Here is a 56208-nt window from a genome sequence, read left to right on the forward strand (position 1 = left end):
ATCCACCAGAACCAGGCTGCGAACCGCAAGTCCTCCATCGCCAAGCAGGTCTCCGCTCTCTGAGCCGATTCCACGCCTGACGGTGTGACAAGAGCCCGTCCCGTTCGCGGGGCGGGCTCTTTCGCGTGCTCGGAACCGTGTGTGCCAGCGATCTCGACGGACGAGGCAGCTGCCGCGCGTCAGACCGCGCTCACTCGCCGAACGGCTGGCGGGTGGCGATGACGGTGAGCATCCGCTCGAGAGCGAAGATCGGGTCGCGGGCGGCACCCTTGACTTCGGCATCGGCGCGCGCCGTCGCCTGGATGGCCATTCCCAGCGAACGCTCGTTCCATCCGGCGAGGTCGCGTCGCGCACGGTCGACCTGCCAGTCCTTCATTCCCAGTCGCTGCGCGAGCTGACGGCTCGGCTCGCGGTTTCCGGCGACGCGCGCCATGGTGCGCAGCTTCATGGCGAACGCCGCGACCATCGGCACGGGGTCGGCGCCGGAGGCGAGGGCATGGCGCAGGGCCACGAGAGCCTCGCCATAGCGTCCGGCGATCGCCGTGTCAGCGACGACGAAGGCAGAGACTTCGACCCGCCCGCCGTAGTACTTGGTGACGACTTCTTCGGTGACATCGCCCTCGACGTCGCCGATCAGCTGCTGGCATGCCGCCGCGAGCTCGGTGAGGTCATCGGCGAAGGCCGAGACCAGAGCGCGCAACGCAGGCGGGGCGATCCGCTTCTTCGCCGCAGAGAACTCGCCGGCAGCGAAGTCGACGCGGTCGCCGTCGCGCTTGATCGCAGGGCACGGGATCTCGATGCCGTCGCCCGTCCCGGCGCGCACCGCATCGAGCAGCTTCTTGCCGCGGACGCTGGCCCCGGTGTGGCGCAGGATCACTGTCGCACCCTCCTGCGGGTGGTCGAGGTAGGACACAGCCTCTTGCAAGAAGGCATCCGAGCACTTCTCCACCCCCGACACGCGCACCAGCCGGGGTTCCCCGAACAACGACGGCGAGGTCAGCGCGAGGAGAGTCCCGGGCGCGTAGTCATCAGCGCGGACATCGGTCACCTCGAGCGCGGGGTCTTCGGTGCGGAGGTAGTCGCGGACTCCGGCGATCGCGCGCTCTGCGCAGACCTCCTCCGGGCCGAACACGAGCACCACCGGCGCCGGACGCGGATCGCGCCACGACACCTGCGGGACCTTGGCTGCCTTGGTCCCACCGCGCGAAGGAGTACGAGAAGCAGCCATGCCTCCAGACTACCGGGGGCCACAGACGTCGACCCCGCCGTCAGGGTGGCTGCTTCTCGGCCCACAGCTGAAGCTCGTCCCCCGCGAGGCCCACGAGGAGACGGCCCTGCTGGTCGGTCCGCAGCACTCGCGCACCGGCAGCTTCGAGCGATGCCAGAGTCTCCGCTCGCGGATGCCCGTAGTCGTTGTCGACGCCTGCGCTGAACAGCGCGACACTCGGGTGCAGGTCCTGATAGAGCGGGAAGTCCTGGTCGGCGCTGCCGTGATGGGCGACTTTGACCACCGCGTAGCCGCCTCGGAGATGCGCGGTGCGTTCCAGCATCCGCTGCGCCTCCCCCGACAGGTCGCCCAGGAAGAGCGAGCGGGGTACGCCGCCGCCACCTATCTCCAGAACCACGCTCTGGTCGTTGCCCGGCGGGAACGCCTCCGACCCACGTTGCGGCCACAGCACCTGCCAGGACGCCGCGCCCAGGTCACCCCGCATGCCCGCTGCCGCCTGACCGACCGTCGCACCGCCGTCGGCGAGGTGCTGCAGCATCCGCTCGTCACCGCTCTCCCCCGGTGGCCCGTGCAGCACCGCGCCGACTCTCCCCTGAACAGCCTCGACCCCGCCGATGTGATCCAGATCGAAGTGCGTGAGCACGAGCAGATCCACGCGTTCGACACCCAGTTCGCGCAGACACGAGGCGAGCGGCTCCGGTTCCGGCCCGGTATCGATCAGGGCGATCGCCCCCTTCGAGCGCACGACGAGTGCGTCTCCCTGGCCCACATCGCAGGCGGCGACCGACCATTCGTCGGGAGTGGTCGCGCTCGCCAGCGGACCGTTGAGCACCACATGCGCACCGCCCAGTCCGAGCGCGACTGCCAGCACGGCGGCTGCGACACCCCTGACGACCGGCACCGCGCGGTACCCATCGGCGAGAATCACCCCGATCGCCGCGCTCACGACGCTGACCAGCACGGCGCTGGCGATGCCGGGCACCATGGCGATCTGAGCGAACGGCAGCCTGGCCGTGATGCTGGCCGTTTGCGCGATCCACGCGGCGGGCAACCATGCCGACGCCGCCAGAAGGTCGGCGAGAACGCCCACCGGAGCGGCGAGACACGCGAGGAGGCCGATGACAGTGGCGATCGGCGCCGCGGGCGCAGCCAGCAGGTTCGCCACGAGCCCCACGAGAGACTGCTGCTCTGCGAAGAGGGCGATGACGGGGCCGCACACGAGCTGTGCGGACGTCGGCACGGCGATCGCGAGAGCGAGAGGTTGCGGCATGAATCGCGCGAGTCCGCGGGTGAGCGACGGCGAGAGCAGGATCAGTGCACCCGATGCGGAGACCGAGAGCGCGAATCCCGCAGTCGAGGCCAGCCACGGGTCGGCGATCAGGATGCCGCTCGCGCTGAGCGCCAGCATCCCCGCACCCGCGCTCGGCCGCCCGAGAAGCAGTGACAGCATCGCGACACCCGCCATGACCGCCGCCCTGACCACGCACCCCGGCCATGGACGCCGCGGCGGACGACCGCAGCAGCATCCACAACAGCGACGCCGCCGCCCCCAGCACGCCACCGAGAAGGCACCACTGCGCAGCTGGAGGCACGAACACGCAGACCAGGGCGACCACCCACACTCCGCCTGCGATCGGCAGCAGACGCAGATCCCGGCTCATACCCGCGCGTCATCGCGCGGTCGAACCCGCGGGTCGCATCTCATCGGCAGCCGGTGCATCAGGACAACGTAGGGGCGTGCGACCACCTCGCAGCGCACCCGCCCCCGGTCGGTGGACAACACATCGATGCCGACGCGGCGTGCAGGAGCGCCGAATGCGAAGCGATGATCTCTGAGTGAGGACCGCGGGCACTTCCATTCACCGACCGCGGGCCGTTCCGACAGCCGACACCGTCCATCACACCGAGCGACTCAGGCATACTCGGGGAATGGTCGACGTACGCGACATCGCAGAGCACCAGCCCAGTCACCTGACTCTGGTGCGGAACTTTCTGGCGCGCCGAGCAGAGGTCATCGCGAATGCATGACGTGATCGTGATCGGCGCCGGACTCGCAGGGCTCCGCTGCGCGGGACTGCTCTCCGCGCACGGACTCGACGTCGTCGTCCTCGAGGCCGCGGATGCGGTCGGCGGACGCCAGCGCACCGACATCATCGACGGCTTCCGGCTGGACCGCGGGTTCCAGGTCCTCAACCCGGCCTACCCGGCGCTTCGGCGCAGCGTCGATCTCGACGCACTCGCGCTCGGGAGCTTTCCCGTGGGCGTGCGGGTGCGCACGACGGACGGGGTGGCCGAGCTGCGGCATCCGCTGCGGCATCCGCTGTCGATCGTCACGTCTCTGCGCAGCGGCCTGGTGAGCGGTCGGGATGCCGTTGCGCTGGCACGCTGGGCCTCGCCGGCACTGGTGCGTCCGCTCTCGCATCTGGCTCGGAACGATGCCACCATGCGCGAGGGATGGGATGCCGCGGGGCTTCGTGGCCCGCTTCGCACCGCTGTACTCGAGCCGTTTCTCGCCGGGGTTCTGGCGGAGAGAGGCGGCGAGACGTCGAACGCCTTCGCGCGACTGCTCGTACGCTACTTCGCGCTCGGCCGACCCGGGCTTCCCGCACAGGGGATCGCCGCTGTCCCCGAGCAGCTCGCCGCGCACGCGCGCGCGGCGGGTACTGACATCCGTCTCGGCGCGCGCGCGGGAGGCATCTCAGCAGGAGGAGAGGAGATCACGGTGGGGCTGAGCGACGGCGACTCCGTGCGAGCGGCTCGGGCGGTGGTCGCAGTCGGCGCCGATGCCGTCAGCGACCTCACCGGTCTCGCCCGTCCGGTCACGAGAGGTCTGCAGACGTGGTGGTTCGCCGCCACTGAACCTCCCAGCGGATCCGCACTGCTCACCGTCGACGGCCGAGGTGGAGGCCCCGTCGTGAACACCGTCGTGATGACGCACACCGTGCCCTCGTATGCGCCGGCCGGACGTCACCTCATCGCCGCGACCTGCCTGCTGCCGCGTGGCGGCGCACCCGCCGACGAGTTCGACGTGCGCCGCCACCTCGAAGAGGTCTGGGGTACGGACATCAGCGCGTGGCAGCTGATCCGGCGCGACGACATCGTGGACGCGTTGCCTGCCCAACCGGCACCGCTCGGCCCACCGCGATCGCCGCGCTACGCCGAGCGGCTGTATGCAGCCGGGGATCACAGAGACACCGCGTCGATCCAAGGCGCCCTCGCTTCCGGCGAGCGTGCCGCACGTGCCGTCCTGACCGACTCGGGGGCGTCGAGAAGCGACACGTCGCTGCACAGCTGACGACGCTCGGACTCAGGCGAGAGAGAGAGACAGCGCCCGCAGACCGCGCATCACACCCGCACACCGTCGCGGATGCCGGCGAGCAGCTTCTCTCCGATGCCGGGGACCGACAGCAGGTCATCGACCGAGGTGAACCGACCGTTCTCGTCACGCCAGGCGATGATCCGCTCGGCCAGGGCGGGGCCGATGCGCGGCAGAGTCTCGAGCGCCGCCTGATCTGCGGTGTTGAGATCCACCAGATCGTCCGCGGGCGCGCCTGCTCCCGGCGGCCCCTCCGCGGCTGCGGCACCCACGACCGGCACGCTGATCTGTTCGCCGTCCGAGAGCACGCGGGCGAGATTGACCGCGGTCAGGTCGGCATCGTCGGTGGTCCCGCCGGCCGCCGCCACCGCATCGACCAGCCGGGAGTCGAGATCGAGGACATAGAGTCCCGGATGCTCGACCGCGCCCAGCACGTGCACGTAGAGCTCTCCCGTCGATCCGCCGCTCTCGGCGGCCTCGGTGGCCAACGGCACCGATTCGGTCGGCACGGCCTGCCCCCGCATCAGCCCGAGTCCGACGGCCGCGGACAGCACGACGAGCGCCAGCACGACGGCGGCGCCGACCCCCAGCCGCAACCTGCGCGGCGCCGGTGAGGAAGCGGCGGATTCGGGCATTCCGCAACGCTATGCCAGCGAACGGACGCCTCTCATGCATCCGGCCGCCCGTCGGGGAGAACCCCCGTGGGCGGCCGGATGTGCAGAGCGGCTGGCTACGCGGTCGGTCAGCCCTTCACGACGATGCTGACGATCTTCGGGGCGCGCACGACGACCTTGACGATCTCGCGGTCGCCGATCGAGCGAATGACCCGCTCGTCGGCACGGGCGAGCGATTCGAGCTCGGCCTCGCCGATGCGCGCGGGCACCTCGAGCTGAGCACGGACCTTGCCGCCCACCTGCACGACGGCGGTCACTGTGTCCTCGACGAGCAGCGCCGGGTCGGCGGAGCGCCAGGTGACGAGCCCGACGGACGGCTCGTGTCCGAGGATCTCCCACATCTCCTCTGCGGTGTGCGGGGCGATCAGATCGAGCATCACGGCGACGGTCTCGGCCGCCTCACGCACCGCCGGATCAGCGGCGCCTGCGGCACCGTCGATCGTCTTGCGGGTGACGTTGACCAGCTCCATCAGACGCGCGACCAGGACGTTGAACTTCGTCTGCTCGACGAGCCCAGGAGCATCTGCCAGCAGCTTGTGCGTGGCTCGACGCAGCGCCGCATCTCCGCCCGCGAACACGACGTCGACAGGAGAGGACACCTCGTGGGCGATGCGCAACGCGCGGGCCAGGAACTTCTGCGCACCGGTCGTCGAGACGTCGGCCCAGTCCTTGTCGTCTTCAACTGGTCCGGCGAACGCGAGACCCACGCGCAGCGCATCGGCGCCGTAGGCGTCGAGCTCCTCCTCGAAGAGCACCAGGTTGCCCTTGCTCTTCGACATCTTGGCGCCGTCGAGCAGGACCATGCCCTGGTTGATGAGGTTCGAGAAGGGCTCGGTGAAGTCGATCAGCCCCATGTCGAACAGCACCTTGGTGATGAATCGCGCGTACAGCAGGTGCAGGATGGCGTGCTCGACGCCGCCGATGTAGGAGTCGACCGGCGACCAGCGGGCGGCCTGAGCCGGGTCGAACGCGACCGTGTCGCTGTTCGGCGACAGGAATCGCAGGAAGTACCACGAGCTGTCGACGAACGTGTCCATCGTGTCCGGATCGCGCAGCACGGGGTCACCGCTGGCGGCATCCACCGTGCGGACCCAGCTCTCAGCGGCGCCGAGCGGCGACGATCCCTTGGGCTTGAGGTCGAGACCCTCGACGCTGGGCAGCTTCACCGGCAGCTGCTCCTCGGGCACGGGGATGATCCGGCCGTCCTCCGCGTGCAGCATCGGGATCGGCGTGCCCCAGAAGCGCTGACGCGAGATCAGCCAGTCGCGCAGACGGTAGTTCTTGGCGGCGCGCCCGGTGCCGGACGCCTCGAGCTGCTCGATCGCACGGGCGATCGCATTGCGCTTGGACAGACCGTTGAGCGGTCCGGAGTTGATCATCCGGCCCTCTCCCGTCAGAGCGATGCCGGTGGAGGCGGGGTTCTGCTCGTCGAGCGCCGCGCCGGTGTCGATCGGCACGCCCTCTTCATCGACCTCGATGACCGGCATCGCACCGGTGACGGGCGCCGTCGTGTCGACGACGACCTTTACGGGCAGGTCGAAGGCGCGGGCGAAGTCCAGGTCTCGCTGGTCGTGCGCCGGCACGGCCATGACCGCTCCGTGACCGTAATCGGCCAGCACGTAGTCCGCCGCCCAGACCGGCAGCTTCTCGCCGTTGACCGGGTTGATCGCGTACCGCTCGAGGAAGACCCCGGTCTTCGGGCGATCGGTGGCCTGTCGGTCGACGTCGGTGGTCTTCTGCACATCGGCCAGGTACTTCTGGAAACGCTCACGCACGTCGGCCGGAGCATCCGCTGCGAGCTCCGAAGCCAGGTCGGAGTCGGGGGCCACGACGAAGAACGTCGCTCCGTGCAGCGTGTCAGGACGCGTCGAGAACACGGTGACGGGCTCGTCGCGCCCCTCGATGCGGAAGTCGACGTCGGCGCCGATCGAGCGTCCGATCCAGTTGCGCTGCATCTGCAGCACCTTGTGCGGCCAGAAGCCCTCGAGCTGGTTCAGATCATCGAGCAGCCGGTCGGCGTAGTCCGTGATCTTGAAGTACCACTGAGTCAGCTTCTTCTTCACGACCTCGGCACCGCAGCGATCGCAACGGCCGTCGACGACCTGCTCGTTCGCGAGCACGGTCTGGTCGTTCGGGCACCAGTTGACCGCGCTCTTCTTGCGGTACGCCAGACCTCGCTCGTGCAGCTTCAGGAACAGCCACTGGTTCCAGCGGTAGTACTCGGGGTCGGAGGTGTGCAGCACTCGCGACCAGTCGAACGAGACGCCGTAGTTCTGGAACGCCTGCTTCTGCTGAGCGATGTTCTGGTACGTCCACTCGCGGGGATCCGCTCCCTGACGGATCGCCGCGTTCTCCGCAGGCAGCCCGAAGGAGTCCCAGCCGATCGGGTTGAGCACGTTGTGCCCGCGGTGGCGCCAGAACCGGGCCACGATGTCCGAATACAGGTAGTTCTCCGCGTGCCCCATGTGCAGGTCGCCGGAGGGGTAGGGGAACATCGCCAGCACGTAGCGGCGGGGCCGCTTGTCATCGTCGCCGCCGGTGAGGAACGTCTCGTTCTCCGCCCAGTACTTCTGCCACTTGGCCTGGATAGCGTGCGCCGAGGAGGTCTCCTCGGCGACGGGAGAGGTGGACAGGTTCTCAGACAACGAACGCACGACCAATCTGAAGAGAAAAGGGGATCAGTTCAGGATATCGGAAGCCCAGGCCGCGGGCATTTCCACTCCCAGCGCAGCGAGCGGCGCCCGAGCCTTCGTCGCGACCTCGGCGACCTCCGAGGCGGCGACCGATCGCCAGGTGATCCCCCCGCCTGCGCCGACCACAGCGCCCGCACCGTCGATCACGATGCTGCGGATGACCATCGCGAGGTCGAGCGACCCCTCATCGCCGATGTAACCGAAGCACCCGGCGTAGATACCGCGAGGCCCTCCCTCCAGCTCATGCAGGCGCGTCATCGCCGAGAGCTTCGGCGCGCCTGTCATGCTGCCCGCCGGGAAGGTCGCTGCGAGAAGTTCGCTCGCCGTCGTGCCCGCGGCCGCCGTGCCGCTGACGGTACTGACGAGCTGGTGCACCGCCGGATACGTCTCCACGGCCCACAGCGCCTCGACCCTGATCGACCCGGGTCGGCACACCCTCGACAGATCGTTGCGCATCAGATCGACGATCATGACGTTCTCAGCCCGTTCTTTCGGGTCCGCCGCGAGCTCGGCGGCGAGCTCGGCATCGTGCGCGGCGTCTGCGCCGCGGGGCCGCGTCCCCTTGATCGGCCGCGTGCGGATGATGCCGCCGTCAGCATGGAGGAACTGCTCGGGGCTCGCACTGAGCAAGGAGCGGCCGCCGATCCGGATGAAGCCGCCATGGTGAGCGGGAGTTGCGGCACGGAGGCGTCGGTACACCGCGACTCCGTCGTGCTCCCCCGGCACGGTGAACCGGGTGGTGAGACAGAGCTGGTAGGCGATCCCCGCTCTGATGAGCTCGCGGCAGCGCTCGATGAGTCCTGCGTACTCCGTCGGAGTGTGTCGCGCCTCGCTGCGTACGGACGAGGCCGCACTGAACACCGTCTCCCCGCGCTGCACGGCGGAGGGGGTGACGCGAGCGACGACGGCGCTCCACTCGTCGAGATCGGCATCGGCTGCGGCAACCCATACGGTGCCGGTCGCATGATCGAACGCCGCCAGCCGGGAGACCCGCAACCAGGCGTCGCCGGGCTCGTCAGCGGCTTCCCATACGGGTGCTCCCGCTGCTCGGGCGCCGGTCTCGTAGTCGTACCAGCCGACCCACCCACCCCGCAGCGGAGGACCGGGATGCGCGGCAGCCGTGCGGGCATCCATCCGCACTTCACCGGGGAACGACGCCGGATCGCCCGTCCCGACGAAGCTCCATCCCTCCGTCGCATCCGCCCCGGCGTCGAGCCAGAACAGGTCGGCGCACGACCGTTCGAGGGCGAGGAAGAGCGCGTCAGGCGTCACCCGATCGGGCAGGACGCGGGCGCTCAGAGGTTCGGGCACGTTCTCAGCCTAGGCGGCGTGCACTCCCGTATTCTCAAGGGGTGGACGACTTGGTGCCGTGGCTGATCGACTTCATGCGGTCCATCGACCCGATCACTCGCACGCTCGTCGCGGGGCTCGCCGTGATGTTGGAGACGAGCGTCTTGATCGGGCTCGTATTCCCCGGTGACACTGTCGTGCTCGTCGCCTCCATCGGCATCACCAGCCTCCCTCAGGCCGTAGCGATGGTCGTCTCGGTCGTCGTCGGCGCGCTGATCGGCGAGAGCATCGGCTTCTGGCTCGGGCGGTGGATCGGCCCGCACATCCGTGCCTCCTGGGTCGGCCGACGCGTCGGCGAGGAGAACTGGGTGCGGGCGGAGCGTTACCTCGCCCGCCGCGGCGGCATCGCCATCTTCCTCTCGCGGTTCCTGCCGGTGCTGCACTCCCTCGTGCCGCTGACCGTGGGGATGAGCCATTACTCCTACCGCCGATTCCTCGCGTGGACGGCGCCAGCCTGCCTGCTCTGGGCGACGGCCTACGTGAGCATCACCTCGCTCGCCGCCGGCAGCTTCGATGAGCTCGCCGACCGGGTGCACTACGCGGGATACATCTTCGTCGGCATCATCGCCCTCTTCCTCGTCGCCGTGTTCGTGGGCAAGAAGGTGATCTCGCGCCTCGAGGCGCGCCATCTCGACATCTCCGACGCGAAGGACTCGACCGACGTGAAAGACTGAAGCAATGGCTTCGTCACCTCCGGCGCCCCGGATCCACTGGTTCGCGCGCCTCGAACACCGCCTCCACGTGTGGCGCGAGGGGCGAGCGCGCCGTCGCGGCCGCACCGCGACCATCCTCCCGTTCCCCGGTTACGGCGGGCCCGGCTGGGTGCGTGTCGTCGGTCGCGTTCTCATCGTCCCTCCCGCACGGAGCACGAAGGACGGCGAGCCGGCCAGCGTCCGCGGCTGGCGGAGCTTCGTGGGCATCCCCGTGAGCTTCGCGAAGGTCGCCGTGCAGATCGGCGACTCGGTGCACTATGTCGTCGCCGACCGGGGCGGTGTGATCGACTCGGTCGTGCACGCCGAGCTCGAGCCAGGATGGCAGACCTTCACGTTCTCCGTCGAGGGTCAGGACCCGGTCGAGACGACCGCGTTCATCGTGGCCGAGTCGACCCATTTCGGGGTCGTCTCCGACGTCGACGACACCGTGATGGTCACCGCCCTCCCCCGACCTTTCATCGCCGCCTGGAACTCTTTCGTCGTCGACGAGCACGCGCGCATCCCCGTGCCGGGCATGGCCGTGCTGCTCGATCAGGTGCTCCGCGAATATCCCGGTGCTCCCATGGTCTACCTCTCGACCGGAGCCTGGAACGTCGCCCCGACTCTCCGCCGGTTCCTCGGGCGCCACCTGTTCCCCGCAGGCTCCATGCTCCTCACCGACTGGGGCCCCACGCATGACCGATGGTTCCGCAGCGGACGCGAGCACAAGCTCACCAACCTGCGTCGCCTGGCCACGGAGTTCCCGCACGTGAAATGGCTGCTGATCGGCGACGACGGCCAGCACGACGAGGCGATCTACTCCGAGTTCATGGATGAGCACCCCGACTCCGTCGCCGGCGTCGCCATCCGTCGGCTGCTCCCGGCCGAGGCCGTGCTCGCCGGTGGTCGCGCGGGCCACGAGCCGCACTCCGACGACGTCGCCCCCTGGGTCAGTGCCGAGGACGGCGCGGGGCTCCGTGACCTGCTCGGCAAAGCCGGCATCCTCCGCTGAGGTGACCATGACGCTGGCGCGGACCGACTGGCTGGAACGCGAACGAGCGCACCAGACGAGAGCCGACGCCCTCACGGCTGAGCATCGGGAACGAGCCGCGCGGGGCGAGAAGCACCCGGTATGGGACTTCCTGTTCACCTATTACAGCTACAAACCCGCGCAGCTGCGTCGGTGGCACCCCGGCGCCGGGGTCGAGCTCGAGGAGGCCGACGAGCGGCTGACCTGGCGGTGGTACTCCCCCGGCGCGACCAGAGCCGGTGCGGTGCCGGATGCCGCTGCCTTCGCGCGCGAGAAGGCAGACCTCGTTGGCCTCATCGAGCGGATGCTGCGTCGCACCGCCTCTCGACCCGGGCAGTTCGGATGCTTCGGACTGCATGAGTGGGCGATGGTCTATCGAGCGGATGAGCACAGACACGCGGTGCCCCTGCGTCTCGGGCAGGACGCAACGGATCTGGTCGTCGAGAGCCATGACCTCAGATGCACCCACTTCGATGCCTTCCGGTTCTTCACACCCGCGGCCGTGCCTCGCAACCGCACGGAACTGACCCGCGACGAGCAGCCCCTGTTCGAGCAGCCCGGATGCCTTCATGCCGGCATGGACCTGTACAAATGGGCGGTCAAGCTGGGCCCCCTCGTGCCCGGCGAACTTCTGCTCGACACGTTCGAGCTCGCAAGAGACATCCGCCTTCTTGACATGCAGGCCGCGCCGTACGACCTGGCACCGTGGGGTGTCGAGCCCGTACCGATCGAGACGACCGAGGGCAAGGCGGAGTACGTCCGCCGGCAGCGCGTGTTCGCAGAGCGCGGTGGGCATCTGCGCGGCGAGCTGCTGCATGCCTGGCTCGGCTCCACCACCGCCGTCACGCTCGCGGGCTGACCGGCGTGAGCGGGCTGAACGATCAGTCCGCCGGCTCGCACTCCGGGCACGGTGCCCAGTCGGTGGTCGCTGACGTCGACTGCAGGCGCAACGTCATCACGCGGGTGGCCGCGTCGGCGAGCCGATCGGCGGGCAGCACCCCCGCATCGACCGCATCCGCGAGCCCGCGGACGATCTGGCCGGCGGTGTCGGGAGTCGAACCGGCGATCATCAGCACGAGGTCGCTCCCGGCGACGACCGCCGACACGGCGTTCGTCACGGGGTCGGCGTACTCGGGTATCCCCGAGGACTGCAGCATCCCGAGGTCATCGGTCACGATCACGCCGTCGAATCCCAGTTGTTCACGGGCGATCTCGTGCCAGCGCGCCGACAGAGACGCGGGAGCAGGATCGATCGAGGTGTAGGCCAGGTGGCCGAACATCAGCAGAGAGGCACCGGCCTCGATACCTGCAACGAAAGGCACCGCGTCCGTGGAACGCCACTCATCGATGGTCTCGGCTGTGGCAGGGACAGCACTGTGGGAGTCGCCCGGCGCCGCCCCATGACCGGGGAAGTGCTTCAGCGTGGAGGCGATGATCTGCTCTTGCGCCGTGGTGGCGGCAGCGACTCGCTCGGCGGCCGTCTGGGGGTCGGTGCCGAGTGCCCTGCCGTAGATGAATGACGACGGGTCGGACGTCACGTCTGCGACCGTGCCGAAGTTCACGGTGATCCCCGCTCTCGCCACCAGCGCCGCGCGGGCGGAGAAGGCCGACGACGTGTCGGAGACCGGCTGCGATTTCAAGACGGTCGAGGCGGGGAAACCATCGCCGACGAGGCGCGACACGATCCCGCCCTCCTGATCGACCGCCACGAGCGGAGGCAGCGCGGGGTCGACCGTGAGAGCAGACGTGAGGGTCTGGAGCTCGACGTCGGTCGCCGGGATGTTCGCTCCCATCAGGATGAAACCGCCCAGGTCCTGCTGCATGTAGGCGCGGAGCGCTCCGGCATCCGTCGTCGGGATGTGCCCCATCACAACGCTCGCCGCCTGCTCGACCGTCGTCATCTCGGCGACGAGAGCCTCGGCGTGCTCGCCGATCGCTGGTGAGGAGATCTGCGCATGGGCGAGACCGCCCTGCACCGAGCCGACAGCCGCGGCAGAGGCCGGTCCGGCCGCCGTCGCGAGGGCGACGAACGCCGCGGCACTGACCGCTCCGAAGCGACGTCGCAGCATGAAGTCAGGTGGTGAGAGCGTCGGCGATGGGCACGCCGGAGTCGGCCGTGCCGTTTCCGAATCGGATGGTGCGGCCGAACGTCGAGGGGTTGCCGAGAGATTCCGCGATCACAGCCGCCACATCGGCGCGCGCGACCTCGCCCTTGCCGTCCGGGTCGAGCAGGATACGGCCCGTCGGCTCATCGAACGTGAGCGTGCCGGGGCCGAGGATCGTACCGTCGAGGTTCGTCGATCGCAGGTGCTCGTCCGCCGCCCACTTCGCATCCGCGTAGGCGAAGAACCCGTCGTCCTCAGCCACTCCGTGATCGGCCTTCGAACCGATCCACGAGACCATGACATAGCGCATGACCCCCGCCGCCTCTGCGGCATCCATGGTGCGGATCGCCGCGTCACGATCGACGGCGTACGTGCGATCCGCGGAACCCCCACCGGCCCCGGCCGACCAGACGACGGCATCGTGACCGCGGATGATCTCCGCGAGTTCAGACGTGTCGAGGGTCTCGACGTCGGCGACGAGCGCGTGCGCCCCTGTCGCCTCGACCTCCGAGACGTGGTCGGGGTTGCGGATGACCGAGGTCACCTCGTCACCCCGGTCGACGAGAAGAGGAGCGAGAAGCAGTGCGATGCGGCCGTGGCCGCCGAAGACGATGATTCGCGACATGTCTTCACCCTACGCGCCCTCGCCGACGTCGGCTCGGGACGAACGGGCCGAGATCGCTCAGGGGCTCCGGACCGATGCGACGGCCAGCGCCCGCTGGACGCCCTTCGCCGCTGAGCGTCCCGCCCTGTTCGCACCGATCGTGCTCGCCGACGGACCGTAGCCGACGAGCTGGATCCGCGGGTCCTGCACCGCGGTCGTCCCCCGCCCGCCGCGGTCGAGCTGGATGCCCCCGGCCGCGCTGCGGAGGTGCAGCGGCGCGAGGTGCGCGATCGCCGGGCGGAACCCCGTCGCCCAGAGGATGACGTCGACCCGCTCGAAGGTGCCGTCGGCCCAGCGGACGCCGTCCGGCTCGATGCGCGAGAACATCGGGCGGCGAGCAGCGTAGGCGCCGAGCCTCTCCGCCTCCCGTTCCTGCGGCCGCAGCATGAGCCCTGTGACGCTCACCACGCTCTCGGGAGGCAGCCCCTGGGCGACCCGTCGCTCGACGAGCGCGACGGCGGCTGCTCCTGCTTCGGGGGTGAAGTCGTCGCTGCGCCACACCGGCTCACGCCGCGTCACCCAGAGTGTGTCGGTGATCGGCGCCAGAGCTCCGAGGAACTGGACAGCCGACGCGCCCCCGCCGACGACGAGGACGCGCTTGCCCACGAAGTGCTCTGGTCCCGGATAGTCGACCGTGTGCAGCTGCTCGCCGACGAACGTCTCCATCCCCGGGTAGTGCGGCAGGAACGGATGCGTCCAGGTCCCGGTCGCGTTGACGAGCGTCCGACTGCGCCATTCCTGTTCCCCCGCGCGCACGACCAGGAGGCCGTCCTCGTCGACCACCCGGTCGACTCCCACGGGCCGGATCACCGGCAGGCGATGAGCGCGCTCATACGCCGCGAAGTATGCCGGCACGGCCATATTGGCGCGCTGCCCGTCTCGCGGCGGTGGAGAATCCCCCGGCAGCTCCGCCACGCCGTGCACGTCGCGCATCGTCAGAGCATCCCACCGGTGCCGCCATGCGCCTCCGGGCTCGGAGTCCGAGTCGAGCACGACATGACCGATGCCCAGACGGGTCAGATGAAAGGAGGCCGACAGACCGGCCTGACCGGCGCCGATCACGACGCTGTCCAGGATGCTCACGATGATGACAACACCCGCGATCACGCGGTTGTTCCGGGGCGTCAGAGGGCGATCTGGTAGTGCGTGTACCCGGTGTGCGTCGCCACGCTGTCGTACAGCGCGCGGGCTGTCATGTTGGTCTCCTGCGTCAGCCAGTAGACCTTCTCGCACCCGTTCTCGACAGCCCAGTCACGCACGTGGGCGATCAGCAGCCGCCCCACCCCGGAGCCTCGGGACTCGCCGTCGACATAGAGGTCTTCGAGGTAGCAGTAGGGCGACGTGCTCCACGTCGCCGGGTGCGTGAGCCAGTGCACGATGCCGATCGCGCGCCCGTCGCCGTCGCGCGCGACCGCTCCGTGCAGATCCCGCCCCTCGACGATCCGCCGAAACGACTCTGTCGTGATCTCGTCAGCGAGCTCCGTGCCGTAGAAGGTCAGATACCCGCGCCACAGACCGGCCCATTCGTCGAAGTCGGCCTCTACGGTGGCGGTGATCGTCGTCATGCGGTCAGCCTAATGCGACGCGCCCGGGGGCCCCGCGCCGATTGGTGTTGCGCGCGATCCGTGTAGTACTCTGTTCAAGTTGCTTCGAGCAGTGAGGAAGCAGTTCTGGGCCTGTGGCGCAGCTGGTAGCGCACCTGCATGGCATGCAGGGGGTCGGGGGTTCGAGTCCCCCCAGGTCCACCCGATAGAAGGCCCCGCGAGAGATCGCGGGGCCTTCTTCTCGTTCACCCGGCACACCGGTGCGCGCGGGCGTCCTCGTCATCGGCGAAGGGTCGCCCACGGCAGAGCGCCAGGGACTTGCCATCGTCCGCTGCGACGGATAGAAAGGCCAGGCCGTCTTCGTCACCGAGACGGTCTTCGACGAGGTGGAGGACGCACGTGCTGGGACTGTTCCGACGACCGGAGACCATGTCATCGTCTCTGTCAGACGCGTCGACCCCGATGACGGAGACGCGACTGTGGTCGCGGGGATTCGGCCTCGCCGCCACACGGAGTCTGCAGACCCTCTCGGTGCTCGCCCTGGTCGCCATCGGCGTGCTGGTGATCACGCAGCTCTCTCTCGTGTTCATCCCCGTGACGATCGCGCTGATCCTCGCCTCGGCCATCCACCCGCTCGTCGCGTTCATGCGGCGTCGCGGAGTGCCGTCGATCCTCGCCACCTGGATCGCGCTGATCGGCATCCTCGCGATCCTCGGCGGCATCGTCTGGGTGATCGTGCTGACGGTCCGTTCCCAGTGGGACGATCTGATCGAGTCGGCCACCGACGGCGTGACGCAGGTGACGGCCTGGCTCGACACCCTGCCTTTCGACATCGCATCGATCGATCTCGACGAGGTGTGGGCAGGAGTCGGCGACTTCCTGACCAGCGCCTCGTTCGGACGCGGAGCTCTCGCGGGGGTCTCGGCCACTGCGAGCTTCTTCACCGGCCTCGCGCTGATGATCGTCGTGCTGTTCTTCTTCCTCAAGGACGGACCGCGCATCTGGGAGTTCCTGCTCCGTCCCTTCACCGGGAACAGCTATGAGCGTGCGCGCCGCATCGGCGACAAGACCGTCGATGTCTTCGGAGGCTACATCCGCGGCACGTCGATCGTCGCCGCCGCCGATGCTCTCGGCATCGGCATCGGCTTGGCGATCCTGCAGATCCCTCTTGCACTCCCCCTCGCCGTGATCGTCTTCCTGACGGCGTTCATCCCCCTGGTCGGCGCCACCGCCGCCGGGATCCTCGCGGCTCTCGTGGCGCTCGTCACGCACGGCCCGGTGGCAGCCCTCATCGTCGTCGGCATCGTCGTGCTCGTGAATCAGCTCGAGGGCAACTTCCTTCAGCCGGTCGTGATGGCCCGCTCCCTCAAGCTCCACGCTCTCGTGATCCTCCTCGCCCTGACCACGGGCACCATCCTCGGCGGCATCGTCGGCGCGGTGCTCTCGGTGCCGATCGCCGCTGTCGCCTGGGGCATCATCACGGTGTGGGACGGCCCGCACACCCCCGCGAAGCCGTTCCGCAAGAAGCGCCCGGAAACGGTGTGACGCCGCCGACCCATCGAGTGCCGCAGAATCGTCGCACCGCCGGATACTCCTCCGGACCTCGGTCGTCAACCCACTCCCTGTCGGTGCACGCGCGACCTATCGTGGCGCGCACATCTCACGAGAGGAGTCGATGATGACCAACAACCCGATACCGCCGCTGGTCCCCCGCCCGGACGACGAAGGAGAGATCGACGGCGTGCCTCACCGCGACGTCGACGGCGAGCCCGTTCTCGACACGGATGCGGATGCCGACCAGGTCGACGGCGCCGCGGCCGACCGCCTGGCGTCGGAGAAGCCGCTGGGCGAGGACTCCTGAGTCCTCGCCCAGCACGCCCCTGCGCGGCAGGCCCCTCCCCGGGTCCTGCCGCGCAGCCTGTTCAGGTCGCGAGAAGAGGGGGCAGGTGCGGGATCGCGATGGGCCTCGTCGCCCGGCTCGAATCCTGCACTCGCGTCACCTCTTCGAGAACTTCGTATGCGGTCGTGTACCGCACTGCCAGAGGCAGGTCGCGAAGCCACACGACCTCGACCTCGGTGTCCGCGTACTCGTAGACGCATGCCACCACGTGCCGCGGATCGTTCGTCTCGTATCGTCGGTCGTTGATCACCCACTCCGACGGTGTGACGCGATGCAGCACGTATCTAGGATCTGGATCTCCGGACATGTGATTCCCTCCAAGACTCTCTCCCCACTCAAGATCATCCCCGCTCCGACCGAAAGGTCACAGGGGCTTGACAGCTGAGACGAGAGACTTCAGGGGGTCACGCCCGAGGGCGGATGGTCAGATCGGTGAGAGCGGCGTCGTCCGGCAGGTCGAGCGCGGTGAGGATCGTCGTCGCGACGGAATCCGCCGTGATGAACCGCTCCGGATCGTAATCCCGCCCTTCCTGCTGGTGCACTCGTTCCTGCATGGGGGTCGCGGTGCGTCCGGGGTAGATGGAGGTCACCCGCACACCATGCTCGCTCTCCTCGGCCCGCAATGCGTCGGCGAGAGCCTTGAGTCCGTGCTTCGAGGCGGCATATGCCGACCATCCGGCGTGCGCGTGCAATCCCGCACCGGAGTTGACGAAAACGATCCGAGCGCGAGAGACGCGCAGCACAGGGAGGAGCAGACGGGTGAGCTCGGCAGGCCCCACGAGGTTGACCGCGAGCTGGCGCTCCCAGAGATTCGCCGGAAGGTCGGCCACGGGTCCGAGGTCGACGACGCCCGCCGCGTGCACCAGCGAGTCGATGCGCTCGGGAAGCGCCTGCTTCGACAGTGCCCACGACAGCCTGCCGGGTTGCGCGAGGTCGCCGACGACGGCCGAGGCTCCAGGCAGCGCCGCGGTGATCTCCTTGGCGCGCCCGGCATCGCGGGCGAGCACCACGACCTGATCGCCCCGATCGAGGAGGCGGCGCGCGACGACCGCGCCGATGCCGGATCCGGCACCGGTGATCAGGTGGACGGTCACGTCAGTCGCGGTCTGCTGCGGCGGAGTCTGCGAGCTCGAACGGCACGACGGGGCAGTCCTTCCACAGACGCTCGAGGCCGTAGTAGACGCGCTCTTCCTGGTGGAAGACGTGGACGATCAGATCGCCGAAGTCGAGGAGAACCCATCGGGCCTCCGCGCGACCTTCGCGGCGGACCCGCTTGTGACCGGCTTCGATGAGCTTGTCCTCGATCTCATCGGCGATGGCGGCGACGTTGCGCTCGCTGTTTCCGGTGACGAGCAGGAAGATGTCGACGAGGGGCAGAGGCTCCGAGACGTTGAGCGCGACGAGATCCTCACCGCCCTTCGAGACGGCGGCGTCGGCCGCGAGCTGGAGCATCTCTTCGGCGGTTTCAGGTGACTGCATCAGAACACATTCGTGGTGAAGGCGACGATCAGGGACACGCCCAGCGCGAGCGCGAGACCACCCGCCACGATCGCGAGGATGAGCATGAGTTTGTTGCCCTTTTCGGGGGCGGGCGGGCGGATGACCTCGCCGGCGGGCTTGATGGTGCTGACGGCCGCGCTGGCGGCGATCGGCGTGGGCGAGGATGCCGGGGGCAGTTCGCCGTCGATGAGCACGGCGTCCACGTCCTTGCCGTCCGTGGTGCCGTGCGCGTGGCCCTGTGAGCCGAGTCCCTTGGGAAGCTCGTAGGAACCGGTCACGAGGATCTCTCCCGTGGAGGCGACGGGGCCTGAGAGCGACCCGTCTCCCGGGGAGGGGTTGAAGATGAGGGTGTTCGGAGCGAGATGCTGGGAACCGGTCGAGTCGCCGACGGTCAGCAGCTCGTCGAACGACGGCGAGAAGGGCTTCCGTGTCTCCGCGTCGTCGCTGAGCAGATCCTGACCGAAGGCGGAGTTGACGACGGGGCGCTCCCCGTCCGCGATGTCGTCGTCGGCGTCGTCCACATCCGCCAGAACGTCGCCTTCGTCGACCTCGTCGGTCGCTTCTGCATCGATTCCGAGCTCCGCGACGGCGGCACTCGTGTCGCCCGCGCCGGAGGTGACCGGCTCGCGGTCGTCGTCCGTCGTGTCGAGGTTCGTCGAGGCGCTGACCGGTGCGGGCAGATCCGCCGCAGCCGAGTCCTCGTCTTCCTGGTCATCGTCGTCAACGACATCGGAGTCGTGGACATCGGAGTCATGGACGTCGGAGTCGGGAGCGTCGGCTGCCTCAGCCGCGGGGACCTCGACGGGCGGAACCTCGTCGGTCGAGTCCGCATCATCCGCACTGTCCGGCGCGTCGGACTCGTCAGCGTCGCCGACGGGAACGGATCCGGTCATGGAGCGTTCGCGCTCGCGAACCTGGCGACGCGTCAGCGGCGTGTTCCCCGGCTCGGTCTCGCCGCGGACGGCCGGTGCCGACGGCGCAGCGGGTTCGGTCTCGGCGGCGTCCTGCTCCTCGGGCGGCGTTGCGGCGGGCGGAGTCGCGACCGCAGCGGCAGCAGCAGCCTCCTCCGCCGAGATGACCGGTGTGGAGCCGGTCAACCGGATCTCACGCAACTGCTTTCGCGTCAGCGGACCCTGTTCCTGCCGATCCGATGTACTCATGCCTTGCTCCGATACAGATGATGCTTCGCGATGTATTGAACGACTCCGTCGGGGACGAGGTACCAGACCGGCTCGTCGTCACGGACCCGCGCCCGGCAGGCCGTCGACGAGATGGACAGCGCCGGCACCTCCAGTTGGCTGACGTTGTCGCTCGGGAGGCCGTCAGTGCTCAGGACGTGTCCTGGACGTGAGACCGCGACGAAGTGGGCCAACTCCCACAGTTCATCATGGTCCCTCCAACTGAGAATTTGCGCCACGGCATCGGCACCCGTGATGAAGAACAGCTCGGCGTCGGGCCGCTTCTCCTTCAGGTCGCGGAGGGTGTCGATCGTGTACGTCGGCCCTTCACGGTCGATATCGACTCTGCTCACCGTGAACTGCGGGTTGGACGCCGTCGCGATCACGGTCATCAGGTAGCGGTGTTCACTGGGGGTGACATCCGACTTCTGCCACGGGTGTCCGGTGGGCACGAAGACGACCTCGTCGAGATCGAAGGAGTGCGCGACCTCGCTCGCAGCGACCAGGTGCCCGTGGTGGATGGGGTCGAACGTGCCGCCCATCACACCGATGCGCGCCGGACGCGAGGTCGTGTCGTTCATATGGGCCTAGTGGCCGTGCCCTGCCTCGTGGCCGTCCTTGCCGTGCCTCGCGGCCCAGGCGTCAGCCTTGGCGGAGTGACGGTTGGCGACGTTCTTGTATGACAGCGTGACCAGGCCGAGGAAGGCGAAGACGATGATCGCGATGACGCCGAAGATCAGCGTCTCGAGCTGGACATTGCCGTGGTGCTCGGTTTCGGCAGCGACCATCGCGATCTGTGCGACGAGGTTCATCCTGACTCCGTTTCGTGGCTGGCGGGCGTGGCTCACGAAGAGCCACAGCGCCCCCTAGTCTAGCCCTCAGCCGCGCGTCTGCCCTGCCCCACGCGCCAGCCATTTCGTGCTGGTCAGCTCGGAAAGCCCCATCGGGCCCCTCGCGTGCAGCTTCTGCGTCGAGATCCCGACCTCGGCACCGAACCCGAACTCCCCGCCGTCGGTGAACCGCGTGGAGGTGTTCACCATCACGACCGCCGAGTCGACCTCGGCCAGGAACCGCTCCGCGTTGCGCGAATCCGTCGTGATGATCGACTCCGTGTGGCCGGTGCTGTAGCGACGGATGTGGTCGAGAGCGTCATCGAGCGTGTCGACGACCTTGATCGCGATGTCGAGGCTCAGATACTCCGTCGCCCAGTCCTCCTCGGTCGCGGGGATCACGTTCGAGACGAGGCCGACCACCATGTCGTCGCCGTGAATGGCCACGCCCTCGCTCTGCAGCGCACTCGCGACCAGCGGGACGAGCCGTGGCGCGGCCTGACGGAGCACGAGGACCGTCTCGACCGCATTGCAGACGCTGGGGCGCTGCACCTTCGCGTTCACGACGATGTCCTGCGCCCAGTCGTCAGGGGCGCTCTCGTCGAGGACGATGTGCACGTTGCCGGCGCCGGTCTCGATCACGGGCACGGTCGCCTCGGTCACGACGGTCTCGATCAGCCCCGCACTGCCGCGAGGCACCAGCACGTCGATGTAACCCCGTCCGTGCATGAGGGCGGTGGCGCCGTCGCGACCGAAGTCGTCGACGGTCTGCACCGCTTCCGCGGTGACGCCTGCCTCCTCGAGTGCCTGGCGCATGATCTCGACGAGCACCGCGTTGGAGTCTCGTGCGGCGCTGCCACCGCGCAGGACCACGGCGTTCCCCGAGCGCAGCGCGAGCGCCGCGATGTCGACCGTGACATTGGGGCGCGCCTCGTAGATCGCCCCGACTACCCCGAACGGCACCCGCACCTGCTCGAGAGCGACGCCGTTCGGCATCCGGTGCCCTCCGACGACACGACCGACAGGGTCGGGAAGAGCCGCGACCTGACGGACCGCAGCGGCGAGGGAGGCGACGCGCTTCTCATCGAGGCGCAGTCGGTCGATGAGCGACTCGCCGATGCCGTCAGATCGACCGCGCTCGATGTCTCGGCCGTTGGCCTCGATGATCGCGGCCGCGTTCCCCTCGAGAGCCACCGCGATGGCCTCGAGCGCGCGGGACTTGTCGTCGCTGGTCAGTCTGGCCGTGGCGCGGGACGCCTCTTTGGCGCGCTCGAGGCGCACCTGCGGGGTCTGGTCGGTCATCCGCCCAGTCTAAGAGAGCGCGGGCTCGAACCAGGTCCCTATGTCGGCGCCCGCGAGGGCCTTGTCGACGAGGTCGGCGCTGGTCACGAGCACACCGATCCCGGACGCGGCCGCCAGTCGGGCGGCGGACACCTTCGTCGCCGCTCCCCCGGTGCCGACACTGTTGACGACCGTCGAGCCGAACTCGAGGCCTGAGAGATCGGCGTCCGGAGCGACGACGTCGATGGGCTCAGCGCTTGGGTCGGACGGCGGCTTGGTGTACAGCGACTCGATGTCGCTGAGCAGCACGAGCGCATCCGCCTCGATCAGCTGGGCCACGAGCGCGCCGAGGCGGTCGTTGTCGCCGAATCGGATCTCCTGCGTCGCGACCGTGTCGTTCTCGTTCACGATCGGCAGGATGCGAAGACCGAGAAGTCGCTCCATCGCCCGTCGCGCGTTGCTGCGCGAGGTCGGATTCTCGAGATCACCGGTCGTGAGCAGCACTTGTCCCGCGACGATGTCGAAAGGACGCAGCGACTCCTGGTAGCGGTACACGAGGATGTTCTGTCCGACGGCGGCTGCGGCCTGCTGAGTGGCCAGGTCCGTGGGGCGAGCATCGAGACGCAGGAACGGGATGCCCGTGGCGATCGCTCCGGAGGAGACGAGGATCACCTCGGCCCCGCGCGCGTGCGCTGCCGCCAGTGCCTCCACCAGAACGGGGATGCGCCAGGAGGACTCCCCGCTGATCGAGGAAGACCCGACCTTGACGACGATCCGTGAGGCTGTGGCGAGATCCGCCCTCGTGCGGGCGGTCACTCCCCGTCCTCGCGGTAGGCCGCGAGCCGCTGAGCCTCGACCTCGGCGCGAGCCTCGGCCTTGGCATCCATGCGCTCGTAGTAGTTCTCACGACGCTCGGAGGTGGTGCGACGCCCGTTGGGGGCGAGACGCGGGTCGGTGCCACGGGGTGCGGTCATCAGCTCGGCCGCAGACGTCATGGTGGGCTCCCAGTCGAAGACGATGCTGTCGCCCTCGCCGATGACGACCGTCGACCCCTGCACGGCACCGAGGCGGAAGAGCTCGTCCTCGACGCCCAGCTTCTCGAGACGGTCGGCGAGGTAGCCCACCGCCTCTTCGTTCTGGAAATCGGTCTGCTGGACCCAGCGCACCGGCTTCTCGCCGAGGATGCGGTAGACGTTGCCGTAGCTGCCGCCCTCGACGCGGATCTCGAAGCCCTTCTTCGGGCCACGCGGGCGAAGGATGACGCGCTCACGCGGGACCTCGGTCGCGGCGAGCTCGGCACGGTGCTGGTCGACGATCTCGCCGAGCGCGTAGGTCAGCGGGCGCAGACCCTCGTGCGAGATCGTGGAGATGTCGAAGACACGGAATCCGCGAGCCTCGAGGTCGGGGCGCACGAGGTCTGCGAGGTCGCGGGCCTCCGGCACGTCGATCTTGTTCAGGGCGATGAGCTGCGGGCGCTCGAGCAGAGGGGTCTGCCCCTCGGGAACCTCGTATGCGGCGAGCTCCCCCAGGATGACATCGAGGTCGGAGATCGGGTCGCGACCGGGCTCGAGCGTTGCGCAGTCGAGCACGTGCAGCAGTGCGGTGCAGCGCTCGACGTGACGGAGGAACTCCAGTCCGAGACCGCGTCCCTCGCTCGCTCCTTCGATGAGTCCGGGGACGTCAGCGACCGTGTATCGCGAGTCCCCTGCCTGCACGACACCGAGATTGGGGTGCAGCGTGGTGAAGGGGTAGTCGGCGATCTTGGGGCGTGCGGCCGAGATCGCGCCGATCAGGCTGGACTTGCCCGCCGAGGGGTAGCCGACCAGAGCGACGTCTGCCACGGTCTTGAGCTCGAGGATGACATCGCCCTCGTACCCGGGGGTCCCGAGCAGCGCGAACCCGGGAGCCTTGCGCTTCGGGGTGGCGAGTGCGGCGTTGCCGAGTCCGCCATGCCCGCCCTTGGCGACGACGTAGCGCTCACCGGGCTCGATCATGTCGATGAGCACCTCGCCGGCCGGGTTCTTCACCACGGTGCCGACGGGAACGGGAAGCTCGAGATCCTCGCCCATGAACCCCGCACGGTGGTCGCCCATTCCGGGGCCGCCGTTTCCGGAGCTGCGATGCGGAGAGTGGTGGTACGAGAGGAGCGTTCCCGTCTGCGTGTCGGCGACGAGCACGACGTCGCCGCCATCACCGCCGTTGCCGCCGTCGGGGCCGCCGAGCGGCTTGAACTTCTCGCGGTGCACCGAGACACAGCCGTTGCCGCCCTTGCCCGCGCGCAGATGCAGCGTCACGGTGTCGACGAAGCTGACCATGTCTCTCTCCTCAATTGATGCGGCCTGAGATGTGGACTCGGCCGGAAACGCAGATTCGGGACGGGCCGAAGCCCGCCCCGAATCGGATGACTAGTGTCGTGCTGTGATCACTCAGCAGCGGCGACGATGTTGACGACCTTGCGGCCGCCCTTCGCGCCGAACTGGACCGCACCGGCGGCCAGAGCGAACAGAGTGTCGTCGCCACCACGGCCGACGTTCACGCCGGGGTGGAAGTGCGTGCCGCGCTGGCGGACGATGATCTCGCCGGCGAGAACCTGCTGTCCACCGAAGCGCTTGACGCCAAGTCGCTGAGCGTTGGAGTCACGACCGTTACGGGTGGAGCTTGCGCCCTTTTTATGTGCCATGTCCTGGTCTCCTCGGTCTTTACTTGATGCCGGTGATCTTGACGCGCGTGAGCTCCTGGCGGTGGCCCTGACGCTTCTTGTAGCCGGTCTTGTTCTTGTACTTCTGGATGATGATCTTCGGGCCGCGGAGGTTGCCGATGACCTCTGCCGTGACCTTGACCTTCGCCAGCGAATCAGCGTCGGTGGTCACCGAGGCGCCGTCGACGAGCAGCACTGCGGCCAGCTCGATCTTCTCGCCCTGTGCAGCCTTGACACGGTCGAGCTGAACGATCGTGCCGACCTCGACCTTCTCCTGCCGCCCACCGGCGCGCACTACTGCGTAAACCACTTCATACCTGTTTCGTTGGGGAGCTCGCGGCTCCGAGATCTCACGGGAAGACTGTTGCTTGCATGCATCGCGGGGCGACGGGCACGAACGCAAGACTCTCCGCTCCGACCGTCCAGGACGACGCGGCATACGCACCAAGGGACTACTTTACCGGATGCGGGACACTGTGGCAAAACGTGCCGCCCGGTGTGTCCGGTCATAGGCTGAAGGGATGACCGTTCTCGTCGATGACCCCCTGTGGCCTGCGCACGGACGCCTGTGGGCTCATCTCGTCAGCGATGACACCCTGCAGGAGCTGCACGACTTCGCGAGGGCGCATGACGTGCCCGCGCGCGCGTTCGATCTCGACCACTACGACGTTCCGGAAGAGATCATCCCCCGGCTCCTCGCCGCCGGCGCACAGCATGTCGGCGGCAAGGAGCTGGTCAGGCGGCTGATCGCCTCAGGACTCCGAATCCCCGCTCGCGACCGGCGCTGACGGCTCGGAGTTCACCGAGACGGGCGTGCCTGTGAGGGCAGCCGTCGAGACGCGGCGACGACCGCGACCCTGACCGGGCGCCTTCGGCTCGGGAAGAGCATCGAGCACCGAATCGAGCAGCGCCTCCGCCGGGGACTTCGGCGACGACTTGCGGTCGGATCCACGCTTCTTGCGAGGCTTCTTGGCGCGCTCCTGCGGTGCGGTCGCTTCCGTCGGCTCAGCCACGGGAGCGACGGCCTCTGCCGGCTCGTCGGCATTCGGAGTGCGCGTCGAGGCTGCGATCTGCGCGAGTGCCGACTTCGCTCCCTCGGGGATGCTGTGCGTCGTCACCGCGGCCGGAGCAGCGCTCTGCGACTGACCGTTGCCGCCGCGCTGGCGACGGTTGGACTGAGAGCTGCCGTTCCCGTTGCCGTTGCCGTTCCCGTTGCTGCTGGAGCGGTGCTTGACGACGGGGTCGTGGTGGACGATGACGCCGCGGCCGGCGCATACGTCGCACGCCTCGCTGAACGTCTCGAGCAGGCCGAGGCCCAGCTTCTTGCGGGTCATCTGCACGAGGCCGAGCGAGGTGACCTCGGCGACCTGGTGCTTCGTCCGGTCCCGGCTGAGGCACTCGATCAGGCGACGCAGAACCAGGTCGCGATTGGACTCGAGCACCATGTCGATGAAGTCGACGACGATGATGCCGCCGATGTCACGCAGCCTCAGCTGGCGGACGATCTCCTCGGCCGCCTCGAGGTTGTTCTTGGTGACGGTCTCCTCGAGGTTTCCGCCCGAGCCGACGAACTTGCCGGTGTTCACGTCGACGACGGTCATCGCCTCGGTGCGGTCGATGACCAGCGAACCACCCGAGGGCAGCCACACCTTGCGGTCGAGCGCCTTCTCGATCTGCTCCGTGATCCGGAAAGCGTCGAACGGGTCGGTCTCGTCCTCATACGACTCGACGCGCTCGAGGAGGTCGGGTGCGACGCTCTCGAGGTAGGCGCGGATCGTGCGCTGCGCGTCCTCGCCCTGGATGAGCATCTTCGTGAAGTCCTCGTTGAAGACGTCGCGGACGATCTTGACGAGGAGGTCGGGCTCGGCGTGCAGCAGTGCGGGTGCCTGCTGGTTCTCGACCTGCTTGCGGATGTGCTCCCACTGACTGGTGAGCCGCTGGACGTCACGCGTGAGCTGGTCCTCGGTGGCGCCTTCGGCCGCCGTGCGGACGATCACGCCGGAGGATTCGGGCAGGACCTCCTTGAGGATGCGCTTCAGGCGCGTGCGCTCGTTGTCGGGAAGCTTGCGGCTGATGCCGTTCATCGATCCGCCCGGCACGTACACGAGGTAGCGGCCCGGGAGCGAGATCTGGCTGGTCAGACGCGCGCCCTTGTGGCCCACCGGATCCTTGGTGACCTGCACGAGGACGCGGTCGCCCGCCTTCAGCGCGAGCTCGATGCGACGCGGCTGGTTGCCGGTCTCGACGCCGTCCCAGTCGACCTCACCGGAGTACAGCACGGCGTTGCGGCCGCGGCCGATGTCGACGAACGCTGCCTCCATGCTCGGCAGCACGTTCTGCACGCGACCGAGGTAGACGTTGCCGATCAGCGATGCGTCCTGGTTGCGAGCGACGTAGTGCTCGACGAGCACGCCGTCTTCGAGGACGCCGATCTGCGTGCGGCCGTTCTTGGAGCGGACGACCATCTTGCGGTCGACCGACTCGCGACGCGCGAGGAACTCCGCCTCGGTCACGACCGGGCGACGACGACCTGCGTCACGTCCGTCGCGGCGGCGCTGCTTCTTCGCCTCCAGGCGCGTGGAGCCCTTGATGGCCTTCGGCTCGGTGATGTACTCCACGACGCGCTGACGGGGCTGGCGCGGTTCCTCGCGCTGCTCCCGCGGCTCACGCTGATCGCGAGTGTCGAGGTCGTCCGAACCGCCGCGACGACGACGGCCGCGGCGACCGGCCGGCTCGTCCTGCTCGCGGTCGGCGATGCGGTCGAACACACGCTCGCGACCCGTGCGCGCAGGAAGCGGCAGGACCTCGGGTGCGTAGAAGTGCAGCTGGGTCGAGACCTGCGAGACGAAGACCTCGGGGAGCAGCCCCAGCGAGACGGCGGTGAGGGGCTTGGGCTCCTCCGGCTTCTCGGGTGCGGTCTCGGCAGCGGGCTTCTCGGCAGCGGGCTTCTCGGCAGCGGGCTTCTCGGCAGCGGGCTGCTCGGGTGCGGCTTCGACAGCGGGCTTCTCTGCAGCGGCGTCGGGCGCGTCCTGCGACGGAGCCTCCGCAGCCGGGGCATCCTCAGCCGGGGCATCCTCTGCCGGGGCATCCTCTGCCGGGGCATCCTCGACGGGAGCCTCTTCAGCAGGAGTGTCCTCAGCGGGAGCCTCCTCAGCAGGAGCATCCTCAGCGGGAGCCTCCTCAGCAGGAGTCTCCTCGGCCGAGGCGGTCTCGCTCGTCGAACCCTCACCGTCGGCCGGAGCTTCGGATGCTTCAGCCTCCGGAGCGTCGGCGACTACCTCTGCGGGCGCGTCAGCATCCGCAGTGAAGTCGAGGGTAGGGGCGTCGTAGTCATTGTTCTCATCGGCCATCTCTGGCTTGCTCCTCGCGCGGACACTTCGTGTTCCGCTAACTCTCATGCGACACCCGCAGGTGTCGCGAACTCATTCGGTGTGCGACCGGCCCATGGCTCTGATCACGAGGGGCATACGGCCCCGAAGTCTGCGTCGATGCGCGCCACGACGGGGTCGAGCGATGCATCACAGGCCATTATCGCACCAAGTGCCCCGGTTCGCGGCATCCTCGCGACTCCGGGTCGTTTTCTCCGGCGCGCTCACGCCCGATACATAGCGATCGCTGAGAGAATCCACACATGAGCGAGCAGCGCACCCGCCCCGTCGTCTATGCCGTGTGGTTGATCATCGCGAGCGTCATCGGCTGGTTCGCCGCCTTCCAGCTGACGGTCGAGAAGTTCGTGCTTCTGGAGAACCCGACCGATGCGCTCGCCTGCGATGTGAGCCCCTTCATCCAGTGCAGCAAGAACCTCGGGTCCTGGCAGGGTGAGATCTTCGGCTTCCCCAACCCGCTGCTCGGACTGACCGGGTGGATGGCCCCGTTGGTGATCGGCGTCGCGATCCTCGCCGGGGCGAGGTTCCCGCGGTGGTTCTGGGCGGCCTTCGGCGCGGGGATCACCTTCGCCTTCGGACTCGTCTGCTGGCTCATCGGCCAGAGCCTTTACGCCGCGAACCTCGGGGTTCTGTGCCCGTGGTGCATGGTGACGTGGGCAGTGACCATCCCGACCTTCTTCGCGACGATGCTGCATCTGACCCGCAACGGCACCTTCACACGGAACGAGAAGACCCGGGAACGCGCCGACAAGCTGATGGTCTGGGTTCCGCTGGCCACCATCCTGGCCTACGCGGCCATCATCATGATGGCGCAGCTGCAGGGCCTGGACTTCCTCGGCGAGATGGCGCGCATCATCTTCTGACCCCGCCCGGACATGACGAAGCCCGCCGCACGATCTCGTGCGGCGGGCTTCGTCGTGTGCGGATCGGTCAGTCGAACCAGATGCCGAGCTCGCGTGCGGCCGACTCGGGGCTGTCCGAGCCGTGCACGAGGTTCTGCTGCACTTTGAGACCCCAGTCGCGGCCGAAGTCGCCACGGATCGTGCCGGGCGCGGCGGTGGTGGGGTCGGTCGTGCCGGCGAGCGAGCGGAAGCCCTCGATCACACGGTTGCCGGCGAGGCGGATGGCGACCGACGGGCCCGAGAGCATGAACTCCAGGAGCGGCTCGTAGAAGGGCTTGCCCTCATGCTCCGCGTAGTGCTCGGCGAGCAGGTCGCGGTCGGGCTCGACCAGGCGGATGTCGACGAGGGCGTAGCCCTTCGCTTCGATGCGCGCCAGGATCGTGCCGGTGAGGCCGCGGGCGACACCATCGGGCTTGACGAGGACGAGGGTTTCTTCGGTGGCCATGTCATTCACTCTCTGTCTGAGTCTCAGTCGTGGGCCCGTCGGGACGTCGTGCGTCCAATCGGGCCCCCATGATCGTCGCATACCCCCACATGCCGCCGAAAACCACGACGACGAGCAGGATCGCGGGGACCAGGATAGCTGCCAGAGCGATGACGACCTGCAGGACCCAGCCCGCCGTGATCGCCCACGGCTTCGTGATCATGCCGGCGAGGGCGAGGCAGGCGAGCCCGACGACGGCACCGCCGACGATCCCCCACCATTGCGGGATGCCTGCGGGCAGCGTCTTCAGACCGAAGACCGTGAGCCCCGCGAGGAAGACGACGATGGACTCGAAACCGAGCACGATCGGCGCCAGCTTCTGCACCAGAGTGCGTGGGGGACGCGGCGGACGGGCCGGGCGGGATGCGGCGGTCACGCGCGCCATCCCGACTTCCAGTCCTCTTCCTCGGCGAGAGCGATCGCCTCGCCGGCGAGCACGACCGAGCCGGCGATCACGACGGCCCGGCGATCCGATGACGCCGCCCACTCGCGCGCGGCGTCCGCTGCCTCGGCGAGCGTCGGGTGCACCGTCGCGCGCTGTCCCGTCGACTCGACGAGATCGGCGATGAGATCCGCGTCGCTCGCACGGTCGGACTCGGGCGCTGTGGCGAACACATGGGCCGCCGCGGGTGCGAGCTTCGAGACGATACCGGCGGCATCCTTGTCCGCGAGCACGCCGAGCACCACACCCCACTCGTCGAAGTCGAAGCTGTCATCCATCGCCTGCACGAGCGCGGCTGCGCCGTGCGGGTTGTGCGCAGCATCCACGATCACCGTGGGAGCGATGCCCAACAGCTGAAGTCTCCCCGGCGAAGTCGAGCCCTGCAGGCCCTCCGAGATGATGTCGGCGGCGATCGGCTGCTGCGCCCCGCCGATGAGCGACTCCACGGCTGCGACCGCGAGGGCCGCGTTGTGTCCCTGGTGCGCTCCGTACTGGGGCAGGTACTCCTCGACATACGCTCCGGCGAGACCGCGGATGGTCAGCAGCTGTCCTCCGACGGCGAGCTTCTGCTCGGCCAGCCCGAACTCCTCGCCTTCGAAGGCGATCGTGGCATTCCTCTCGGCAGCGACACGGCGCAGCACCTCGGCGGCCTCCGCGGGCTGCTGGGCCGACACGACGGCAGCGCCCTCCTTGATGATTCCCGCCTTCACGGTCGCGATCTCGGCGATCGTGCCGCCGAGACGATCGGCGTGGTCGATGTCGATGGGCGCGAACACCGCCACATCACCGTCGGCCGTGTTGGTCGAGTCCCACTCGCCGCCCATTCCCACTTCGAGGACGAGCACGTCGACCGGGGCATCCGCCACCGCCACGAAGGCGAGCACGGTGAGCAGCTCGAAGAACGTGAGCGGCTCCTCACCCGCTGCCTCGAGTTCGGCGTCGACGATCTCGACGAACGGTTCGATCTCGTTCCAGGCGTCGACGACGGCGGCATCCTCGATCGGCTCTCCATCGATCACGATGCGCTCGGTGAAGCGCTCGAGGTGCGGACTGGTGAAGAGGCCCGTGCGCAGCCCGTGCGCGCGCAGCAGGGTCTCGATCATGCGAGCGGTCGAGGTCTTGCCGTTCGTACCCGTGATGTGGACGACGCGATACGTGCGCTGCGGATCGTCGAGATACGCGAGGATGCGCGCTGTGCGCTCCTTGCGCGGCTGCACCCAGCGCTCCCCCGCACGGCTCAGCAGCTTGTCGTAGACGGCATCGGCCTTGTCGCGTGCGCTCATGCGGCGGGCTCCTTCGTCGTGACGTCGATCGTGACGATGATCGGACGCTTGTCGGCGCCCAGGGCGGTCGCACCACTGCGGAAGACGCCGTCACCGGGGCTGGTGACCTCCTGCACGAGGGTGTCCATGTCGTCGGTCGCCTGCACCGCGAACGCGACGGCCAGGGTCTCCCCCGCGATCAGGTCCGCATGCGCCTGCAGCGCCTCGGCATCGGCCGGGCCCACGTTCAGTGCCAGAACGATGCGGTCGCTCACATCGAGGTCCGCATTCTTGCGGGCCTCCTGCACGACGCGGATGGCGTCTCTCGCCAGTCCCTCGGCTTCGAGCTCAGGAGTCGTCGTCGTGTCGAGCAGCACGAATCCGCCGCTCGGCACGATCGCGAGCGCCTCCCCCTCGGGCCGGCCGGTGGTCTCGAGCACGAGGTCGTACTCGCTCGGCTCGAGCACGATGCCGCCCGCGGTCACGACGCCGTCGACCTCCGACCAGTCGCCGGACTTCGCGGCCTTGATCACCGTCTGCACGTTCTTGCCCAGGCGCGGACCCGCCGCACGGGCGTTCACGCTCAGCCGGTGGCTGATCCCGTATCCGCCGGCGGTCGTGTCCGACTGCTGGACGAGCTCGACCGACTTGACGTTGAGCTCCTCGCGCAGGATGTCCTCGAACTGGCCGAGCGTGGCCGCCAGAGGTGACACCACCGTGAGGCGTGCGAGTGGCAGCCGCACACGGAGCTTCTCCTTCTTGCGCAGGGCGTTGCCGACGCTCGACAGCTCGCGAACGGCATCCATCGCGTCGCGGATCTCGTCCGCCGCGGGGAACGCGGTGTCATCCGGCCAGTCCTGCAGGTGCACGCTGCGTCCGCCCGTGAGCCCCTGCCACACGCGCTCGCTGATGAGCGGCACGAGAGGCGCGGCGACCCGGGTCAGCGTCTCGAGCACCGTGTAGAGCGTGTCGAAGGCGTCTGTGCTCGACCCCTCCCAGAACCGGTCGCGCGAGCGACGGATGTACCAGTTGGTGAGCACCTCGGCGAAGTCGCGCAGACGCGCGGACGCGGTCGTGGAGTCGAGACCCTCGAGGTCCGCTCGCACCTCGCGCACCAGGTCGCCGAGACGAGCGAGGATGTAGCGGTCGAGGACGTCGGTCGAATCAGTGCGCCAGGTCGCCTCGTATCCGCCGGGCTTCGCCGCGTTGGCGTACGTCGCGAAGAAGTACCACGAGTTCCACAGCGGGAGCAGGAACTCGCGCACGCCCGAGCGGATGCCCTCTTCCGTCACTGCGAGGTTGCCGCCGCGCAGCACCGAGCTCGACATGAGGAACCAGCGCATCGCGTCGGAGCCGTCGCGGTCGAGCACCTCGGAGACGTCCGGATAGTTGCGCAGCGACTTCGACATCTTGTAGCCGTCGTTGCCCAGGACGATGCCGTGGCAGCTGACGCCCGTGAACGCCGGTCGATCGAACAGCGCCGTCGAGAGCACGTGCATGACGTAGAACCAGCCACGCGTCTGCCCGATGTACTCGACGATGAAGTCGGCGGGCGCATGCGTGTCGAACCACTCCTGGTTCTCGAACGGATAGTGCACCTGCGCGTACGGCATCGAGCCGGAGTCGAACCACACGTCGAAGACGTCCTCGATGCGGCGCATGGTGCTCCGGCCGGTCGGGTCATCGGGGTTCGGACGGGTGAGGTCGTCGATGTACGGGCGGTGCAGATCGATCTCGCCCTCGGGGTTGCGCGGGAGCGTGCCGAAGTCGCGCTCCATCTCCTCGAGCGAGCCGTAGGCGTCGACGCGCGGGTACTCGGGGTCGTCGCTCTTCCAGATCGGGATCGGCGAGCCCCAGTAGCGGTTGCGGCTGATCGACCAGTCGCGCGCGCCTTCGAGCCACTTGCCGAACTGGCCGTGCTTCACGTTCTCGGGCACCCAGGTGATCTGCTCGTTGTTCGCGAGCAGGTCGTCCTTGATGTCGGTGACGCGGATGAACCAGCTGGACACGGCCTTGTAGATCAGGGGGTTCCGGCACCGCCAGCAGTGCGGGTACGAGTGCACGTAGCTCTGCTCGCGCAGGAGGCGTCCCTCGGTGCGCAGCAGGCGGATGAGCGGCGTGTTCGCGTCCATCCACAGCTGCCCGGCGACGTCGGTGACGTTCGGCAGGAATCGTCCGCCATCGTCGAGCGACAGGATCGTCGGGATGCCGGCAGCACCGGCCACCCGCTGGTCGTCCTCACCGTAGGCAGGAGCCTGGTGGACGATGCCGGTGCCGTCGCTGACCGTGACGTAATCGTCGACGAGGATGCGCCAGGCGTTCTCCGTGCGGTAGGTCTCGGCGTCGGCGTAGTAGTCGAAGAGCCGGTCGTAGGTGACGCCCTCGAGCTCGGCTCCGCGCACCGTCGCGTCGACGGCGGCGAGCGCCTCGTCGAGGCTCTCGTATCCGAGCTCCTTGACGTAGCCGCCGAGCAGCTCACGCGCCAGAAGGTAGCGGTGGGCCGAGGCCTCGACGGCGGCATCCGTCGTTCCCGCGACCTGGTGCACGTCGGCAGCTCCTCCGGGACCGGCGGGCAGCACGACGTACTCGATGTCGGGGCCGACGGCGAGCGCGAGGTTGGTGGGGAGGGTCCAGGGGGTGGTCGTCCAGGCGAGTGCCCGCACGGCGGTGAGACCGAGGGCCTCAGCCTTCGCACCGGTTAGCGGGAACGTGACGGTGACCGACGGGTCCTGACGGTTCTGGTACACGTCGTCGTCCATGCGCAGCTCGTGCGCCGACAGCGGGGTCTCGTCGCGCCAGCAGTACGGCAGCACGCGGTATCCCTCGTAGGCGAGTCCCTTGTCGAACAGGGTCTTGAACGCCCAGAGCACGCTCTCCATGTAACCGAGGTCGAGCGTCTTGTATCCGCGCTCGAAGTCGACCCAGCGAGCCTGACGAGTGACGTAGTCCTGCCACTCATGCGTGTACTTGAGCACCGAGTCCTTCGCCTTCGCGTTGAAGACGTCGATGCCCATCTCCTCGATCTGGCTCTTCTCGGTGATGCCGAGCTGCTTCATGGCCTCGAGCTCGGCGGGCAGACCGTGGGTGTCCCAGCCGAAGACACGATCGACCTTCTTGCCGATCATGGTCTGGAATCGCGGGAAGACGTCCTTGGCGTAGCCCGTGAGCAGGTGCCCGTAGTGCGGCAGGCCGTTGGCGAACGGCGGGCCGTCGTAGAAGACCCACTCGTCTTCGCCCTCGCGCTGCTCGATCGAGGCGCGGAAGGTCTGATCGGTCTCCCAGAAGTCGAGCACCTCGCGCTCGATCTGAGGGAACCGAGGGCTCGGGGCGACGGAGGCAGCCTGGTCGGCGGCGGGGCCGAAGGAGGAACGCGGGTAGGTCATGTCGTCTCGCAGGAGTCGTGGCGGATGCTGCTGCGAGGACGATCCGTCCGGCTTGTCGTTCCGGGGACCGCGGTACCACCTCGCGTGCCGCGCCTCACGGCGGAGCCACTCTCACTGCGGCTGTGACGGGCCTGCCCCGCTCGGTTCTACTGAGTCCGCCCTCGCGAGCCGACCGTTCTTCCGAGAGCTCCCCGGTGATGTCCGGATCACAGCTCTTGTCTCCCATTGTACGCGCGGTGCGGCGCGTGCGCCTCCTGCCTCCTGAGCGCGGCCGAAGTCCGTGCGCGCTTCCGACGTCGGTTCTGTCTTCGGAGCCCGCGCCCCCGTCGGCCGGACGCGCCTCCGTCGGCCAGTCTCCGGGAATTCGGCCGAGGCAGGACGATCTGTCCGACGGTGCGAAGCATCTGAACAGCGGGTCACTCACGCCGCGCGGTGCAGTCCCTGCGCGACCGCGCGCATGATCAGGTCCTGCACGATGTGCCAGTCGAACATGACGTGCGTGTACGACACGCGCATCACGTGATACCCCATCAGCCGCAGTTCGGCATCGTGCCGGATGTCTTCGGATCGCTGCGCACCGACGTGGTGGGCCCCGTCGATCTGTACGACGAATCGGTCGCCGATCAGAGCGTCGACGCGGTGGCCCGCGATCCAGATCTGCACGCGGATCGGCTCTCTCAACCACCGCAGTCGCGCACGAAGGTAGGTCTCCAGCCCCGGATCGGCGAAAGGAGTGGCCCGTTCGAGGATCCGCCGCGCCGCCGGCTTCCACGAGTATCCACGCAGAGCTTCCATCGTGACGAGCGACTTGTTGAGCGCTGACTCCCAGGTCGCGAGCGCCCGCTCGAAAGGCTCGCACTCAGCGATGTACGCCAGCACATTCTCGATCGGATCGACGAGCACATCCGGATGACGCGGCACGATCGGACTGCCCCAGTGCACCTGCGCGTCGACACGTCGCCTCCCCGCGGCGTTCGGCCCGACGGCGACGTGTGGCTTGCCCGAATCGTCGTGCAGCCAGAGACCGAGCCGAGCGGCTTGAGTACGGCAGGTCAGCACGACGCCTCGGCGCGCCGCGCTGATCAGCATCCCGTCGGCGGAAGGCACCGCGAGCCATCCTCGTCGCGGCCGGATCAGCACACCGCCTTCGACCGCCGACGCGACCAGGCTCCGAGCGAATCCGCGCTCTTGGATGACGGTGACACGCACGACGCCGCCGAGCTCCGTCATCGTCGCAAGCAAGTCCTCTGACGTTCTCCGCACCCAGCCAGTGTGGGACGTATCGCGTGCGCGTCGCCCCCCGTTCCAGGCTTGTGCGCACAACGGCGTCTCGTGGCGTTCTGTGCAGGAGCGGTCGAGGCGTCCGCAGACGTCGCTCGCTCGCCACTCTCGTGCTCCCACTCTCGCTCGGCCGAATCCACCTCCCTCGGTCCGATTCCGCGCAATAGGCCGAGTGAAGCGCATCCGGCCGAGGAAGGAGCAGCCGGCCGAGGAAGGCGCGGCCGAACCGAGGAAGGAGCAGCCGAATCGAGGAAGGCGCGGCCGAACCGAGGAGTGTCTCACCCACCCCCTACCCTCGAAGCATGGCCCGCTCCCCCGAATCCCCTGCGGCTCCCCGCGTTTCGCCTCCCGACCTTCCCCTCGAGTTCGAGTCCGCGACCGCTCGGCGCAGCGCCGATCTGCTCGCGGCACAGCTCGATCTCGAGGTCGCAGCCGATCTCGCCCACGCCTCACTCGAGCAGTGCACGATCACGGCCGACGCCGACAGCGTCGATCTGACCGGAGCCACCCTCATCGACGTCGACATGACGGGTGTCCGCATCGCCTCGCTCAAGATGCGGGATGCCGGCATCCGTCGCGTGCGCATCAGCGGCGGACGCATCGGCACGCTCGATCTGAGCAGCGCCCGAATCGACGAGCTGGAGCTCCGCGACGTGCGGATCGACTATCTGAACCTGGGGGCGTCGAAGGCCACGGACGTCGAGATCACCGCGTGCAGCATCCGGACGATCGACATGCCCCAGGCCGAGCTCACCCGCGTGCGCTTCACCGACACGCGCTGCGACGAGGTGGACTCCCGCGGCATGCGCGCCACGCACGTCGACCTGCGCGGGCTCGACGCCTCGGCGTTCCTCGATGCGAACAGCCTCCGCGGCACGACCCTGAGCAGCTTCCAGGTGCAGCAGCTCGCACCGGTACTCGCGGCGGGGATCGGCATCCAGGTCAGGGACTGACGGGCCGGTTCGCGTCGAGCAGCTCCTGAGTGAACGGATGCTGCGGCGATTCGAACACGTCCGTGACTGCACCCTGTTCGACGATGACGCCGTCCTGCATCACCAGCACGTCGTCGGCGACCGCCCCGACGACATCGAGATCGTGCGACACGAAGATCATGGTCAGCCGACGCTCGCGCTGCAGCCTGAGCAGCAGCTGGATCACGCGCTCACGCACCGACGGATCCAGAGCCGACACCGGCTCGTCCAGCACGAGCACCTCGGGCTCGGCAGCCAGTGCCCGAGCGATGGCGGCACGCTGTCGCTGCCCACCCGACAGCGCGGACGGCCGCCGGGTCGCCAGTACGGGGTCGAGGTCGACCTCGGCGAGAAGCTCGGACACCCGCGCGGCCCGCAGCGCCCGAGGCACGCCGCCCGCGGCGAGCGCCTCCCTCAGCGACCGCCCGATGCTCCATCGAGGATCGAATGCGCCGAGCGGATTCTGGTGCACGAGCTGCACGCGGTGCTCGCCGATCCAGCGCAGGCCGCCGTCGTCCGGCTGCTCGACGCCGACGATCATCCGGGCGAGCGTCGTCTTGCCCGACCCCGATTCCCCGACGATACCGAGTGTGCGTCCCTGATGCACGGCGAACGACGCGTCGTTCACGGCGGCGATCTCCTCGTATGTCCTGGTGACGCCTGTGGCGACGAGCACGGGTGTCACGTCGTCGGTAGAGATCACGCGCGGCTCGTGCATCGTCGCGGCGATCAGCTGTCGGGTGTACGCGTGCTGCGGCTTCTCGAGAACCTCGCCGACGGGCCCGGACTCGACGACCACGCCGTTGCGCATGACCAGCACGCGATCGGCGATGCGACGGACGGCCGCGAAGTCGTGGCTGATGAACACGATCGCGGTGCCGGCGTCGGCGATGTCGCGGAGGAGTCCGAGGATCCTCGCCTGCACCGTCGCATCGAGAGCCGTGGTCGGCTCGTCCGCGACGAGGATCGCGGGTTCGGCCGCGATGGCCGAGGCGATCAGTGCCCGCTGCCTGAGTCCGCCGGAGAGCTCGTGCGGGTACTGCCGCGCTCGGCGGGCGGCGTCCGGCATCCAGACGCGGTGCAGCAGCTCCTGCACTCTTTCGCGCAGCGCCGCTCGTCCGGACCTGAGGCCGTGGAGACGCAGGGGTTCGGCGATCTCCGATCCCACCCGTTGCAGCGGATCGAGCGAGACGAGGGCATCCTGCGAGACGAGCGCGATGCCCGCGCCGCGCAGAGACCGCCAACGCCGCTCGCCGAACCGCGCGACATCCGTCCCGTCGATGATGAACCGTTCGAACCGCACCCGTGCGTCTGCGGGCGTCAGTCCGAGAAGTGCCCGCGCGGTGAGCGACTTGCCCGCGCCCGACTCACCGACGATGGCGACGCACTCCCCTCGCGCCACCGACAGCGACACCCCGTCGACGACGGGCGTCCCACCGAAGTCGATGCGCAACCCCTGCAGCTCGAGCGCTTCCGTCACGACGTCCGCCCCTCTGCTCTGGCACGCAGCACGCGGCCGACGATCGTCGCCGCGATCACGGTGACGGTGATCGCGATGCCGGGGAACACGGCGATCCACCAGGCCTGTCCGAGCACGTTGCGTCCTCCGGCGAGCATGAGGCCCCACTCGGGAGTGGGCTCCGACGGGCCGAGACCGAGGAAGCTGAGTCCGGCGGCCGCGAGGATGCTCGAGCCGATGCCGATCGTCGCGAGCACGCTCAGCGACCCGAGCACACCCGGCACGACATGCCGGACGAACGCGGGCACAGGGGGGACGCCGAGGATCCGGGCGGCCTCGACGTGCTCGGCGCTGCGGAGGGTGCGGGTCTGCACCCTCGCCAGCCGGATGTAGACGGGGACGGCGGCGAGCGTCACGGCGATCGCGATGTTGACCGGTCCGGGCCCGAGCACCGCCACGACCACGAGCGCGACCAGGAACTCGGGGAAGGCCATGAGCACATCGTTCACCCGCATGAGTGCCGCGTCGACTCCCCGCGGGGCGAGGCCGGCGAGCGCACCGATGAGCAGCCCCACGGCGAGCGCGATGCCCGTGGCGAGCAGGCCGATGCCGATCGAGCGCCCGGCCCCGTAGAGCACGCGCGAGTAGACGTCACGCCCGCTCTGATCGGTGCCGAACAGATGCTCGGCGCTGGGCGGCAGAAGCGATGCGCGCACGTCGGTCTGAAGAGGGTCGTGCGTGGCGAGGACAGCGGGGAAGGCCGCAGCGAATGCGAGCACCAGCAGCACGGCCACGGCGCACCAGAGCAGCACGGTCTGCGCGCGCTTCATCGCCTTCCTCCCCGCCCGGTGCGCAGCCGAGGATCGATGAGCGGATGCAGCAGCTCGATCACGAGGTTCACGATCACGAAGACGATGGCACTGAGCAGGATGATCCCGGTGATCACCGGCAGATCGCGGTTCGTGATGGCCGCGAGGGTGACCCGGCCGAGGCCCGCCCTGGCGAACACGGTCTCTACGAGCACCGCTCCTCCGAGCACCGATCCGGTCAGGTAGGCCGCCAGGGTCACGGCATTCGCGGCACCGTGTCTCAGCCCGTGACGCAGCGTGAACCAGGACGGGCTCGCACCCCGCGCCCGCACGGTCTCGGCGAACGGCATCCGCTCGGCCTGCACGAGTCCATCCCGCAGCACCTGGCTGAGCAGCGCCGCCACGGGAAGCGCGAGCGTGATGGCCGGCAGCACGATCGTCGCCGGATTGCGGGCACCCGAGACAGGGAACCACCCCAGTCCGAATGCGAAGACGCTGAGCAGGATCAGTCCGATCCAGAACACGGGCGACGACAGGATGACGAGCTCGATGCCCGCGGCGACGGCTCGTCCTGCCTGGCCTCGCACCAGCAGGGCGACGGCGAGCGCGAGCAGCACGGCGATCACGAGAGCCAGCGCCGAGAGCTGCAGCGTCGATCCGAGCTGACGGCCGATGACCTCGGTCACCGGCATCCGCAGCTGATACGACTCGCCCAGGTCTCCCCGGGCGAGCTGACCGATGAAGGTCAGATACTGCTCGAGCGGGGGTCGATCGAGGCCGAGCTCCGCACGGATGCCGTCCTTGACCGCCTCGCTCACCTGAGCCTGCGGCCCGAGCATCACCGAGACCGGATCGCCCGGGATGACGCGGAACGCCAGGAAGACGAGTGTCGCCGCGCCCCAGAGCACGATCACGACGGATGCCGCGAGACCGGCGATCCGGATGAGCGCTGCCTTCACCGTTGGCGCCCTCTCGACGATCTCTGAGCACCCTTCGGCACGCGGCGCTCGCTCACGAACGATACCGCAGCGATATGCCCAAGGGTGCTCGACGACTCAGCGGTCAGCCGACGCTCACGTCGTAGAACAGCGGACGTCCGTACAGGTCGTAGTCGAGACCGCTGACCCGCTCGCCGACGGCGGTGATCGCCGAGGGGCTGTAGAGCGGGACGATGGCCGTGTACTCCGCATTCCACTCCTGCAGCTGCCTGTAGATGCTGTTGCGCTCGTCCTGGTCGCTGGAGGCGACGGCCTGGTCGAGCAGAGCATCGATCTCCGGATCGGTGACCTGAGAGGCGTTCTGGAACCCCTCTGTGTGCAGGTGCGCACGGAGGAAGTCGGGGTCGACGCCGGAGAATCCCCAGTCCGTCAGGTCGAAGGTCTTCGGACCGTACTGCTCGTTGTAGGCGCCGGGCTCCAGCACCTCGCGCACGACCTCGAACCCGATCCCCTTGAGATCCGACTGGATGGCGTTCGCCAGGGCGGACCGGTCGTCCGGCACCGGGGTCCATGCGATCCACCGCGCCGACAGGCGCTTACCGTCCTTCATGCGGATGCCGTCGCTGTCGCGCTCCGTCCAGCCGGCCTCGTCGAGGAGAGCGTTCGCCGCTGCTGCATCGAAGGGCCAGCTGTCCTCGAGGGAGGCGTCGTACCCGGGAGTCGTCGAGCCGAGCACGCTCCATGCTCGTGGGAACTGCCCGAAGAAGATCTCCTCGACGGCGGCGTCGACGTCGATGCCCCGAGCGAATGCCTGGCGCACCTTCTCGTCGGCGAAGACACCGTACTTCTCGTTGAGGTACAGCGAGTACGGCAGGCCGGGGTACTCGACCGAGTCCACGGTGATGCCGTCGCCGAGATCTCCCGCGAGGTTCGGGGGGATGTTGCTCGCGAGGTCCGCCTCGCCGCTCTGCACGACGCCGGTGCGCACGGAGGCCTCCGGCTGGATCTCGACGCGCAGCGTCTCGACCTCCGCCGCATCCTCGCCGTGCGGCCCCCAGGCGTAGTCATCGTTCCGGGTGTACACCAGCTCCTGATCGGGCGTGTACTCGGTGAGCACGAACGGACCGGTGCCGACCGTGACATCGGGCCCTCCGGCCTTCAGCTGGTCGGCGGACTCCGCCAGCACGGCCGGTGAGTAGAACCCGAGCTGCGGCGTGCTGGCCGCCTGCAGGAACGGCGCGTACGGCTGGGTGAAGCTGACCGTGACGGTGTGCTCGTCGACGACCTCCGTACCCGCGTAGAAGTCTGCTCCGAGCATCGACGCCGCCTGCGCCGACTCCGTCTCGGGGTCGACGATGCGGTCGAAGTTCGCCTTGACCGCCTCGGCGTCGAAGACCTCGCCGTCGGTGAACGTTACGTCGTCACGGAGGACGAAGGTGTACTCCGTGCTGTCGTCGGAGACGGTCCACTCCTTCGCCAGCCAGGGGCTGAACGAGCCGTCGTCCTCCTGGAAGACCAGCGAGTCGAGCACTGCCCGCTGCACCATGCCGGAGACGTCGAGCTGGCTCACCTGCGGATCCATGTGCCCGGCAGAGAGGTTCGCGCCCTCGATCGACCAGACGAGCTCTCCGCCGTCGGACTCGGAGGACGGCGCGGCGCAGGAGCTGAGCAGGAGGGCGCTCACGGCGACGGTGGCACCGAGCGGGATCGCGCGGCGCAGGAAGGTGGTGGGCATGCTGTTCCTCGGGAGGGAAGGCGAAGGGACGCGGACGCGTCGTTTGTTGGACTGGATCCAATTCTAGAGCGTCCTCTTCACCCCCGGCGCTGCGCGGCAGGACCGGAACTCTGCACCGCCGCGGGCGATTAGACTGTGGGACACAATCCACACTCAGGCACGCTCACACAGTGCCGCATACATCGCTCGAGGAGAACCTTCATGTCCGCTATTCCCGACAAGCCCGCACTCGAAGGTCTCGAAGCGAAGTGGGGTGAGACCTGGTCCGAGCGGGGCACGTACCTGTTCGACCGCATCCGCGCCGCGGAGTCCGGCCGCGAGGGCGTCTACTCGATCGACACTCCCCCGCCGACCGCATCCGGAAGCCTGCATATCGGGCACGTCTTCTCGTACACGCACACCGACGTCAAGGCGCGCTTCGAGCGCATGCGCGGCAAGAACGTGTTCTACCCGATGGGGTGGGACGACAACGGACTGCCCACCGAGCGCCGCGTGCAGAACTACTACGGCGTGCGGTGCGACCCGACGCTCCCCTACCAGAGCGACTTCACCCCGCCGTTCGAAGGCGGCGACAACAAGTCCAGCCGCGCTGCCGACCAGGTGCCCATCAGCCGCCGCAACTTCATCGAGCTCTGCGAACGTCTGACGATCGAGGACGAGAAGCAGTTCGAGGCGCTGTTCCGCCAGCTCGGCCTCTCGGTCGACTGGACGCAGACCTACCGCACCATCTCCGACGACACGATCCGTCAGAGCCAGCTCGCATTCCTGCGCAACCTCGAGCGCGGCGAGGCCTATCAGTCGCTCGCTCCGACGCTGTGGGACATCGACTTCCGCTCGGCGATCGCCCAGGCCGAACTCGAGGATCGCGACCAGCAGGCCGCGTACCACACCATCGACTTCCCGTTCGCCGACGGATCCGGCTCGATCACGATCGAGACCACCCGCCCCGAGCTGCTTCCCGCGTGCATCGCGATCGTGACCCACCCCGAGGGCCCGCACAAGCACCTGATCGGCACGAAGGTGCGCACGCCCTTCTTCGGCGCCGAGATCGAGATCCACGGCCACCACCTCGCACAGCCCGACAAGGGCACCGGCGCCGCGATGGTCTGCACCTTCGGCGATGTGACCGACATCATCTGGTGGCGCGAGCTGCGCACGGCGGCGGGCGACCACCTCCCGAACATGACCACGATCGGCCTCGACGGACGTTTCCTCCCGACGGCGCCGTCGATCGTCGCCGACGCCGACGCGATCGACTGGTACACCGCCGAGCTCGCGGGCAAGACGGTGTTCTCCGCGCGCAAGGCCATCGTCGAGAAGCTGCAGGAGACCGGAGACATGACGGCCGTCGGCAAGCCGTTCAACCACGCCGTGAAGTTCTTCGAGAAGGGTGACCGCCCTCTCGAGATCGTCTCGACCCGCCAGTGGTACATCCGCAACGGCGCACGCGACGCGAACCTGCGCGACGAGCTGCTCGAGCGCGGCACGCAGCTGGCGTGGCACCCGGACTTCATGCGGGTTCGCTACGAGAACTGGGTCGGAGGTCTGACCGGAGACTGGCTCGTGTCGCGTCAGCGCTTCTTCGGCGTGCCGATCCCGCTCTGGTACGGCCTCGACGAGAACGGCGAGCGCGACTACGCCCGCGTGATCGCTCCCGATCACGCCAGTCTCCCCATCGACCCGACGACCGACGTGCCGGAGGGATACACCGAGGATCAGCGCGGCGTGGCCGGTGGTTTCGAGGCCGAGGCCGACATCCTCGACACCTGGGCCACCTCGTCGCTCACTCCGCAGCTCGCCGGTGGATGGCAGCGCGACGAGGAGCTGTGGCAGCTCACGGCACCGTTCGACCTGCGCCCGCAGGGACAGGACATCATCCGCACCTGGCTCTTCTCGACCATGTTGCGCTCGACCCTCGAAGACGGGCGCTCGCCGTGGCGCAACGCCGCGATCTCGGGCTTCATCGTCGACCCCGACCGCAAGAAGATGTCGAAGTCGAAGGGCAACGTCGTCACGCCGGCGGACATCCTCGAGACCCACGGATCGGATGCCGTGCGCTACTGGGCCGCCTCCAGCCGCCTGGGAATGGATGCCGCCTTCGACCCGCAGAACCCGACGCAGGTCAAGATCGGCCGCCGACTGTCGATCAAGGTGCTCAACGCGGCGAAGTTCGTGCTGTCGTTCCCGGTGCCCGAAGGCGCCCAGGTGACGCACGCCCTCGACGCCTCGATGCTGACAGGCCTCGACGCCGTGATCGCCGAGGCGACCAAGGCGTTCGAGAACTACGACCAGGCCAAGGCGCTGGAGGTCACCGAGGCGTTCTTCTGGACGTTCTGCGACGACTACCTCGAGCTCGTCAAGGAGCGCGCCTACAACCAGAACGACGTGGGCCAGGCCTCCGCGGCACTCGCACTGCGCCTGGCGCTGTCCACGCTGCTGCGCCTTCTCGCGCCGATCCTCTCGTTCGCGACCGAAGAGGTGTGGTCGTGGTTCGAAGAAGGCTCGGTCCACACCGCCGCGTGGCCGGAACCTCTCGGCATCGACGGTGACACGGCGGTGCTGTCGGCCGCGAGTGAGGCACTGATCGGCATCCGCCGCGCCAAGACCGAGGCGAAGGCATCGCAGAAGACTCCGGTATCTCGTGCCGCGATCGCGGCGCCCGCCGCCAAGCTCGACGCACTCCGCGCCGCAGCCGAAGATCTCAAGGCCGTCGGCCGCATCGCCGACCTCGAGTTCACCGAGGCCGACGAGTTCGCGGTCACCGCGATCGAGCTCGCTCCGGTCGAGGGGGCATGATGCAGCTGGGTACGCGGTGGGCCACCGGCTCGGAGCCGCCGGCATCCGTTCCCGCCGCGCTCCGGCCGGCGATCGCCGAGGTCGAATCCCGCGGCCTCACCGGACACTGGACGCTCACATGGCTCGAGGGCCGTGCGATCGCCGAGCTCGATGCGGGCTGGGAGGTCGTGCAGACCGGGGCCGGCGACGTGATCGCCCGCCCCTTCGAGGACTGACGAACTCTGATCAGAAAGCCCCCTGTCCGGAACTCCAGACAGGGGGCTTCGCTGCGTGTGGCGATGTCATCGACGCGGCAGGCCGAGCTGCGCGAGCATGTGGTCGACGGCGTGGGGATCCTGGCGTCTGGTCTGCTGCTCGCGCAGGAGATCCAGCGCGAGCGTCCGCTTCTCGGCCCGACGTTCGATGCGACGTTCCACGAAGGCCGTGAGCAGCCCGGCGAGGCCGAGCAGCCTGCGCTCAGTGCGCGTCGGGGCGACGAGTCGGATGGTCGCGCTGGTCATGATTCCTCCGTCTTCGAGTCGGCGGCATCCGCGAGCACAGCACCGGAGGCCGGCAGGTCGAAGAGCTCGGTGCGCAGCGACACCCGGCGCACATCCGGCCCGGTCTGGCCGCGGAATCGCTCGACCGCGCTGTCGACCACCGCCATGAGCTCATCCTTGAGACCCGCCATCTGCGAGGGGGTCATCTCGAGCAGAGTCGTGGCGATCAACCCGGTGTCCTTCCAGCCCTCGGGCACGTCCGTGTCCGGCCGATTCACGTAGGACATCAGGGTCTCGTGGCGAAGTCGGAAGAACTCGGACGAGACGATCTGCGCCGCGGCTCGATTCGCCGGTGACATGCTCTGACTGGGACCGGGGATGTCGATGCGTCCTTCGGGAAGCTCCCACCAGCGCTCTCGGGCCGTGCCGCGGCCCTCGACCTCGTGGATGAGGTCGTGCGCCGAGAGCGTTCGCAGGTGATAGCTGGTCGACCCGGATGTCTCACCCAGCATCGAGGCGAGCGAACTCGCCGTCTGCGGCCCGTGAGTGCTGAGCAGGTCGAAGATCCTCACACGCAGCGGGTGAGCGAGGGCTTTGAGCGCCCCCGCGTCGAGGCGTCGCAACTGCAGTTCGTCTTCCATACCGTCGACGATACTCTTGCAAAGACTTCTTTGCAAGCTAATCTTTGCAAATGAAACTTTGCACGTGTTCTACGGCACACGGCCAGAGCCCGTGTCGTCACGGACGCCGCCACCGGGAAGCGAGTCCCTGTAGCGGGTGATGGCTAGGCTCAGAGGATGACCGACGTCGCGAATCCCCTGCTTCAGCCGTCCACGCTCCCCTACGGTCTTCCCGACTTCGCTGCCATCAGGCCCGAGCACTACCTGCCGGCATTCCAGGCCGCGTTCGACGAGCACCTCCGAGAGATCACCCGGATCACGATGGTGCGCTCGATGCCCACCTTCGAGAACACGATCGAGGCGCTGGAGCGCTCAGGAGAGCTGCTCGACCGCGTCGCGCACGCGTTCTACACCGTGACCTCGGCCGATGCGACGCCGGAGATCCAGGAGATCGACGAACAGCTCGCTCCGCTCATGGCGGCCCATCAGGATGCCATCACTCTCGACGCTGCGCTGTACTGGCGCGTGCAGCAGGTGCACTCGCACCTCGACGATGTCGAGCTCGATGATGAGCAGCGGTACCTCGTCGAACGGCACCACCGCGAGATGACCCACGCGGGCGCGGCCCTCGGCGACGAGGCGAAGAGCAGACTCACCGCCCTGAACCAGCAGCTGTCGACGCTGAACAACACCTTCGAGCGCAACCTCCTCAACGACACGAACGACCTCGCGGTGGTGTTCGACTCGCCCGAGGAGCTCGCGGGCCTCAGCAGCGGTGAGCTCTCCGCAGCGGCTCGCTCGGCGGCGGATCGCGGCCTCGACGGACGCTTCGTCATCTCCCTCCCGCTGTTCACCGGGCATCCGCACCTGGCGCAGCTCCGCGATCGCGAGTCGCGTCGCCGCATCCTGGCGGCCTCGCAGTCGCGCGCGTCGCGTAACAACGGGAACGACAATCGTCCCGTGCTCGCCGAGATCGTGCGCCTCCGCGCCGAGCGCGCGGCACTGCTCGGCTATGCCTCGCACGCCGCGTACGTGACGGCAGACGAGACGGCCGGCACGCCGGACGCGGTCGAGCGGATGCTGCGCGATCTCGCGGCGCCATCTGCACGCAACGCACGAGCCGAGAAGGAAGCCCTGCAGGCGATCGTCGACGAGACCGAGGCGACGCCCTTCGCGGTCGAGGCGCACGACTGGGCTTTCTACACGGAGAAGGTGCGGACCGCCCGATACGCGATCGACACGAGCGCGCTCCGTCCGTGGTTCGAGGCCGAGCGGGTCCTGAAGGACGGCGTGTTCTTCGCTGCGACGAAGCTCTACGGGGTGACGTTCGCAGAGCGCCGGGACCTCCGGGCCTACCACCCGGGTGCGCGTGTATTCGAGGTGAGGGACGCGGACGGGAGCGCGGTCGGACTGTACGTGCTCGATCTCTATACCCGCGACTCGAAGCGCGGTGGCGCCTGGATGAATCCGATCGTGAGCCAGTCGCGCCTGCGCGGGACGCTGCCCGTGGTGGTCAACAACCTCAACGTGGCGCTCCCCGGAGAGGGAGAGCCCACGCTGCTCACCCTCGACGAGGTCACGACGCTCTTCCACGAGTTCGGCCACGCTCTGCACGGCCTTTTCGCCGTCGTCACCTACCCGCACTTCGCCGGAACGAACGTCTTCCGCGACTTCGTGGAGTTCCCGAGTCAGGTGAACGAGATGTGGATCCTGTGGCCCGAGGTCCTCGACAACTATGCCCGGCATCATGAGACGGGAGAGCCGCTCGACCCCGCGATCGTCGAACGACTGCGCGCGACGGAGACGTTCAACCAGGGCCACGACACGAGCGAATACCTCGCAGCCGCCTGGCTTGACCAGGCATGGCATCGCGTGAGCACGCAGACGGAGATCCTCGACGTGGCCGACTTCGAGGCCGCCGCCCTCGCCGACATCGGACTCGACGATCCTGCCGTGCCGACCCGCTACTCGTCGACCTATTTCGCACACGTCTTCTCGGGCGGATACAGCGCCGGCTACTACTCCTACATCTGGAGTGAGGTTCTCGACGCGGACACCGTCGAGTGGTTCCGCGAGAACGGCGGACTCACCCGCGAGAACGGCGACCGGTTCCGCTTCCGTCTCCTCGGCGTCGGAGGGTCCAAGGATCCGCTCGACGCCTACCGCGATTTCCGCGGGCGCGATGCAGAGATCGCACCGCTCCTGAAGCGGCGCGGACTCGAGGCGTGATCAGGTCGCACGCCACGTGACCTCAGCGGTCGAGCAGCTCCATCGCCTTGTACCAGGTGAGCTGGTGGTAGCTCTGCGCGAGGTGATCGCCGAGGCCATCGAGAGACACGACGTGCACGGCGATCGCCTCGCTCTCATCGAGCGACTGCTCGGTGACTCGCACGCAGCCCCGCGCGAGGAAGTGATGCACCCGGTTGGTGTGGCTGCCGAAGTTGGCCCAGGTGGGACCGAGGTCGATCATCTCGTCGGGCTCGTACCCGGTCTCCTCGCGCAGCTCGCGGATGGCGGCCGCTTCCGGTGACTCGCCGGCCTCCAGACCGCCACCGATCGTCCCGACCGCGACGATTCCTGCACCATGGCGATACTCGTCGACGACGATCGCGTGGCCATCCCGATCGACGGCGAGCACCGAGATCCAGTCGCCGTATTCGAGCACGTAGTACGGAGCGATCGAGTGTCCTCGCTCGTCGACGCAGTCATCCGCGCGCACGCGGATCCAGCGGTCTGCATGCACCAGCTTGCTGTCGACCACCCGCCAGGGCGAGGGAGCGGAACTCACGCGCTCTTGCGCTTGCGCTCCATCACGATCGTCGGCGGAGCGCCCTCGTCGACGGCCGCCTGGGTGACGATGACCTTGGCGACGTCTTCGGCCGAGGGGATCTCGAACATGATCGGACCGAGCACGTCTTCGAGGATGGCCCGCAGTCCGCGAGCGCCGGTCTTGCGCTCGACGGCGAGGTCGGCGATCGAACGGAGCGCGCCCTCTTCGAATTCGAGCTGAACGCCGTCGAGTTCGAACATGCGCTGGTACTGCTTGACGAGTGCGTTGCGCGGACCCGTGAGGATGTCGATGAGCGCATCCTGGTCGAGCGGAGACACCGATGTCACGACCGGAAGACGACCGATGAACTCGGGGATCAGACCGAACTTGTGCAGGTCCTCCGGAAGCACCTCGCTGAACAGGTCGAGGTCCTTGCCCTTGTCGTGCAGCGGAGCACCGAAGCCGATTCCGTGCTTGCCGACGCGTGCCGACACGATGTCCTCGAGGCCCGCGAACGCGCCCGCGACGATGAACAGCACGTTGGACGTGTCGATCTGGAGGAACTCCTGGTGCGGGTGCTTGCGCCCACCCTGCGGGGGCACCGATGCGACCGTTCCCTCGATGATCTTCAGCAGGGCCTGCTGGACGCCCTCACCTGAGACATCGCGGGTGATCGAGGGGTTCTCCGCCTTGCGGGCGATCTTGTCGACCTCGTCGATGTAGATGATGCCCTGCTCTGCGCGCTTGACGTCGTAGTCCGCCGCCTGGATGAGCTTGAGCAGGATGTTCTCGACATCCTCGCCGACGTAGCCGGCCTCGGTGAGCGCCGTGGCGTCCGCGACAGCGAACGGCACGTTGAGCTTCTTCGCGAGGGTCTGGGCGAGGTAGGTCTTGCCGCATCCGGTCGGCCCGATGAGCAGGATGTTGCTCTTCGCGATCTCGACGCTCTCGGCCTTCTGCTCGGCCGTCTGGAGGGTGCCGTGCGCGCGGATCCGCTTGTAGTGGTTGTACACCGCGACGGCCAGCGCCTTCTTGGCTGGCTCCTGTCCGACGACGTACTCCTCGAGGAAAGAGAAGATCTCGCGCGGCTTGGGGAGTTCGAAGTCCGCCGTGCCGTCGGCGGAGGACTCGGCCATCCGCTCCTCGATGATCTCGTTGCACAGCTCGACGCACTCGTCGCAGATGTACACACCGGGTCCTGCGATGAGCTGCTGCACCTGCTTCTGGCTCTTTCCGCAGAACGAGCACTTGAACAGGTCAGCGCTTTCGCCGATACGGGCCATGCGCGTCCTCCTAGGGGGGATCCTGAGATCGTCTACTGAGCCTAACCGCTGCATCCGACACCGGGACGCATTGGCGCGGCGTCGTACATCTCGAGTCCGTATCGCCCGTCCGCGTCTGCTCCGCCCAGACTCCGCGCAGAGCATCGGAGGGCACGTTATCTGCGCCAGGCGAAATAGCCCGTCACCGAAGGCGAAGGTATATCAGTGCGACCCTGTGCGATGTAGTGCGTCTCGACGGCAAGGACCTGGCCACTGTCCGTGGCGACGAGCAGGTACTCCTCGTACGAGGGGTCCTCTTCGTGTGCAGCCGAGAACGCGATCGCATCACGGCCCAGTCGGTCAGTCACGGCCCCGACGACTTTGAGATTCTCCTCATGCGCGAAGTACTCGAGCACCGTGGCTTCCTCTGCCGACGAGAGCTGACGCTGCCGCATGAGATCCGCGACCGAGTTGATGATCAGGGCAGCATCCGGAAGCTCGGTGGTCTCATACGCCTTGGCGAAGTATGCGGGGATCTGGTCGCTCTCTGATGGCAGTGGTTCTGTGAACCGCAGTTCCGGGCTGCCCGCTGGCCACTCTTCCTCGGACATGAGCTCACCGACAGCAGGGACGCCCTCGGTCACCGGTTGGCCGTCGGCGTCGACGGACGGACCTGCCTTGACGACCTGGTGCACTGCGCCGTCGGGCTGAACGGTGATGTCGTAATCCAGGTTCACCACATTCGCGCTCTGGCGCTCGCCGTCTGACATCACGACGAGCGACCACGCCAGAGCCGAGATCTTCGTGACCTCGGGGTCGGGTGTCGAACTCTCGGCACCGAGCATCACCTTCTGACTCAGGTCCATGAGCAGTTCCTCGCGCGGCTGGGGAACCGGAGATACATCGAGCAGAGGCGGAGTCGCTGCATATGTCGGAGCAGTCGGAAAGAACAGCGTCAGCCCGAGGGCGACGACAGCCCCGGCCGCGGCAGTGGCGGCCAACAGCGACATCAGCCTGCCGCTCACTGGTCGCGCCGTACGTCTAGCTGGCCTGGCGTGTCTGGCGTGCCTGGCGCGTCTAGTCCGGCGGAGATCCTGGGCGGTGAGCTGTCCTGCGGAAAGCAGCTCAGCCAGCTCTTTCTCCGCCCGAGCAGTGAGCGGCAGAGTTCGATGCCCGCTCTCGGGGCGCGCTGCACGAATTCTTCGTTCAAACTCGTCCATCGCTGATCGCCTCCTCGTCATGAATGTCTTGTTCGCGTGGAAGCAGATGTCTGAATCGCTCGCGAGCACGCATCAGACGAATCCGCACTGCGATCGCACTGATGCCGAGAATCGCTGCGATCTCGACTCGCGAGAGTTCCTCCCAATAGGCCATGTACAAGAGCTCGCGGTCGGCCTCCGGCAACCTGCGAAGAGCTCGTCGCACCTCGATGGCGTCGTCCGCCGCTGACCCGAAACTGTCATCCACGGTGAGGATCGGACCGGCGTCGGAGACGAAAGAGCCGAGGCGTCCTTGACGCCGGTACTCGTTGCCGATCACGTTGCGAAGAGTCGTATACAACCACGGCAGGGTTATCGCTGCGCCATCGTCATGCCGAGCCCAAGCGACGCGGAACACCTCGGCCGTCACGTCTTCGGCGTCGGCAGTCCCGCCGAGACGCTGCTGAGCCACGGTCAAGATCAACCGATAGTGCTTCCGATAGAAATCCGGGAACTGATCCAACCGCGTGCCCCCTTCCGCAGCTCTCCTGAACCATCTATTTCCGCACACGGCCGATGTGTTTCACATTCTGTTACGGATCTTCGGGCGGGTGGAATATATCCGTTTCTTGGAAACGAACGCCATCACTTCGGAAACAACCCATGTAGCGGGGAACTCCGCGTTCTGGTTCGGAAGGAATGACAATGAAGACATCACTTGAAGTCAGAAGAGGTCGCAGAAGAATCGCCATGACTCTGATCGCACTGGCAGCTCCGCTGATCGCATTGTTCGGGTTCGCGGCGCCTGCCAGCGCCGCCCCGAGCTACTGCAGTCTCGGCAGGGCCTGCGTCTGGGACGATCCGGACTTCAACACGAACGGCAGCTATGCGGGCGTGCTGTGGTTCGAGTACTACGTCACGCCGATGTCGAGCTACAACTACGCCGGAACCTCAGTGAACGCTGGCAACACAGCAGACTCATGGTTCAACAACGGTCGGTACTCGGTCGCGTGTTTCTACGACACCGCCACCGGCGGTTACGGCGGGTCCTCGGTCTGCCTCAACACGAACCAGGGCGACGGCAACATTGAGAACAGCTCCGGAATCGTCCAGGGTCTTGCCTGGGACCCCAACGCCGCAAAGTTCGTCTGACTATCATGAGGCGACCCAGGCAGGTCATACTCGCTCGCCGGGCCGTCGGCACCATCGTCGTGGCCGCCACCGTCAGCGTGGCGGCCGCGTGTGCGCCCGCCGCCACGGATCAGCACCCAAACGCCTTGTATACAGAGGGCAAGGACATCGCTCGATGGAGGCTCCCCTTGGATCCCTATCTCCTCTCAGATCTGCAGTTAACGAAGGCGGCATACGCCGCAGCGCTCACCGTCAATGACTGCCTCGCCGACAAAGGGATCGACGATCCCGTTCCATACGTGGACATCGACGCCGCGTATGGCTCCGACGTCACAGTTCGGAAATGGTTCGATCTGAAGATCGCTCAGACGCACGGCTACCACGAGCCTTCGCAGCAGCGCCCCGCCGGCCTCGAGGCGTGGGACGACTTCCAGCGTCAAGCGTCGACGCCGTCCGAGGACGAGGCGTTCTTGGCGTGTCGTGACGACCCTGCCACCGTCAGCCCTGGATACAGCAACACCCTGATGAACTTCACATCGGGTCTGGCCGCCGCGGCGTATTCCGGAGCGAGCAAGGACCCCGCTGTTCTCGAGTCCGCTGCCGCGTGGAACGCCTGCATGGCCGATGTGGGCATCGAAGACCTCCCGTTGACCCCGATCGAGATGCCCAGCGAGTCCGTTCGTCAGCGCCTTGGGCTGGGCGCGAGCATCGACGGCCCCATCACGGAGCCCACCGGTGAAGAGATCGACCTGGCGACCACCGACGCCGAGTGCCGAGACTCGTCGGGCTTCACCAAAGCGTTCTACGACGCTCTGTGGACCCGGGAGAGCTCGATGCTTGAAGACAACGAAGCGGCACTCGTGGACGCCGGCGCCGAGATCGAGAGCATAACGTCGGAGATCGACGACATCATCGCGGAGTCGCGAGCACGATGACGCGCGTCGGTGAGAGTACGTCCTTGGAGGATCTCCTCAGCCCTGCCGGGCCCACAGACCCCCTTCGGCCAGATGGGCGCACTCTTGGTCGAAGGGCACCTGGCCGACGCGCGATGCTGGTGATGGTTGTCGCGGTTACCAGTGCGGCTCTGCTTGCTGGCGGATGGGCGGTCGCGTCGGCGTTCCGCTCCCCCAGCCAGATCGCCAGTGACGCCGCAGCGCCGCCGCCTTCAGGGATCACAGCGCCCGTGGAACAAGGAATCCTCGCCGAGACCCTGACGGTGCAGGGTGAGGTGCGGGCAGGTGATCAGACGTCGACCAGTCTGGCTGCCCCTGGAGAGGGCGGTGTTGCAGTCGTGACCGACGCGCCTGTTGCGATCGGCTCTCAGGTCTCGGCCGGCCAGGTGCTCCTCGAGATCAACGCCCAGCCGACCTTCGCCCTACCTGGCGCGTTTCCGTTCTTCCGCGATCTGCGCACCGGCGACACCGGGCGCGACGTCGAGCAGCTGCAGCACGCGTTGACCGCCGCCGGATACTCCACGACGGCAGATGGGATCTTCGGCCCGGGAACAGAGCGTTCACTCACCAGCCTCTACGCCGACCATGGCTACAAGGTCCCCCTAGAAGCGGCAATCGCAGCCGAGGACAGCTCTGTTGTGGCCAAGGAAGCCCCGGCGCCCTCGCAAGAGCCCGCTACTCCCTCGGACTCCGCCACCCCGGGAGTCCAGCCGGTCCCAGTAGCCCCGTCGGTGCCTGTCGCTCCAACAGTGCCGAAGATGCAAGCCGTCGCCAGGTCGAGCGCGTTCGTGGTGACCTCGGCTCTACCAGCTGCTGTCGTCGCGGCGCCAGGTGTCGGTTCGCTGCCCGATGATGCAGCGGTCGTCTTCGCCCAAGGATCTCCCATCGCCTCAGCTACCGTGATCGCAGCCACCGCGGCCCAGCTCGAAGTCGGCTTCGAGGCGAAAGCGACGATCGCAGGGACCGAAGTCCACCTCGTCCTGCAGAACATCGGAGTGGCCGACGAGGAAGGTCTGGTTCCGATCACCTTCGTGACAGCCGACTCTGGCGACCCTGGCACTGCACCCATCCCGGACTCGTCCGTCGGAGAGAAGCCCGTACTCGTGGTGACCCGCAGCGTGGTCGCGAGGGATGCTCTCCTCGTTCCGAGTCGTGCTGTCGCCTCCCGCGGCTCGAGTCGATACGTTCTGCGCCAAAACTCCGACGGTGATTTCCAGGAGGTGCCGGTAAAGGAGATCGGCGAGCTGAACGGCCTCAGCGCCATTGAGATCCTGAACGACGAGAAGCTGAAGCCAGGCGAACAAGTGAGAGTCCAGTAGTGCCCGGGCTGACCCTTCGAGATATCACCAAGCGCTACGGCACCCGCCAGTCTTCAGTAGACGCGCTGCGCGGCGTCGACCTGGAGATCCCTCAAGGCAGCTACATCGCCATCCTGGGTGAATCGGGTAGTGGCAAGTCGACACTGCTCAACATCCTTGGGCTGCTCGATGCTCCGTCGACGGGAAATTACCTGATCGATAGTCAGGACGTTGCCGCACTGAAAGAACGCGCAGCATGCGCCCACCGCTCTGAGACATTCGCTTTCGTCTTCCAGGCCTTCCACCTCCTCGACCGCCGATCAGTCGTCGAGAACGTGGAACTGTCGATGCACTATCGCGGTGTAGACGCCACCAGGATGAGGACGCGAGCCCTTGCGGCGCTCGCTGACGTGGGAATCCCAGACCTTGCCGATGCGAAGCCACGCCAGCTGTCCGGCGGACAACGTCAACGCGTAGCGATCGCTCGGGCGCTCGCGTCCGGGGCGCCCATCATCGTGGCAGATGAGCCCACAGGCAACCTTGACTCGAGCACCACTGAAGCGGTCATGACGAGCTTCGAGAACCTCCGTCATCATGGCGCGACGCTGGTCCTCGTAACCCACTCGGAACAGATCGCCCAGCATGCTGACCGACAGATCCATGTCGTGGACGGCAAAGTTCAGGAGCGCACCGAAGATGGCTGCACCGAGAGACTTCCTCTCATCAGGCCCCGCGAAGAACCCAAAACGCCGGGGAAGGCGTCCACTGTGCGGCCAGCAGCTGCAGTCAGAGACGCCGCTGCGAACATGCTGAGCCGCCCCGGGCGCGCTGCCGGACTCATCGCAGCGATCGCGGTCGCTGCGACCCTGTTCGTGGCGACCCTGGGACTTTCAGCCACAGCACAGCAGCAAGTCTCCGAGAGCTTCGATGCCGTCAAGAGTCGCGACGTCACCGCTACCGTCTCCGGCGATGGCGTCTCAGCGACGATCGAAACCGGCATCCCGGATGCTGCTAGGTCCTTGGCGGAACTGAATGGCTCAGCCTCCGTGGCCATCCTCGAGGATCTCGGCACGGCGAGCGTGCGCGTGGGCGCCCCACGCGATGCAGTGGACACATCCACATACGCGAGCTACGGAGACATCAGGACTGCGCTACGCCTCGACATCGACTGGACGGATGCGCCAGTGGCGTCGCTCGCTTCGAACCAGGTGCTCGTCGGTGAGTATCTGGCCGAGGGCATCGGGATGGCCCCGGTCGATCTGGCTCCGACCATCGAGATCGCCGGCCGGACCCTCGTCGTCGTGGGAGTTATCACTGATTCTCCTCGCGCGCCCGGTCTGCTCGGCAAGGCCGTGATCGGAGGCGGCGAGAGCCCTGAGAGCGCGAACCTTCCGACGAGCACGGTTACGGCCTATGTCGTCACCGAACTTGGTGCCGCTGCAAGCATTGCGGAGGAAGCGCCGCTGGTGCTCGACCCTGTTCAGCCGGAACGCGTCGATGTCGCATCCCCCCCGCCAGCGGACTCACTGCGCGCGAACGTGGAGGCGAGCGTCGCGCTGAGTCTGGCGTTGCTTACGATCGTGACCGGACTCGCTGCTGCGGCCTCAGTGACGATCGCCACCCTCTCGGCCGTCGCCGAACGACGCAACGAGATCGGACTACGGCGTGCGATCGGAGCGCGCAAGAGCCACATCGCGACGATGCTGCTGCTCGAATCCTTGCTTATCGGATTGTTCGGCAGTCTCCTCGGCATCGTCACTGGGATGGCCGCAGTACTCGCTGTGACGATCGCGCAGAGATGGACACCGGTCTTCGACCCCGTCCTCGCTCTCGCCGCCCTCGGAGCTGGAATCGCCATCGCCGCTCTCGGCGCGATCGCTGGAGCAGTTCGCGCCAACCGCATTGTTCCCGCAGACGCACTGCGGTCGTGATCGCGACGGCGAGCTGGACATACGTGAACGATCC

53 protein-coding genes and 1 tRNA gene (1 of these 54 only partly in view) are annotated in these 56208 nt (G+C 67.8%); 18 read left to right on the plus strand and 36 right to left on the minus strand.

Features of this window, described 5'->3' with window-relative positions:
- A protein-coding gene (gene rpsT / locus BMW26_RS10000) for a 30S ribosomal protein S20 (protein WP_053096545.1) crosses the window boundary here: on the plus strand, positions 1–63 show its end. It extends 198 nt beyond the left edge of the window; the window shows 63 of its 261 coding nt (coding positions 199–261); its start codon lies beyond the left edge, outside the window; its stop codon occupies positions 61–63.
- Positions 64–190: 127 nt separating this feature from the next.
- On the opposite strand, the gene holA is transcribed toward rpsT, so the two are convergent.
- A complete protein-coding gene (gene holA, locus BMW26_RS10005; RefSeq protein ID WP_053096547.1) occupies positions 191–1228 on the minus strand; it encodes a DNA polymerase III subunit delta in 1038 nt (345 codons plus the stop codon).
- A 40-nt stretch (positions 1229–1268) separates the two neighbouring features.
- Positions 1269–2789: a ComEC/Rec2 family competence protein gene (locus tag BMW26_RS10010; protein ID WP_332257615.1), complete on the minus strand. Its 1521-nt coding sequence runs from the start codon at positions 2787–2789 to the stop codon at positions 1269–1271.
- A 459-nt stretch (positions 2790–3248) separates the two neighbouring features.
- Here BMW26_RS10010 and BMW26_RS10015 point away from each other — a divergent pair, with 459 nt between their 5' ends.
- On the plus strand, positions 3249–4523 hold the full coding sequence (locus BMW26_RS10015) for an FAD-dependent oxidoreductase (RefSeq protein ID WP_072591402.1): 1275 nt from the start codon (positions 3249–3251) through the stop codon (positions 4521–4523).
- A 50-nt stretch (positions 4524–4573) separates the two neighbouring features.
- Here the strand turns inward: BMW26_RS10015 and BMW26_RS10020 are convergent, their stop codons facing one another.
- The 3 genes from BMW26_RS10020 to BMW26_RS10030 form a co-directional block, all read right to left on the minus strand.
- A complete protein-coding gene (locus BMW26_RS10020) occupies positions 4574–5179 on the minus strand; it encodes a ComEA family DNA-binding protein (protein ID WP_072591403.1) in 606 nt (201 codons plus the stop codon).
- Positions 5180–5286: 107 nt separating this feature from the next.
- Positions 5287–7863, minus strand: a complete 2577-nt coding sequence (leuS, locus tag BMW26_RS10025) for a leucine--tRNA ligase (RefSeq protein WP_053099152.1) — start codon at positions 7861–7863, stop codon at positions 5287–5289.
- 33 nt (positions 7864–7896) lie between these two features.
- On the minus strand, positions 7897–9222 hold the full coding sequence (locus tag BMW26_RS10030; RefSeq protein ID WP_072591404.1) for an anthranilate synthase component I family protein: 1326 nt from the start codon (positions 9220–9222) through the stop codon (positions 7897–7899).
- Between the two features lie 41 nt (positions 9223–9263).
- Here BMW26_RS10030 and BMW26_RS10035 point away from each other — a divergent pair, with 41 nt between their 5' ends.
- Genes BMW26_RS10035 through BMW26_RS10045 form a run of 3 tightly spaced genes read left to right on the plus strand, consistent with a single transcriptional unit; the run spans position 9264 to position 11842 of the window.
- Positions 9264–9935 (plus strand): DedA family protein, encoded by a 672-nt coding sequence (locus BMW26_RS10035; protein WP_053096558.1) that lies wholly within the window; start codon positions 9264–9266, stop codon positions 9933–9935.
- Between the two features lie 4 nt (positions 9936–9939).
- Positions 9940–10965 (plus strand): App1 family protein, encoded by a 1026-nt coding sequence (locus BMW26_RS10040; RefSeq protein ID WP_056278907.1) that lies wholly within the window; start codon positions 9940–9942, stop codon positions 10963–10965.
- A 7-nt stretch (positions 10966–10972) separates the two neighbouring features.
- Entirely contained in the window at positions 10973–11842 is an 870-nt protein-coding gene (locus tag BMW26_RS10045) for a hypothetical protein (protein ID WP_053096562.1), read from the plus strand.
- Positions 11843–11864: 22 nt separating this feature from the next.
- Here BMW26_RS10045 and BMW26_RS10050 read toward each other — a convergent pair whose 3' ends face one another.
- Genes BMW26_RS10050 through BMW26_RS10065 form a run of 4 tightly spaced genes read right to left on the minus strand, consistent with a single transcriptional unit; the run spans position 11865 to position 15317 of the window.
- Positions 11865–13052 carry a glycoside hydrolase family 3 N-terminal domain-containing protein gene (locus BMW26_RS10050; protein ID WP_072591405.1) on the minus strand — a complete coding sequence of 396 codons (1188 nt, stop codon included), beginning with the start codon at positions 13050–13052 and terminating at the stop codon, positions 11865–11867.
- A 4-nt stretch (positions 13053–13056) separates the two neighbouring features.
- Positions 13057–13713 carry an SDR family oxidoreductase gene (locus BMW26_RS10055; protein WP_072591406.1) on the minus strand — a complete coding sequence of 219 codons (657 nt, stop codon included), beginning with the start codon at positions 13711–13713 and terminating at the stop codon, positions 13057–13059.
- A gap of 57 nt (positions 13714–13770) precedes the next feature.
- The gene (locus BMW26_RS10060; RefSeq protein WP_072592307.1) at positions 13771–14835 is read right to left on the minus strand and encodes an NAD(P)-binding domain-containing protein; all 1065 of its coding nucleotides are present in this window, start codon (positions 14833–14835) and stop codon (positions 13771–13773) included.
- Between the two features lie 41 nt (positions 14836–14876).
- Entirely contained in the window at positions 14877–15317 is a 441-nt protein-coding gene (locus BMW26_RS10065; protein ID WP_072591407.1) for a GNAT family N-acetyltransferase, read from the minus strand.
- Positions 15318–15424: 107 nt separating this feature from the next.
- Here BMW26_RS10065 and BMW26_RS10070 point away from each other — a divergent pair.
- The 3 genes from BMW26_RS10070 (at position 15425) to BMW26_RS10080 (ending at position 17157) form a co-directional block, all read left to right on the plus strand.
- Positions 15425–15497, plus strand: a tRNA-Ala gene (locus BMW26_RS10070).
- 261 nt (positions 15498–15758) lie between these two features.
- Positions 15759–16841: an AI-2E family transporter gene (locus tag BMW26_RS10075; RefSeq protein ID WP_230100734.1), complete on the plus strand. Its 1083-nt coding sequence runs from the start codon at positions 15759–15761 to the stop codon at positions 16839–16841.
- Between the two features lie 133 nt (positions 16842–16974).
- On the plus strand, positions 16975–17157 hold the full coding sequence (locus BMW26_RS10080) for a hypothetical protein (protein WP_053099155.1): 183 nt from the start codon (positions 16975–16977) through the stop codon (positions 17155–17157).
- Between the two features lie 61 nt (positions 17158–17218).
- Here the strand turns inward: BMW26_RS10080 and BMW26_RS10085 are convergent, their stop codons facing one another.
- The 11 genes from BMW26_RS10085 to rplU form a co-directional block, all read right to left on the minus strand.
- Positions 17219–17476: a hypothetical protein gene (locus BMW26_RS10085; protein WP_232224447.1), complete on the minus strand. Its 258-nt coding sequence runs from the start codon at positions 17474–17476 to the stop codon at positions 17219–17221.
- Positions 17477–17600: 124 nt separating this feature from the next.
- Positions 17601–18290: an SDR family oxidoreductase gene (locus BMW26_RS10090; protein ID WP_053096572.1), complete on the minus strand. Its 690-nt coding sequence runs from the start codon at positions 18288–18290 to the stop codon at positions 17601–17603.
- 1 nt (position 18291) lies between these two features.
- On the minus strand, positions 18292–18675 hold the full coding sequence (gene rsfS / locus BMW26_RS10095; RefSeq protein WP_042537705.1) for a ribosome silencing factor: 384 nt from the start codon (positions 18673–18675) through the stop codon (positions 18292–18294).
- Positions 18675–19856 (minus strand): hypothetical protein, encoded by a 1182-nt coding sequence (locus tag BMW26_RS10100; RefSeq protein ID WP_072591408.1) that lies wholly within the window; start codon positions 19854–19856, stop codon positions 18675–18677. Before BMW26_RS10100 ends, rsfS begins: the two co-directional genes overlap by 1 nt.
- Positions 19853–20455 (minus strand): nicotinate-nucleotide adenylyltransferase, encoded by a 603-nt coding sequence (nadD, locus tag BMW26_RS10105; RefSeq protein WP_053096575.1) that lies wholly within the window; start codon positions 20453–20455, stop codon positions 19853–19855. Before nadD ends, BMW26_RS10100 begins: the two co-directional genes overlap by 4 nt.
- A 6-nt stretch (positions 20456–20461) precedes the next feature.
- The gene (locus BMW26_RS10110; RefSeq protein WP_053096577.1) at positions 20462–20686 is read right to left on the minus strand and encodes a hypothetical protein; all 225 of its coding nucleotides are present in this window, start codon (positions 20684–20686) and stop codon (positions 20462–20464) included.
- Positions 20687–20752: 66 nt separating this feature from the next.
- Complete coding sequence (locus BMW26_RS10115) at positions 20753–22006, minus strand: glutamate-5-semialdehyde dehydrogenase (RefSeq protein ID WP_072591409.1); 1254 nt, start codon at positions 22004–22006, stop codon at positions 20753–20755.
- A gap of 9 nt (positions 22007–22015) precedes the next feature.
- The gene (proB, locus tag BMW26_RS10120; protein WP_072591410.1) at positions 22016–22801 is read right to left on the minus strand and encodes a glutamate 5-kinase; all 786 of its coding nucleotides are present in this window, start codon (positions 22799–22801) and stop codon (positions 22016–22018) included.
- Positions 22798–24300, minus strand: coding sequence for a GTPase ObgE (obgE, locus tag BMW26_RS10125; protein WP_053096582.1), 1503 nt, complete (start codon positions 24298–24300; stop codon positions 22798–22800). Before obgE ends, proB begins: the two co-directional genes overlap by 4 nt.
- Before the next feature lie 107 nt (positions 24301–24407).
- A complete protein-coding gene (rpmA, locus tag BMW26_RS10130; RefSeq protein ID WP_028501603.1) occupies positions 24408–24665 on the minus strand; it encodes a 50S ribosomal protein L27 in 258 nt (85 codons plus the stop codon).
- A gap of 19 nt (positions 24666–24684) precedes the next feature.
- Complete coding sequence (gene rplU / locus BMW26_RS10135) at positions 24685–24993, minus strand: 50S ribosomal protein L21 (RefSeq protein ID WP_072591411.1); 309 nt, start codon at positions 24991–24993, stop codon at positions 24685–24687.
- Between the two features lie 211 nt (positions 24994–25204).
- Between rplU and BMW26_RS10140 the strand changes: the two genes are divergently transcribed.
- On the plus strand, positions 25205–25471 hold the full coding sequence (locus BMW26_RS10140; RefSeq protein WP_053096584.1) for a DUF4031 domain-containing protein: 267 nt from the start codon (positions 25205–25207) through the stop codon (positions 25469–25471).
- Here the strand turns inward: BMW26_RS10140 and BMW26_RS10145 are convergent.
- Complete coding sequence (locus BMW26_RS10145) at positions 25436–28033, minus strand: Rne/Rng family ribonuclease (protein ID WP_072591412.1); 2598 nt, start codon at positions 28031–28033, stop codon at positions 25436–25438. The genes BMW26_RS10140 and BMW26_RS10145 overlap by 36 nt on opposite strands.
- Positions 28034–28314: 281 nt before the next feature.
- Here BMW26_RS10145 and BMW26_RS10150 point away from each other — a divergent pair, with 281 nt between their 5' ends.
- The gene (locus BMW26_RS10150) at positions 28315–28932 is read left to right on the plus strand and encodes a vitamin K epoxide reductase family protein (protein WP_072591413.1); all 618 of its coding nucleotides are present in this window, start codon (positions 28315–28317) and stop codon (positions 28930–28932) included.
- Between the two features lie 67 nt (positions 28933–28999).
- On the opposite strand, the gene ndk is transcribed toward BMW26_RS10150, so the two are convergent.
- The 5 genes from ndk to BMW26_RS10175 all read right to left on the minus strand — a co-directional run bounded on the left by ndk (position 29000) and on the right by BMW26_RS10175 (position 35772).
- Entirely contained in the window at positions 29000–29416 is a 417-nt protein-coding gene (gene ndk, locus BMW26_RS10155) for a nucleoside-diphosphate kinase (RefSeq protein WP_029261664.1), read from the minus strand.
- 1 nt (position 29417) lies between these two features.
- Positions 29418–29840, minus strand: coding sequence for a DUF4233 domain-containing protein (locus tag BMW26_RS10160; RefSeq protein WP_053096593.1), 423 nt, complete (start codon positions 29838–29840; stop codon positions 29418–29420).
- On the minus strand, positions 29828–31180 hold the full coding sequence (locus tag BMW26_RS10165; RefSeq protein WP_072591414.1) for a bifunctional folylpolyglutamate synthase/dihydrofolate synthase: 1353 nt from the start codon (positions 31178–31180) through the stop codon (positions 29828–29830). Before BMW26_RS10165 ends, BMW26_RS10160 begins: the two co-directional genes overlap by 13 nt.
- Positions 31177–34542 (minus strand): isoleucine--tRNA ligase, encoded by a 3366-nt coding sequence (gene ileS / locus BMW26_RS10170; protein WP_072591415.1) that lies wholly within the window; start codon positions 34540–34542, stop codon positions 31177–31179. Before ileS ends, BMW26_RS10165 begins: the two co-directional genes overlap by 4 nt.
- Positions 34543–34962: 420 nt before the next feature.
- Positions 34963–35772, minus strand: coding sequence for an endonuclease domain-containing protein (locus BMW26_RS10175; RefSeq protein ID WP_072591416.1), 810 nt, complete (start codon positions 35770–35772; stop codon positions 34963–34965).
- Positions 35773–36125: 353 nt separating this feature from the next.
- On the opposite strand from BMW26_RS10175, the gene BMW26_RS10180 reads away from it, so the two are divergent.
- Positions 36126–36776, plus strand: a complete 651-nt coding sequence (locus tag BMW26_RS10180) for a pentapeptide repeat-containing protein (protein WP_072591417.1) — start codon at positions 36126–36128, stop codon at positions 36774–36776.
- Here the strand turns inward: BMW26_RS10180 and BMW26_RS10185 are convergent.
- From BMW26_RS10185 to BMW26_RS10200, 4 genes are all read right to left on the minus strand, one after another.
- On the minus strand, positions 36766–38274 hold the full coding sequence (locus tag BMW26_RS10185) for an ATP-binding cassette domain-containing protein (RefSeq protein ID WP_072591418.1): 1509 nt from the start codon (positions 38272–38274) through the stop codon (positions 36766–36768). The two genes, BMW26_RS10180 and BMW26_RS10185, sit on opposite strands and share 11 nt — an antisense overlap.
- Positions 38271–39083 (minus strand): ABC transporter permease, encoded by an 813-nt coding sequence (locus BMW26_RS10190; protein ID WP_053096602.1) that lies wholly within the window; start codon positions 39081–39083, stop codon positions 38271–38273. The genes BMW26_RS10185 and BMW26_RS10190 overlap by 4 nt, the downstream gene beginning before the upstream one ends.
- Positions 39080–40021: an ABC transporter permease gene (locus tag BMW26_RS10195; RefSeq protein WP_056278920.1), complete on the minus strand. Its 942-nt coding sequence runs from the start codon at positions 40019–40021 to the stop codon at positions 39080–39082. Before BMW26_RS10195 ends, BMW26_RS10190 begins: the two co-directional genes overlap by 4 nt.
- Positions 40022–40124: 103 nt before the next feature.
- Positions 40125–41735, minus strand: coding sequence for an ABC transporter substrate-binding protein (locus tag BMW26_RS10200; RefSeq protein WP_072591420.1), 1611 nt, complete (start codon positions 41733–41735; stop codon positions 40125–40127).
- Positions 41736–41936: 201 nt separating this feature from the next.
- Between BMW26_RS10200 and valS the strand changes: the two genes are divergently transcribed.
- A complete protein-coding gene (gene valS / locus BMW26_RS10205) occupies positions 41937–44531 on the plus strand; it encodes a valine--tRNA ligase (protein WP_053096608.1) in 2595 nt (864 codons plus the stop codon).
- A complete protein-coding gene (locus BMW26_RS10210) occupies positions 44528–44746 on the plus strand; it encodes a hypothetical protein (protein WP_394194020.1) in 219 nt (72 codons plus the stop codon). The genes valS and BMW26_RS10210 overlap by 4 nt, the downstream gene beginning before the upstream one ends.
- 66 nt (positions 44747–44812) lie before the next feature.
- Here BMW26_RS10210 and BMW26_RS10215 read toward each other — a convergent pair whose 3' ends face one another.
- On the minus strand, positions 44813–45031 hold the full coding sequence (locus tag BMW26_RS10215; protein WP_072591421.1) for a hypothetical protein: 219 nt from the start codon (positions 45029–45031) through the stop codon (positions 44813–44815).
- On the minus strand, positions 45028–45651 hold the full coding sequence (locus BMW26_RS10220; protein WP_053096611.1) for an ArsR/SmtB family transcription factor: 624 nt from the start codon (positions 45649–45651) through the stop codon (positions 45028–45030). Before BMW26_RS10220 ends, BMW26_RS10215 begins: the two co-directional genes overlap by 4 nt.
- Positions 45652–45807: 156 nt before the next feature.
- On the opposite strand from BMW26_RS10220, the gene BMW26_RS10225 reads away from it, so the two are divergent.
- Positions 45808–47859 carry a M3 family metallopeptidase gene (locus BMW26_RS10225; protein ID WP_072591422.1) on the plus strand — a complete coding sequence of 684 codons (2052 nt, stop codon included), beginning with the start codon at positions 45808–45810 and terminating at the stop codon, positions 47857–47859.
- A gap of 22 nt (positions 47860–47881) precedes the next feature.
- On the opposite strand, the gene BMW26_RS10230 is transcribed toward BMW26_RS10225, so the two are convergent.
- The 4 genes from BMW26_RS10230 to BMW26_RS10245 all read right to left on the minus strand — a co-directional run bounded on the left by BMW26_RS10230 (position 47882) and on the right by BMW26_RS10245 (position 51384).
- Positions 47882–48418: an NUDIX hydrolase gene (locus BMW26_RS10230; protein WP_056278925.1), complete on the minus strand. Its 537-nt coding sequence runs from the start codon at positions 48416–48418 to the stop codon at positions 47882–47884.
- A complete protein-coding gene (gene clpX / locus BMW26_RS10235) occupies positions 48415–49683 on the minus strand; it encodes an ATP-dependent Clp protease ATP-binding subunit ClpX (protein WP_053096617.1) in 1269 nt (422 codons plus the stop codon). The genes BMW26_RS10230 and clpX overlap by 4 nt, the downstream gene beginning before the upstream one ends.
- Before the next feature lie 155 nt (positions 49684–49838).
- Positions 49839–50528, minus strand: coding sequence for a hypothetical protein (locus BMW26_RS10240; protein WP_198032316.1), 690 nt, complete (start codon positions 50526–50528; stop codon positions 49839–49841).
- A gap of 340 nt (positions 50529–50868) precedes the next feature.
- On the minus strand, positions 50869–51384 hold the full coding sequence (locus tag BMW26_RS10245; RefSeq protein WP_053096621.1) for an RNA polymerase sigma factor: 516 nt from the start codon (positions 51382–51384) through the stop codon (positions 50869–50871).
- Between the two features lie 227 nt (positions 51385–51611).
- Between BMW26_RS10245 and BMW26_RS10250 the strand changes: the two genes are divergently transcribed.
- The 4 genes from BMW26_RS10250 to BMW26_RS10265 all read left to right on the plus strand — a co-directional run bounded on the left by BMW26_RS10250 (position 51612) and on the right by BMW26_RS10265 (position 56174).
- Positions 51612–52013 carry a peptidase inhibitor family I36 protein gene (locus tag BMW26_RS10250; RefSeq protein ID WP_053096622.1) on the plus strand — a complete coding sequence of 134 codons (402 nt, stop codon included), beginning with the start codon at positions 51612–51614 and terminating at the stop codon, positions 52011–52013.
- A 5-nt stretch (positions 52014–52018) separates the two neighbouring features.
- Positions 52019–52927, plus strand: a complete 909-nt coding sequence (locus BMW26_RS10255) for a hypothetical protein (RefSeq protein WP_232224448.1) — start codon at positions 52019–52021, stop codon at positions 52925–52927.
- Positions 52928–53040: 113 nt separating this feature from the next.
- Positions 53041–54264, plus strand: coding sequence for a peptidoglycan-binding domain-containing protein (locus tag BMW26_RS10260; protein WP_072591426.1), 1224 nt, complete (start codon positions 53041–53043; stop codon positions 54262–54264).
- The gene (locus BMW26_RS10265) at positions 54264–56174 is read left to right on the plus strand and encodes an ABC transporter ATP-binding protein/permease (protein WP_072591427.1); all 1911 of its coding nucleotides are present in this window, start codon (positions 54264–54266) and stop codon (positions 56172–56174) included. The genes BMW26_RS10260 and BMW26_RS10265 overlap by 1 nt, the downstream gene beginning before the upstream one ends.
- Positions 56175–56208: the final 34 nt, after the last annotated feature.

The organism is Microbacterium sp. 1.5R (genome assembly GCF_001889265.1).
Classification (GTDB): domain Bacteria; phylum Actinomycetota; class Actinomycetes; order Actinomycetales; family Microbacteriaceae; genus Microbacterium.

What these genes read in the sequence shown, in the direction of transcription:
- holA (WP_053096547.1), bottom strand. Translation starts at nt 1,228, where the DNA reads ATGGCTGCTTCTCGTACTCCTTCGCGCGGTGGGACCAAGGCAGCCAAG.
- BMW26_RS10015 (WP_072591402.1), top strand. Translation starts at nt 3,249, where the DNA reads ATGCATGACGTGATCGTGATCGGCGCCGGACTCGCAGGGCTCCGCTGC.
- BMW26_RS10020 (WP_072591403.1), bottom strand. Translation starts at nt 5,179, where the DNA reads ATGCCCGAATCCGCCGCTTCCTCACCGGCGCCGCGCAGGTTGCGGCTG.
- BMW26_RS10040 (WP_056278907.1), top strand. Translation starts at nt 9,940, where the DNA reads ATGGCTTCGTCACCTCCGGCGCCCCGGATCCACTGGTTCGCGCGCCTC.
- BMW26_RS10045 (WP_053096562.1), top strand. Translation starts at nt 10,973, where the DNA reads ATGACGCTGGCGCGGACCGACTGGCTGGAACGCGAACGAGCGCACCAG.
- BMW26_RS10050 (WP_072591405.1), bottom strand. Translation starts at nt 13,052, where the DNA reads ATGCTGCGACGTCGCTTCGGAGCGGTCAGTGCCGCGGCGTTCGTCGCC.
- BMW26_RS10055 (WP_072591406.1), bottom strand. Translation starts at nt 13,713, where the DNA reads ATGTCGCGAATCATCGTCTTCGGCGGCCACGGCCGCATCGCACTGCTT.
- BMW26_RS10065 (WP_072591407.1), bottom strand. Translation starts at nt 15,317, where the DNA reads ATGACGACGATCACCGCCACCGTAGAGGCCGACTTCGACGAATGGGCC.
- BMW26_RS10075 (WP_230100734.1), top strand. Translation starts at nt 15,759, where the DNA reads ATGACGGAGACGCGACTGTGGTCGCGGGGATTCGGCCTCGCCGCCACA.
- BMW26_RS10080 (WP_053099155.1), top strand. Translation starts at nt 16,975, where the DNA reads ATGACCAACAACCCGATACCGCCGCTGGTCCCCCGCCCGGACGACGAA.
- rsfS (WP_042537705.1), bottom strand. Translation starts at nt 18,675, where the DNA reads ATGCAGTCACCTGAAACCGCCGAAGAGATGCTCCAGCTCGCGGCCGAC.
- BMW26_RS10100 (WP_072591408.1), bottom strand. Translation starts at nt 19,856, where the DNA reads ATGAGTACATCGGATCGGCAGGAACAGGGTCCGCTGACGCGAAAGCAG.
- nadD (WP_053096575.1), bottom strand. Translation starts at nt 20,455, where the DNA reads ATGAACGACACGACCTCGCGTCCGGCGCGCATCGGTGTGATGGGCGGC.
- BMW26_RS10110 (WP_053096577.1), bottom strand. Translation starts at nt 20,686, where the DNA reads ATGAACCTCGTCGCACAGATCGCGATGGTCGCTGCCGAAACCGAGCAC.
- BMW26_RS10115 (WP_072591409.1), bottom strand. Translation starts at nt 22,006, where the DNA reads ATGACCGACCAGACCCCGCAGGTGCGCCTCGAGCGCGCCAAAGAGGCG.
- obgE (WP_053096582.1), bottom strand. Translation starts at nt 24,300, where the DNA reads ATGGTCAGCTTCGTCGACACCGTGACGCTGCATCTGCGCGCGGGCAAG.
- rpmA (WP_028501603.1), bottom strand. Translation starts at nt 24,665, where the DNA reads ATGGCACATAAAAAGGGCGCAAGCTCCACCCGTAACGGTCGTGACTCC.
- BMW26_RS10140 (WP_053096584.1), top strand. Translation starts at nt 25,205, where the DNA reads ATGACCGTTCTCGTCGATGACCCCCTGTGGCCTGCGCACGGACGCCTG.
- BMW26_RS10145 (WP_072591412.1), bottom strand. Translation starts at nt 28,033, where the DNA reads ATGGCCGATGAGAACAATGACTACGACGCCCCTACCCTCGACTTCACT.
- BMW26_RS10150 (WP_072591413.1), top strand. Translation starts at nt 28,315, where the DNA reads ATGAGCGAGCAGCGCACCCGCCCCGTCGTCTATGCCGTGTGGTTGATC.
- ndk (WP_029261664.1), bottom strand. Translation starts at nt 29,416, where the DNA reads ATGGCCACCGAAGAAACCCTCGTCCTCGTCAAGCCCGATGGTGTCGCC.
- BMW26_RS10160 (WP_053096593.1), bottom strand. Translation starts at nt 29,840, where the DNA reads ATGGCGCGCGTGACCGCCGCATCCCGCCCGGCCCGTCCGCCGCGTCCC.
- BMW26_RS10165 (WP_072591414.1), bottom strand. Translation starts at nt 31,180, where the DNA reads ATGAGCGCACGCGACAAGGCCGATGCCGTCTACGACAAGCTGCTGAGC.
- ileS (WP_072591415.1), bottom strand. Translation starts at nt 34,542, where the DNA reads ATGACCTACCCGCGTTCCTCCTTCGGCCCCGCCGCCGACCAGGCTGCC.
- BMW26_RS10175 (WP_072591416.1), bottom strand. Translation starts at nt 35,772, where the DNA reads ATGACGGAGCTCGGCGGCGTCGTGCGTGTCACCGTCATCCAAGAGCGC.
- BMW26_RS10180 (WP_072591417.1), top strand. Translation starts at nt 36,126, where the DNA reads ATGGCCCGCTCCCCCGAATCCCCTGCGGCTCCCCGCGTTTCGCCTCCC.
- BMW26_RS10190 (WP_053096602.1), bottom strand. Translation starts at nt 39,083, where the DNA reads ATGAAGCGCGCGCAGACCGTGCTGCTCTGGTGCGCCGTGGCCGTGCTG.
- BMW26_RS10200 (WP_072591420.1), bottom strand. Translation starts at nt 41,735, where the DNA reads ATGCCCACCACCTTCCTGCGCCGCGCGATCCCGCTCGGTGCCACCGTC.
- valS (WP_053096608.1), top strand. Translation starts at nt 41,937, where the DNA reads ATGTCCGCTATTCCCGACAAGCCCGCACTCGAAGGTCTCGAAGCGAAG.
- BMW26_RS10210 (WP_394194020.1), top strand. Translation starts at nt 44,528, where the DNA reads ATGATGCAGCTGGGTACGCGGTGGGCCACCGGCTCGGAGCCGCCGGCA.
- BMW26_RS10215 (WP_072591421.1), bottom strand. Translation starts at nt 45,031, where the DNA reads ATGACCAGCGCGACCATCCGACTCGTCGCCCCGACGCGCACTGAGCGC.
- BMW26_RS10220 (WP_053096611.1), bottom strand. Translation starts at nt 45,651, where the DNA reads ATGGAAGACGAACTGCAGTTGCGACGCCTCGACGCGGGGGCGCTCAAA.
- BMW26_RS10225 (WP_072591422.1), top strand. Translation starts at nt 45,808, where the DNA reads ATGACCGACGTCGCGAATCCCCTGCTTCAGCCGTCCACGCTCCCCTAC.
- clpX (WP_053096617.1), bottom strand. Translation starts at nt 49,683, where the DNA reads ATGGCCCGTATCGGCGAAAGCGCTGACCTGTTCAAGTGCTCGTTCTGC.
- BMW26_RS10240 (WP_198032316.1), bottom strand. Translation starts at nt 50,528, where the DNA reads ATGGACCTGAGTCAGAAGGTGATGCTCGGTGCCGAGAGTTCGACACCC.
- BMW26_RS10250 (WP_053096622.1), top strand. Translation starts at nt 51,612, where the DNA reads ATGACTCTGATCGCACTGGCAGCTCCGCTGATCGCATTGTTCGGGTTC.
- BMW26_RS10255 (WP_232224448.1), top strand. Translation starts at nt 52,019, where the DNA reads ATGAGGCGACCCAGGCAGGTCATACTCGCTCGCCGGGCCGTCGGCACC.
- BMW26_RS10260 (WP_072591426.1), top strand. Translation starts at nt 53,041, where the DNA reads ATGCTGGTGATGGTTGTCGCGGTTACCAGTGCGGCTCTGCTTGCTGGC.